The organism is Enterobacter sp. PL1 (assembly GCF_945957325.1).
Taxonomy (GTDB): Bacteria; Pseudomonadota; Gammaproteobacteria; order Enterobacterales; family Enterobacteriaceae; genus Enterobacter; species Enterobacter roggenkampii.
Genome location: NZ_CAMFKT010000008.1, coordinates 56511 through 114181, shown reverse-complemented (window position 1 = coordinate 114181; position 57671 = coordinate 56511). Strand labels below are relative to the sequence as shown.

Below are 57671 nucleotides of genomic sequence, written 5' to 3'. Positions count from 1 at the left end.
GTACACCTGGCGGATGGCCTTGATGAACGCAGCATGCTCAGCGAAGAGGCGATGGAGCGCGGGTTAAACTGCCTGTCGCTGTTTGCTGAACGCCTGCAGGGCTTCTCGCCCTCCAGCGTATGCATCGTGGGCACCCACACCCTGCGCCAGGCGCTGAATGCGCCAGAGTTTCTCAAGCGGGCCGAAAAGGTGATCCCCTACCCGATTGAGATCATCTCCGGTAACGAGGAAGCGCGTCTGATTTTCATGGGCGTCGAGCACACCCAGCCGGAAAAAGGGCGCAAGCTGGTGATCGACATCGGCGGCGGTTCTACGGAGCTTGTGATCGGCGAAGACTTTGAGCCTCGCCTGGTGGAAAGCCGCCGTATGGGCTGCGTCAGCTTCGCGCAGATGTATTTCCCGGGCGGCACAATCACCCGCGAGAACTTCCAGCGTGCACGTATGGCGGCTGTCCAGAAGCTGGAAAACCTGGCCTGGCAGTACCGTATTCAGGGCTGGAACGTGGCGCTGGGCGCGTCGGGCACCATCAAGGCGGCGCATGAAGTGCTGCTGGCAATGGGTGAAAAAGATGGGTTCATCACGCCCGAACGCCTGACGCTGCTGACCGACGAAGTGCTGAAGCATAAAAGTTTTGACGCCTTAAGCCTGCCGGGGCTTTCCGACGAGCGTAAGGCGGTCTTCGTGCCGGGGCTGGCCATTCTCTGCGGCGTGTTTGATGCGCTGGCCATTAAAGAGCTGCGCCTGTCCGACGGCGCGCTGCGCGAAGGCGTGCTGTACGAAATGGAAGGCCGCTTCCGCCATCAGGATATTCGCAGCCGCACCGCGCAAAGCCTGGCCAACCAGTACAACATCGACCGCGAGCAGGCGAAGCGTGTGCTGGACACCACGGTGCAGATGTATGAACAGTGGGAAGAGCAGAATCCGAAGCTGGCGCACCCGCAGCTTGCCGCGCTGCTGAAATGGGCCGCGATGCTGCACGAGGTGGGTCTGAACATCAACCATAGCGGGATGCACCGCCATTCGGCCTATATTTTGCAAAACAGCGATCTGCCTGGCTTCAACCAGGAGCAGCAGACCATGATGGCGACCCTGGTGCGGTATCACCGCAAAGCCATCAAGCTCGACGACCTGCCGCGCTTCACGCTGTTTAAGAAAAAGCAGTTCCTGCCGCTGATTCAGCTCCTGCGTCTGGGCGTGCTGCTCAATAACCAGCGTCAGGCGACCACCACGCCGCCCACGCTGAAGCTGAAAACCGACGACCATCACTGGACGCTGAGCTTCCCGCACGACTGGTTCAGCCAGAACGCGCTGGTCCTGCTGGACCTGGAAAAGGAGCAGCAGTACTGGGAAGCGGTCACCGGCTGGCTGCTCAAAATCGAGGAAGAGAGCGCCGACGTCGCCGCGTAACGGTTCAGGCGTCCGCGCAGGACGCCTCTGTTTCCAGCAGTGACTCAAGCGGTGCCGGTCTGCCAATCAAATAGCCCTGCACATAATCGATACCTAGCGCGTGAACCGCGCTACGTATCTCTTCGGTCTCGACATATTCCGCCACCACCAGCATCTTCTTCATGCGCGCCAGATGGCAGATAGACGCCACAATCTGATAATCCAGGCTGTTGTTGACGATATTGCGGATGAAGTCGCCGTCGATTTTAAGAATATCTGCGTCCACGCTTTTTAGCCGCGCGTAGCTTGCATAGCCGGTACCAAAATCATCAATCGCAATGCGTACCCCCATTTTCTGCAGCTGACTGAGGATATGCAGCGCCTGCTCCGCGTTGCAGAAGTTGCTGCACTCCGTCACTTCAAAGATCAGCTGCCACGGCTCAATAGCGTATTTCGCCAGCACGCGGCTCACCTCAAGCGGGAACTGCACCCGGCACACTGTTGAAGGCGCCAGATTAATAGCAAAGCGCTGGCCGGGCAGTCTTTCCCGATGCGCGGCCAGGAAGCGCAGCGTATGCTCAAGCACCCACAGATCCACCCGGGAGGACAAACCAAACTCCTGCGCGACGGGCAGGAACTGATCGGGGGAGATCAGTATCCCATTGGTGTCCGGCATCCGCAGCAGGACTTCGTGATAGCAATCGCCACGCAGGCCACGAACGGGTTGAACCAGCAGGATGAATTCGTCGTTGTCGAGCGCCTTCTGCAGGCGGCTCATCATCGCGACTTTATCCTTCAGGCTGCGCTGCAAATGGACGGCACCGCGCTGCTGAAGATTTTCCGGGTGATTAGAGGAGAGTGACAGATCGGCCACCACCGCCAGCTCCCCCAGCACCAGATAAAGATGGTTAACAGGGGACCGGACATAGCAGTAGCTTACGCCAACCTGCGGCTGCAGCGGCATGCCGTCCCAGACAAAGCGGAACTGCTTGATATGCTCGTCCAGGGCGTCAATCCGCTGCTGGTGCGATTCCGCGTTGAGCCGCACCGCCATGTCATATCCGGTGAGGTGATACACCTGCTCATTGGGCTGGAGCGTAGCGTTAATCCACTGCGCCAGCTGCTGTTTGTACTGAATGCGCAGCTGCACGCCGTAATTTCGGCCCAGAATTTCCAGCTCCGGAATGCGCAGCAGGCAGAGCGCCGACCACGGATTCTTCGCCAGATCGCGCGACAGCGCCCGCAGGTTAGGCATATGGACAACCGGATCGAGCAGTGCCAGCCTGCGGGCGTGTTTGTTCACCGCGCGCTGGCGGGTCGCCAGCATCGACATATAAATCACCACAAACGAAAAGACCAGGTAACTGGAAGAGGTGATCGCCAGCTGAATATCGTACCCCGCGTTCACTGGGATATAGCGGTAAAAATAGTGAATGGACACCAGCAGTATCGGGGTCCAGATCAGCGAAATCAGCTTATAGCCAAAACGCATCGCGCCCCAGAGCATCACCGGCATCAGCAGCGACAGGGTATAGTTAGTGGTGAAGATGGAGCTGTTTTCATTTATCGGGAGCAGCAGCAGCGACAGCAGCCCGCCAAGCGCAATCGCCCACAGCAAAAACTCCGCGGCCGTCACCTTTTTCTCTATCTGGAAACGGATCTGCGAGAGAAGACTTTTGATATACCGCGGATGACGGATCAGGCGGATCAGCAGATAGCTCAACGGCACGCCCGTCAGCCCGCTGACCAGCAGCGCCTGGTAGTTAATGAGCGTAAGAATGTTAAGAGGGTTCAACCCCGCGAGGCTCTGGCGACTCTCATACACGCCCAGATACACCGCAAACTGAAACAGCACCAGAAACAGCGTCGCGGGGCAGATAACCTGCCAGAAGATGCGCTGCGCCATCAGCCGGATGTCGCCGTACGCCGTCATATTGCGTCTGGGCGCAAACACCCGGTAGCCGCCCCAGCTGAGGACTAAAGGGACAATAAAATGGAGCACCCCGGCAACCGTTTCGAACATCCCGACCGACGGGTAATAGCGGATAAACAGCGACAACACGATCCCGGGAAGGGCTTCCAGGCCAAAGAACATCATCAGCGAGAGCAAAAAGGAGAGCGGTAAATAATAAAGCGCCGCGATACCGTCCCCCAGCTGCGTGAACGTATTTGCCACGCTCAGCACGGGAAGCAAAACCACCGGTAATAGTAGCGGCAATGCCCACCAACGGTATTTATTGTTTTTCAGAAAAGCGAAAATCTTCATAGATGCCCGGTTAAACCCCTTTTTCTCCAGAGGGAAGATAAAGACAGGCATCCAACCTGACCTGGCGCCACCCCGCGACGTGCAGAGTGAACAGTGTGGAGGAGGGATTTTAAATATCAGAGCCGGGAATCCGTTGACTTAAATCAAACTATTTCACGCAAATAAGCCTTGCAGAAGAATTTTGTGAAATAATTTTCTTCATATTATCAATATGGTAAATGCAATTATTAATTTCAATAACAATAGTTAATGCAAACGTTGACGGTTATTTACACATCACAGAATTGACCCCATCTTCCCGCTGTGCCTTAATATCCTTATCGCCCGGGAGGGCTTATCCAGGAAAAACAGAGTGAGTCAGGTCACGCGTATGCGCAAACGACATCGATTTAACACCCGAATGACCCGCATCATACTGCTTATCAGTTTCCTGTTTTTCTTTGGCCGCTTCGTTTACTCTTCGATTGGCGCCTGGTACCACCATCAGGACAAAACCCAGTCACAGCAATCCAGCCTCCTGACCGTCGACACCGCTGACCGCTAACCCCCCGAAGGATGTTGTACGAGCCGAATAAGGGCCGCGATCCCTTTGCTGAGGATTTTATCCTGCCGCATCACCACCGCCAGCTGCCGCTGCAGCATGGGCGTCAGCGACATCACGCACAGCCCCTCGCGATCGGCATCCTGTTCTACCGCCATTCGCGGCACGATGCTGTAGCCCAGCCCCGCGCGAACCATGCGTTTGATCGCCTCGATGCTGCCAAGCTGCATCACCGGCGCCATCGCTACCCCATGGGCGGCAAACCAGCCATCAATCAGCGCCCGGGTCCCGCTGCCTGTCTCAAAGGCGATCAGCGGCTGGGCATGGAGCGCCTCCGGGGTTAACTCCCTGAAAGCGTCCTGCTGCTCCCTTGAGGCGATAAAGACAAACTCTTCGTCCATCACCGGCATGACGTCCAGCGCTCTGCCGCTGACCGGCAGGGTCACCAGCCCCATATCGAGACGGTTCTCTTCAATGGCCCTGACGATGTCGAGGGTGTTGCCCGTCGTGACTCCCACGCTCAGGAGCGGATAGTCGCGGCGTAGCTGCTCCAGCAGCGGCGGCAGAAGATGAATGCAGGCCGTCGCCCCCGTGCCAAGGGTAATGGTGCCGCTCACGTCGTGGCTAAACGCATTCACGGCCCGGATGGCGTCATCCACCACCTGCTGAATACGCTCCCCGTGCGCCAGCAAGGTTTCTCCGGCAGCCGTCGCCTTAATCCCTCGCCCGGTACGCTCCACCAGCCGCGTTTGCAGAAACTGCTCCAGCTGGCGTATTTGCAGGCTGACGGCGGGCTGGGAGAGGCCCAGAACGTCCGCTGCCGCTGAAAAGCTGCCGCGCTGGTGAACCAGGCGGAAGGTGGCGAGATAGCCCAGATTAAGCGTCGTCATTCAAAGTTTCTCTTATACCGTGCATAAGGTTGCAGCCCTGCCAGCACAATACCGCGCCCGTTATGCTCAGGACAACTGCATAACGGAATGAAAACTCATGGAAACCTCTGCCCTTCCTCGTCGCCTCGCCCTCACCGCCGGGTGTAATCAACTCATCAACTGGGGGATTTCGTTTTATATGCCCGGCACCTTTGCGCGGGCCATTTCAGCCGACCGGGGATGGTCGTCACCGCAGATTTACCTCGGCCTGACGCTGGCGATGCTGGTGATGGCGGCGGTATCTCCTTTTGTCGCCCGCCTGCTGGCACGCTTTGGCGGTCAAAAAGTGGTGATGGTCGGAACGCTGCTGATCGCCGCAAGCTGCGCAGAAATGGCGTATACACGGACGCTTTATGGCTGGTACGGCGCCTGGATTGTCGCCGGCACTGGGATGCGCCTGTCGCTGTACGATGCGCTGTTCGCCGCGCTGGTCAACCTCTACGGGCAGCAGGCGCGAAGAACGATCTCACGCGTCACGCTGGCGGGCGGGCTGGCCTCCGCCGTCTTCTGGCCGCTGGGCGATGGCCTGCTTCACATCATGAGCTGGCAGGACGCGTTACGCATTTATGCCCTGCTTGGCCTGCTGAGCGCAGTGCTGATCCGCACGCTTCCCCGGCAGCGGCTGACGGAAAACACGAAGGCCATCGCGCCGCCCCTGCGCAACGAGCGGCGTAAAGCCTGGCTTTATGCGGCCTTCATCGCCCTTATCACCTTTGTCTCTAACGGCACCTCCACCCATCTGCCGGAGTTTATTGCCCACTTTGGCCTGCCGGTCGCCATCGGCATGCTGTGGGGGATCGGCCAGACGGGCGCGCGCTCGCTGGAGGTGCTGGCAGGTGGCCGCTTAACCCCCTTCAAGCTTACGCTCTTTACCGCTCTTGCCATGCCGCTGTGTTTTCTTGTGGGAATAAGCAGCGTCCTGTTTGTCTGGTGCGCGGCCGGGTTTGTGCTGGGCTACGGCGCCATCAACGGGCTGGTCACCATAGTAAAAGCCACGCTGCCACTGGAGCTGTTTAGCGCGGAAAGCTATGCCCGCCGCACGGGCATGCTGCTTATCCCGGGCCAGCTGATGGCCGCAGCCGCACCGTTTGCCTATGCGTGGCTGAACAAAACGCTGGGGATCGCGGGTGCAATGGGAGTGTCGACGGGGTTAACGCTGGTGATTGCCGGGCTGGCGATAGCGATCGTGCGCCGTCCCGGGAGGCAAACTGTATCGCACTGTATCCCGCGCGACGCGCTGACAAACGGGTACAAAACGCCCCCTCCGGCAAATATCTCCGATACATAAAAATGGTTTTCTTTCCCTGTCGTCATTCAGAACCGATGAGGAGAGAACCATGATTCGTCGTTACGCAATTTTACCCCTGCTCGTCCTGGCCTCTGTAACACATGCCCAGGCCACGCCGCTGGACAACCTGAGCGCCGCGGACGTTAACGGCCCCGCCGCCGTTGCCCCGCTGGCGCAGCCGCAACCGCCGGCAAAACTGATCGTCGATCCGCCGCTTTCCGGGCCGCTGAGTAAAGGCGCGGTGTTTATCCAGTACCGTGCCGAAAACCTGCGCATCGAGCCGGTATTCGGACCTGAAGCGCTCAAGGTCACCCCGCGCATCGGGCACATTCACGTGGTGGTGGATGACGCGCCGTGGCACTGGGCTGACGCCAGCGGAGAGCCGGTGATTCTGGTGGGACTCCCCGCCGGTAAACACAAGGTGACGATTATTCTGGCCGACCCGACGCACAAGCCGCTCGACCACAAAACCATTGAATTCACCGTACCGCCTCATGCGGCGGTCCACCATTTTTAAGGAGTCTGAAGATGAAAGCACTGACTGTACTGACGGCAGGCCTGCTGGCGCTTTCCGCCAGCGCCTTTGCACAGAGCAAAACCAGCGTCGTGCTGGTGCACGGCGCGTTTGCCGACGGCAGCAGCTGGAATAAGGTGATTACCCTGTTGCAGAAACAGCACGCAGAGGTCATTGCCGTCCAGCTGCCGCTCACGTCGCTTAACGATGACGTTGCGGCCACAAAGCGGGCCATCGCCCGCGCGCAGGGGGATGTCGTGCTGGTGGGTCACTCCTGGGGCGGCACCGTGATTAGCGAAGCGGGCAACGATGCGCGGGTGAAATCGCTGGTGTATGTGGCGGCGTTCGCGCCGGATGCCGGCCAGTCGACGGCGGACCTCGCGGGAAGCTACCCGCCGCCGCCGGGCAGCGCGGGCATCGCCAAAACGGCGGACGGCTATTTATACCTGCCGACGGACGCCGTCAGGAAAGATTTCGCGCCGGACGTGAAGCCCGAGGAACAAACTGCAATCGCGGCCACGCAGGGGCCAATTAAGGCCGATGCGTTTGGTGAAAAGGTGACCCACGCGGCGTGGCATGATAAGCCGAGCTGGTTTGTGGTCAGCAAAAATGACCGAATGATCAACCCCGATCTTGAACGTGCGATGGCGAAGACGATCCATGCGAAAACCACCGAGGTCTCCGCGAGCCACGTGTCGATGGTGAGCCAGCCGGAGGCTATCGCCCGGACGATTGAGCAGGCGATTGAAGCAAAGTAATTTTTTGCGAATTGTAGGCCGGGTAAGCGCAGCGCCACCCGGCAAAAAACAGCCTCAGCGCCCGCCATCCGCAGGATAATCCCGATTAATCCACGCGTGGTCCTCTTCCCAGGTGAACATCCACTTGCGCACCGGCCCGGCCATCACGTTGAGATAATAGCTGTCATACCCGGCCATCGTCGCCACCGGGTGGTATCCCTTCGGCACCATGACCACGTCACGGTTATAGACCGCCATGCACTCATCCAGCGCTCTGTCGTCGGTGTAAACCCGCTGCATACAGAACCCCTGCTCCGGGTTGAGGCGATGGTAGTAGGTCTCCTCCAGGTAAGTCTCCCGGGGCGGGTTATCCGTGTCGTGCTTGTGGCTCGGGTACGAGCTGGTGCAGCCCTCGTTAGTCCAGACTTCCACTACCAGCAGGCTGTCCGCGGGCTTATCTTCCGGCAGAATGTTGTGCACGTAGCGCTGGTTATGGCCCTTGCCGCGCGCTTCAGCGTCGATATCCTGCGGCGCAATCAGCCGCGTCGGATACGTGCCCTTGCCGGGGGCGGCGCAGACCGCCAGCTCGAGCCTCGTTAGCGCCTTCACCTGCACCGTCTCCTGCGGGGTAACGTACACCGCCCACGGCTTGATGCGCTCGAACGGGCTCATCCGCTCGCCGATGTCGTTAAACTGCGCGGAAGGCGTGCTGATGGAGGCGCGCCCGGCGACCAGCACCAGGCAACGCTCTTCGCTGACGGCGGGCAGCGTCAGCTGCTGCCCCTCCTGCAGCTCATACGCCTCAAAGCCGACGTATCCCCACCCTGCGCGTTCCGGCGTGACGGACTGGGTCCGCCCCTCCGCGTTCGGCTGTTGCCAGCGTGATAACAGACGTGACATGTCACCTCCTCAAATCAGTCCGGCGTCGCGCGCCAGACGGCTCAGGTTGTTATACCCCAGACGGGCGTAGGTCAGCGGATGGGCAACCGCCGGGTCCTGCTCCGCCTCCACCACCAGCCAGCCGTGATAATCCTGCGCCTTCAGCAGCTGCATGATCGGCGGGTAATCGACGCAGCCGTCGCCCGGCACCGTAAACACGCCGCTCAGTACCGCATCAAGGAAGCTGGTTTTACGGTTTTTCACGTCCGCCAGCACGTCGGCGCGCACGTCTTTGCAGTGAACGTGGTTGATACGCGACGCCCAGCGCTGCGCCACCGCCAGCGGATCGGCCCCGGCAAAGGTCAGGTGGCCGGTGTCCAGCAGCAACCCAACCTCTTCGCCGGTATGGGTCATCAGGTTGTCCACGTCGTCAGCGGACTCAATCACCGTCCCCATATGGTGGTGATAGGCAATCTGCACGCCCTGCTGTTGCGTATAGCGGGCAAATTCCGTGAGCTTCTCGCCATACTCCTTCCAGCGTGCCTGCGGGAAACGCGGGCGCAGATGTACCGGGGTCTGCTGCTCGCCGTGAATGCAGCCGCTCACTTCCGCAAACACCAGCACCTTTGCCCCCAGCTCGCGCAGCAGCGTCAGGTGGGACTGCACGGCGGCGATCTCCGCCTCCACGCTGCGCTCCAGCAGTCGGCCGGAGTACCAGCCGGAGACCAGCTGCAAATCATGGCGCTGCAGGATGGGGCCAAGCAGCCGCGCTTCGCGCGGGAATTTATTGCCCAGTTCGAACCCTGCAAAACCGGCCTCTTTACCTTCGCTCAGGCAGGTCTCCAGCGGCGTCTCTGCGCCCAGAGAAGGCAGATCGTCGTTCGTCCACGTCAGCGGGTTAATGCCCAGTTGTACACTCATTGTCGTCTCCATTATGCGTGTCCGCGCTCGCGCCACCAGGCGATAAGCTGCAGGTAGTTGTCCCGGATGCGCGCCACCAGCTGCGCATCGTCAATATCGTGTTTCAGCCACGCGCGGGAGGCATCGCCGAACAGCGTGCGCCCTACGGCGAAGCCTTTAACTACCGTCTGCCCCGCTGCGGCCCTGAAGTCGGCGCGCAGCTGTTCTGCAGGGGCATCCAGGCCGAGGATCACCACCCCGCGGCAGTGCGGGTCACGGCGTTCGATAATCTCGCTCAGTGCCGTCCAGCCCTCGGCGGAAAGCGGCGGCAGCTTCCACCAGTCGGGGTAAATGCCGAGGTTGTAGAAGCGGGAGATGGCGCGCAGGTAGAGCTCGTCGCTGCGCGGCATGGTCGCAGGCAGGATCACCTCCAGCAGCAGCTCGTGCCCGGACCGGCAGCAGGCGTGGTACACCTCGGCGATTTTCTGCTCCTGCTCCAGGCGCAGGCCGTGGGCATCTTCCGGGTGGAAAAAGACAAGGCACTTCACCACGTGCTCCTGCGGCCAGCTGATAAGCTGGGTGCCGATGTTGCCGTGCTCCATCTCCAGCGGACGCGAGCCAGGCAGCTCAATGGGGCGACCAATCCACCACCCCTCGCCGGTGATGGCGTTCAGCGCGTCCTGTCCAAAGGTGCCGTCGCACAGCAGGCCGGCTTTGCCTGCCAGCCCGGCCCGGCTCGCCGCCTCGCGGCTGGCCTGCAGGATCAGCTGCTTGAGCGCCGGAATACGTTTGAGCGACGCCCCGCACTGCAGCGCCATATCCTCAAGCTGGCTGCGGTGGTCGAAGGCCATCACGCACAGCTCCGGCCACTCGCGGCGACGGGTAGTGACCCGGTGCAGATGGTTCAGACGCGGGTCGAGATCCGGGCGCGGCACATCCGCAGCGCGAGAGAGATAGTCATCCAGCTCGATTTTGCTCGGCATCGCCGGGGCGCAGCCGTGGCGCGAGACCACCAGCGCGCCGCAGGCGTTGGCATAGCGACACGCCTGCTCCCAGCCCTCGTCGTTCAGGTAGCCGCGCAGCAGGCCGGACATAAACGCATCCCCCGCGCCGAGGACGTTCAGCACCTCCACGCGCACGCCGGTCACCGTCAGGCCGTCGTCCAGCCGGGGCGGAATGGCGTCGGTATAAACCGAGCAGCCGAGCGCACCGCGCTTGCAGACCAGCGTGGCCTGACTCACCGCACGCACCTGCCCCAGCGCCTGCAGGGTCTCCGTGCTGCCGCCCGCAATGTGAAACTCCTCCTCGGTGCCGACAATGACGTCGAAGAGGTGCAGCACCTCCTGCAGCTCGCGGGTGACCTTATCCGCGGCGATAAAACGCGTTTCACCGTCGCCTAAGGAGGTCAGCCCCCACAGCACCGGACGGTAGTCGATGTCCAGCACCGTGCGCACGCCGTGACGGCGGGCATAGCCCAGCGCCGTCAGCACCGCCTCGCGGGTCTGAGGATGAGAAAGGTGAGTCCCGGTGATGGCAAGACACCGTGCGGAGGCAATGTAGCTTTCGTCCACATCGCTGGCCGTAATGGCCATATCCGCGCAGTTATCGCGATAAAAAATCAGAGGAAAGGTGTCCCGGTCTTTAATGCCGAGTAGCACCAGCGCCGTGAGGCGGTCTTTATCGTTAATCAGATGGCTGGTATCGCAGCCCACCTGGCTGAGCTCTTCGCGCAGGAAGCGGCCCATATGCTCGTCGCCGACGCGCGCCAGCATCGACGAGCGCAGCCCCTGGCGCGCGGTGCCGTACGCCACGTTGCCGGACGAGCCGCCGAGGTATTTGGCGAAGCTCGACACATCCTCCAGACGGGCACCAATCTGCTGACTGTAGAGGTCTACCGCCACGCGGCCCATGCATATCACATCAAACTGCTTTTCCACGTTGATACCTCATCAGACAATGTCGTTCACGTTCAGCCAGCGGCCTTCCCGGTGCGAGCGCGCGATCGCGTCCAGCACGCGCGACACCTTCCAGCCCTCTTCGAAGTCCGGCCACATCGGCACGTCGGCGGCAATCCCGTCCACCAGGTCGCGCACCTCCACCGTTTTTTGATCGTTAAAGCCAATCCCGTGGCCTGCGCCCATGCAGAACGCGGCGTAGTCCGGGTGTGCCGGGCCGACGAGCAGGGTGCGGAACCCCTGACGGTTTACCGGATCGTCATGCAGATAGAGCTTCAGCTCCGCCATGCGCTCCTGGGTAAAGCTGATGGCGCCTTTGGTCCCGGTAATGACGTACGACAGCCCCATCTTGCGGCCGCAGGCGACGCGGGAGGTTTCAATCACGCCCTGCGCCCCGCCTGCGAAGCGCACCATCGCGTGGGCCTGGTCCTCGTTTTCGACGGCAATCATGTCTGACGACCCGGCCTTTGCCGGACGTGCCGGGACCACAATCTTCAGGTCACCGCAGACCTGCTCGATCTCCCCGACCAGGTACTGGGCCATGTTGACGATATGCGCCGCCAGGTCACCCAGCGCCCCCAGCCCGGCGGTCTCTTTAAAGCAGTGCCAGTGAATGGGCGAGAGCGGGTCGGCCATATAGTCTTCGTTGTGGGTGCCGTAGAAGTGGATCACCTCGCCAATCTCGCCGCGGGCGATAATCTCCTTCGCCAGCTGCGCCGTCGGGTTCTTCATGTAGTTGAACCCCACCAGCGTTTTCACCCCGGCCCGCTTCGCGGCGTCGACCATCTCGCGCGCGTCATGGGCGTTCAGCGCCAGCGGCTTCTCCGAGTAGACGTGCTTGCCGTGGCGGATCGCCTCCAGCGCCATCTCTTTATGCAGGTGGTTGGGTGAGCAAATATCCACCACGTCAATCGCCGGGTCGGCCACCAGCGCCCGCCAGTCGCCGGTGGAGCGGTTGAAGCCAAACGCCTGCGCGCGCGTTGCCGCCAGCTCCGGCGTGACTTCCGCCACCATCTCGCGCACCAGCCTGCCGCGCAGGTTGAACACCGTCGGGGCCTGGGCATAGGCGATAGCGTGCGCCTTGCCGATATACCCGGTGCCAATCAATCCAATACGAACCTCTTTCATCGTGATCCTCACAGTGCGCCGCGACGGCTCTTGGCGTAGGTGTCGAACGCCACCGCCAGAACGATAATTAACCCGGTGATAATCTGCTGGTAGTAGGCCGAGACGTTCATCAGCACCAGGCCGTTAATCAGAATCCCCATGATGATGGAGCCGATAATGGTGCCGCCGATGCGCCCGTAGCCGCCCATCAGCGAGGTGCCGCCAATCACCACCGAGGCGATGACGCGCAGCTCAAAGGAGATCCCGGCCACCGCCTCGGCGCTCCCCAGACGCGCGCTCAGAATGAAGCCCGCCAGCCCCGCCAGGCAGCCAATCAGCACGTAGACGCTGACCAGCACGCGCTTGACGTTCACCCCCGCCAGGCGCGCCGCCTCCGGGTTGCCGCCGATGGCGTAGACGAAGCGGCCCCAGCGGGTTTTATGCAGCGCCAGATAGCCGCCGAGGGCGACGATGGCGAAGATCCAGATCGGAATGGAGATGCCGAGCAGCTCCCCGCGCCCCCACCAGCGGTAGCCCTGATCGAACCCGGCGATCGGCGCGCCGTCGTTGATCACCAGCGTCAGGCCGCGCCAGATGGTCATCCCGCCGAGGGTGACGATGAACGGCGGCAGGCGCAGGCGGGTCACGCCCAGGCCGTGCAGGAAGCCAATCGCCGTGCCCATCGCCAGGCAAATCCCGAGCCCAATCAGCCAGCTCATGCCGCCCCAGGCGTTCGGGTCGACGGTGGTGAAGTTGTCGCCCTTAATCACGTACGCCGCGGTCATGGCGCACACCGCCAGAATGGAGCCCACGGAGAGGTCAATCCCGGCGGTCAGGATGACGAAGGTCATCCCCACGGCCATGATCCCGTAGATGGAGACTTCGGTCAGGATGTTGAAAATATTGCGTTCAGAGAAAAAGTTGCTGTTCTGCGACTGGAAGAAGATCAGCAGCAGGATCATGAAAATCAGCACCCCGAAGCGCTCGAAGAAGGCGATGGGATCGATGCGTCCGGCGCGTTTGACCGGGGCCTGCGTTTTAGAAATCATCTGCGTCATGAGAAACTCCGTTATGCCGCGTTCAGGGCGTTGTGGTTGATGGCCATCATCGTCATCAGCCGTTCTTCGTTAGCGTCGTCACCGTGGATCTCGCCGGTCACTCGCCCTTCGCTCAGGGTGATGATCCGGTCTGACACCGCCATCACTTCAGGCAAATCGGAGGAGATCACGATCACCGCCACGCCCTTTTTCGCCATGTCAAACAGCACCTGGTGCACTTCCGATTTGGTCCCCACGTCGATGCCGCGCGTCGGCTCATCGACGATCAGCACCCGCGGGTTGAGCGCCATGCAGCGCGCGAGGATCACTTTTTGCTGGTTACCGCCGGAGAGCTTGCGCACCTCCTGCGCGCTGTTGACCATCTTGATCTGCAGCGCCTTGCGGTAGGACTCGATCAGGTCGTCCTCTTTGCGGGTGTTCACGAACCAGCGCCACTGCAGCAGCGAGGAGAGGCACGAGAGCGACAGGTTGTCGCGAATGGACAGCCCCAGCACCGCCCCCTCTTTTTTGCGGTCTTCCGGCACCAGCGCCACGCCCTGATCGAGGGCATACAGCGGGTCGCGCGGCTGGTAGGGCACGCCGTCCAGCTCAAAGCTGCCCGAGGTAAACGCGTCTGCGCCAAAGAGGCAGCGGGCCACCTCGGTGCGCCCGGCGCCCACCAGTCCGGCAATGCCTAAGACCTCCCCGGCGTGGACGTGGAAGCTGATGTCGTGCAGGGCGATGCCGTGCGGATCCAGCGGCGGCTTTTCGCGGCTCAGCCCCTTCACCGCCAGGCGGACGGGTTTATCCTCATGATGCGTTTCGCTGGCGGGACGGCGGTTAAAGGCCACGTCGCGCCCGACCATCAGGCGGATCAGCTGTTCGACGTTGGTCTCCGCCACCGCGCCGGTGCCGGTGAAACGGCCGTCCTGGAAAACGGTGAAGCGGTCGCAGAGCTGGAAAACCTCGTGCAGGCGGTGGGTGACATAGATAATGCTCACGCCGCGGTTTTTAAGCTCGCGCACCACGCGGTGCAGGCTTTCCACCTCGCTGTCGCTCAGCGCGGCGGAGGGTTCGTCCATAATGATGAGCCTGGCGTTGAGGGTCAGCGCCCGGGCGATCTCCACCATCTGCTGCTGGGCCACGCTCAGACGGGCGACCGGCGTGGTAGGCGCAACGTTCAGCTGCAGATAGTCGAGAATGACCTGCGCCTCCTGGTTTACCGCCTTTTCGTCGACGATCAGGTTACGTTTACGCGGCTCGCGCCCGAGAAACATGTTTTCCGCGACGGTCATGTTGGGCAGCAGGTTGAATTCCTGATAGATGGTGATAATGCCCTTGTTCTGGCGCTCCACCGGGGAGTCCTCCACCGGCAGCGTTTCGCCGTTGAACCAGATATCCCCGCGGGTTTGCGGCTGCGCCCCCGCGAGCGCCTTCAGTAGCGTGGATTTTCCCGCCCCGTTTTCCCCCAGCAGGGCGTGGATCTCCCCCGCGCCGACGGTCAGCTGGGCGCTGCTCAGCGCCCAGACGCCGGAAAAGCTTTTTGCCAGGTCGGTCACTTTCAGTAAGGGTTGCGACATCGGTCTGCTCCTCCTCATGATGAGCCGCCAAATGCGGCTCGGGACATATCAGTTACCGGCCTCACCGATACGCTCAGCCTGCTGCAGGTTCTCTTTGGTGATCAGCGTCGGCGGGTAGTCGGCCCCGGTGATGGCTTTCTTCTCGCGTACATTGGCCACCAGCTGGCTCATCGCCGTCTGCACCGCAAAGCCCGGACGCTGATCCGCCGTTACCGCCAGCCAGCCGTCGCGCACGCGGGCCAGCGCTTCCGGCACCGCATCAAACCCGGTTACGAGGATCTCACCCGGCTTCACGCCCTGGCTTTGCAGCGCTTCAATCGCCCCCAGCGCCATGTCGTCGTTGGCGGAGAGGATCACCTGCGGGCGTTTCGGCAGCGAGGGCAGCACGCTTTCAACGATGCGCATCCCTTCGGAACGCATCCAGTTGCCGGTCTGATCGGCGACGATCTTGTACTTATCCCCGCCCGCCTTCAGGCTGTCGCGGATCCCCTTAGTGCGTTCAATATTGGAGGAGGAGCCCGGCTGGCCGGTCAGCAGAATGATCTCCGCGCCGTCGGGGAATTTGGTTTTAACGAAGTCGCCAATCGCCTGGCCGCCCTTGTAGTTGTTGGCGCCAAAGTGCGGCACTTTCTTCTGGCTGTCGACGGAGCGGTCAAGGGTGACCACCGGCAGCTTCGCATCCTGAATTTCATCCACTGCGCTTGAGACCGCGTTGACGTCGTTCGGGGAGACGATAAAACCCTGCGCCCCGCGGGTGATGGCGTTTTCCAGGTCAGCCACCTGCTTCGGTGAACTGCCCTGCCCGTCCAGCACCTGAAGCTTCACGCCCATCTCTTTTGCGGCTTTCACCGCCGTGCGCTGCATGTGAACTTCAAACGGCATGGCCAGGTTTGGCGTACTGAACACAATTTGCTCGTTTTCGGCGAGGGCGGCCCCGGACGTCATGGCGATGAGGGCGGCTACGATCAGTTTTTTCATTATTATGTCTCTCTGTGTAGGGTGGTTGTGTTTAGAGGACGATCTCGCGCTGGCTGCGCAGCGACTCCAGCGCTTTATCCGCGAGGTACAGCGCACGTTCACCATCATCGCCGCTGCAGTCAGGCACCGCTTCGCCGCGCAGGACCGCGACAAAGTGTTCCCATTCCGCGGCGTAAGCGGATTTGTAGCGCTGCAGGAAGAAGTGTTCCGGCAGCGCGCTGGTGCAGCCCTGTTTGCCGTAATGCTGCACCTGGTTTTCTGGAATGTTGCCCGCGCACAGCAGCCCTTCGGAGCCGTGCAGCTCCAGACGCTGGTCGTAGCCATACGAGGAGCGGCGGCTGTTAACGATGGTCGCCATCGCGCCGGAAGCGTATTTCAGGACGATAAACGCGGTATCGATGTCCCCCGCCTCGCCAATCGCCGGATCCACCAGGTTGCTGCCCTGGGCATACACCGACACCGGCTCTTCGCCCATGATGAAGCGCGCCATGTCAAAGTCATGAATGGTCATATCGCGGAACATGCCGCCGGAGACGCGCACGTACTCCGCGGGCGGCGGAGACGGATCGCGGGAGATGATGAGCAGCGATTCCGGCTTGCCGATTCGCCCGGCCTGCGCGTCGGTTTTCACGCGGCGGAACTGCGGGTCAAAGCGGCGGTTAAAGCCGATGAACAGAGGCACGTCGTACTCTTTGACCACCTTCAGGCAGTCGCGCACGCGGGCGAGGTCGAGGTGTACCGGCTTTTCGCAGAAGATGGCCTTGCCGTGGCGGGCGGCCATTTCAATCAGGTCCGCGTGGGTATCGGTGGCAGAGGCGATCAGCACGGCGTGAACGTTAGGGTCGGTCATCGCTTCATCCAGGCTCTGCTGGCGGGCCTGATACTGCGTGGCGAGGCGGGTGGCAAATTCCTGATTCGGGTCAACCACGGACCAGAGCGTGGTCGCGCCGTGGCTGGCGATGTTAGCTGCATGTACCTGGCCAATTCGGCCAGCGCCCAGTAAAGCAATGTTAAACATAACGGCTCCCGGTGTTGGTGAATGCTGTGAACTAACGACTCTATAAATAAAACATTTATTTCATTTTTATAAATAGTGAAAATTATGTTTTTGAGTGCGGGTTAACACTTTTGAGATGAATGAGATAAATTTTGTTATCAATCTCACAACATAGGTGAACGTGCGGCAACTCCCCTCACCCCGGCCCTCTCCCTCAGGGAGAGGGAGTAAAAAACCACACCGAGCCGTCCCCTCTCCCTGAGGGAGAGGGTTAGGATGAGGGGAAAACAAAAATGAAATGAAAATTTCGTTACTTCGGGAAAACTCAATACTGACGGGCTTTTTTCACCTGCGACTGCGTTTGCTCCGCGGCCTCACGCACGGCAGACGACTCTGCCACCTGCGCATCACCGGTTCGCCACCAGGAGGCGTAGTCGTGGGTCATGGTCTTCGGCAGCACCTTGATGTCCAGCAGCGTCGGGCCAGGATGGGCGCGGGCCGCCTCCAGCGCCGCCAGCAGGCTTTGCTCATCGTTTACCCGCCACGCGCGGCAGCCGTAGCTTTCCGCATTTTGCGCAAAATCGACCTTCACCAGCGGCCCGTCAAGCCGCCCGCTTTCCGGGTTGCGATGGCGGTTTTCCGTGCCAAAGCTGCCCATGCCGTGCCCCATCTGCAGGTTGTTAATGCAGCCGAAGCTGGCGTTATCAAACAGCAGAACGGTGACCTTAATGCCCTCCTGAACGGCGGTTTGCAGCTCGGAGTGCAGCATCATGTAGGAGCCATCCCCCACCATGGCGTATACCGGCTGCTCGGGGCGGGCAAGCTTCGCGCCGATGGCTGCCGCAATCTCGTAGCCCATGCAGGAGTAGCCGTACTCCAGGTGATAGCTGTCCGGCGTTTTGACCTGCCAGAGGCGCTGTAAATCCCCCGGCAGCGAACCGGCCGCCCCCACCACGATGGCGTTATCTTCCACATGCTGGTTGATCAGCCCCAGCACCCGCGTCTGGGTCAGGCGGGTATTGAGCGCCTCGCCGTATTCCGCCAGCTGCGCGTCCAGGTGCCCCGCCACTTCGGGCGCGTCGTCAGGACGCCACTGGCGATCCCACAGGCGACGGCACTCGTCGCGCCAGGCGGATTTCGCCTCAGCGATCGCCTCTCCCCAGCCGCTGCGGTAATCACCAAGCGCGTGGGTCAATGCCTCGAGCCCGGTTTGAGCGTCGGCAATCAGCGCCGTGGCGTCCAGCTTCAGGGCGTCAAACTCGGCCACGTTCAGCAGCAGGAATTCCACGTCCGGATGGGAAAAGAGCGCCTTGGAGCCGGTGGTAAAGTCGGTCAGGCGCGTGCCGATGCCGATCACCAGGTCGGCCTGCGGGGCGAGCTGGTTGGCCGCCATCCCGCCCGTCACCCCTACGCCACCGAGGTTAAGTGGGTGGTCACTTACCAGCGCCCCCTTTCCGGCCTGGGTTTCGGCAAACGGCAGCTGCAGCGTCTCGACAAAGTCGCGAAACGCCTCATGCGCGCCGGAATAGCGTACGCCGCCGCCGCACACCACCAGCGGGCGATGCTTGCGGGCGATCAGCGCCCGCGCCTGCGCCAGACGCTGCGGATCGGGCGGACGGCGCTCGATGTGGTGCACGCGACGCGCGAAGAAGCTCAGCGGGTAATCCCACGCTTCCCCCTGCACGTCCTGCGGCAGGCAAATCGTCACCGCACCGGTATCTGCCGGGTCAGTAAGCGTTCGCATCGCGCTGAGCATCGCGCTCATGAGTTGCTCCGGGCGGTTAATGCGGTCCCAGTAGCGGGAGACCGGACGGAAGCAGTCGTTGGTGCTGATGCTGAGATCGTGATACTGCTCGATCTGCTGCAGCACCGGGTCCGGCTGGCGGCTGGCGTAGATATCGCCCGGAAGCAGCAGCAGCGGGATGCGGTTCGCCGTGGCGGTTGCCGCCGCCGTAACCATATTGGCGGCACCCGGCCCGACGGAGGAGGTGACGGCAAAGATGCGCTGACGGCGGTGCTGTTTGGCAAATCCCGTCGCCATATGGGCAATGCCCTGCTCGTTGCAGCCCTGCATCACCTGCAGATGGCCCGGATCCTGCTCCAGCGCCTGGCCGATACCCAGCACGTTGCCGTGTCCAAAGATGGTGGCGACGCCCTCCACGAAGGGCGTTTCATCGCCATCCACGCTGACGTACTGTTGATTCAGGAACCGGACCAGCGCCTGGGCCATGGTCATACGTTCGGTTTGCATAAAATCTCCTGTCAGCCCAGCGTCGGCATGGAGAACGCAGCGCCTGTCTCCTGCTGCATTTCCGGCCAGCGCGCGGTGATGGTTTTCATTCGGGTGTAGAAGCGCACGCCGTCGTTGCCGTGGACGTTGAGCGCGCCGAAGATGGAACGCTTCCAGCCGCCGAAGCTGTGGAACGCCATCGGCACCGGGATCGGCACGTTGACCCCCACCATGCCCGCCTGCACCTCTTCGCAGAAGCGACGCGCGCAGCCGCCGTCACGGGTGAAGATTGCCGAGCCATTACCATATTCATGGCGGTTAATCAGGTCCACCGCGCTGGCGTAATCTGCTACGCGCACCACAGAAAGCACCGGACCAAAAATCTCTTCTTTATAGATGGTCATCTCCGGGGTGACGTTATCGAACAGCGTCGGCCCGACGAAGTAGCCCTGCTCGTGGCCCTTCACGCTGAAGCCGCGACCGTCCACGCGAAGCGTCGCCCCCTGCGCTTCTCCGCTGTCGATGTAGCCCAGCACCTTGCTGCGGTGCGCGGAGGAGATGAGCGGCCCCATTTCGTTTTCCGGCGTCTGGTCCAGCCCCGGCCCGACGCGCAGCGCGGCAATCTGTTTTTCCAGCCGGGCGCAGAGGTCATCGGCGGTGTTATCGCCCACCGCCAGTACCACCGAGAGCGCCATGCAGCGTTCCCCCGCCGCGCCGTAGGCCGCGCCCATGATGGCGTTGGTCGCCATCTCCATGTCGGCATCCGGCATTAAAATGCAGTGGTTTTTCGCGCCCCCCAGCGCCTGACAGCGCTTACCGTGGGCGGACGCGGTCTGGTAAATGTATTCGGCAATCGGCGTGGAGCCGACAAAGCTCACCGCCTGCACCCGCGGGTCGGTCAGGAGCACGTCAACGGACTCTTTATCGCCCTGCACCACGTTGAAGACGCCGTCCGGCAGGCCGGCCTCTTTCAGCAGTTGCGCCAGCGCGAGCGCCAGAGAAGGGTCTTTTTCCGACGGTTTCAGCACGAAGGTATTCCCGGTTGCCAGCGCAATCGGGAACATCCACATCGGCACCATCGCCGGGAAGTTAAACGGCGTGATCCCGGCGCAGACGCCGAGCGGCTGCATCAGCGAGTGGCTGTCAACGCCGGTCCCGACGTTCGCCGAGTGTTCGCCCTTTTGCAGATGCGGAATACCACAGGCAAACTCCACCACTTCCAGGCCGCGGGTCAGCTCGCCCACCGCGTCGGAGAAGACCTTGCCGTGCTCTTCGCTGATGAGGCGGGCCAGGCGATCCATGTTCTCTTCCAGCAGCGCCTTGAAGCGGAACATCACGCGCGCGCGCTTAAGCGGAGCATGACGCGCCCACGCCGGAAACGCCTGCTGCGCGGCGGCGATCGCCTGCTCCGTTTCCTGTGCCGTACTCATCACCACCTGGCGGATCTGCTCGCCGGTGGCCGGGTTGAAGATCGCCTGAACGCGCTGGCCTGAACCGGTGACACATTCGCCGTGAATAAAATTCGCTACCGTCTCCATCCTTAACCTCTCGCTGTTGATACGTGACTTGACCTGAACACTGTGTACTGAACACTATATATGAAACAAATATTCCATTTTAAGTTGAAATAAAATAAATGATGATTATTGTGATCAAGGATGGATTTTTATGTTAACAGCCAGCACCACTGACGCCGCGTGCGCTATTAAGGGTTCTCGGGCGAGGAAATGACTGAATCTTCTGTTTCATTTTTGCTGCCAGATGGATGGCCGACATTTAAAAGACGCGGTTTTGCGTTTAGAATCATATGACTGTATTTGGGGGATAAGATGACGACAGCAACCAGCCTGAACGAACTGCAGCAGCAAATCCGCGATCGCTACGATAGCCTGAGCAAGAGGCTGCAGCAGGTCTCCCGCTACGTGCTGGACAACACCAACAGCGTGGCCTTTGATACGGTTGCCGTTATTGCCGAGCGCGCCGACGTGCCGCCTTCGACGCTGATCCGCTTTGCCAACGCCTTTGACTTCACCGGCTTCAACGAAATGAAACAGCTGTTTCGCATGAACCTGGTGGAGGAGACCGCCAGCTACAGCGACCGCGCCCGGCTGTTCCGCGAGATGGAGAGCGAGGCCGTGCCGGAAACGCCGCTCGATATCCTGCAGGAGTTTGCCCGTTCAAACGCGCAGGCGCTGCAGCAGCTGGCCGCCCGCGCCGAGCCGGAGATGCTGGAGCGCGCGGTACAGCTGCTGGCCGACGCCGACACCATCTACATCGCCGGACTGCGTCGATCCTTTAGCGTCGCCGCGTACCTCACCTATGCTCTGAGCCATCTGGAGTGCCGCCCTATCCTGCTCGACGGCATGGGCGGGATGCTGCGCGAGCAAATCAGCCGCATTAAGGCGCGCGACATCGTGGTGTCGATAAGCTTCTCGCCGTACGCGGAAGAGACGGTGATGGTCAGCGAAACCGCCGCCAGCGTCGGCGCGCGGCAGATTGTGATTACGGACAGCCAGATCAGCCCGCTGGCGACGTTCAGCGATCTCTGCTTTGTGGTGAAAGAGGCGCAGGTGGATGCGTTTCGGTCTCAGTCGGCGACGCTGTGCCTGGTGCAATCGCTGGTGGTGGCGCTGGCGTATCGGTTGGGAGAAGGGAAATAAGGAATCGGTCTTAATGCTTTCCTTAATCATAAACGGTTGGATCTATCAGGGATAAAATGTGAAAAAATTTTTATGGGTGAAATTCGGCTGGTCAGAATATTATCGGGGTGGACCGGTTAATGGTAATTTTGGTTGGCTAAATGAAAATAAAAAAGACGAGCGACGGGGTCACGAGGCGTTCAACTTTGAACCTGCACCTGATGGCACTTATTATTGTTATGTTCCGCCACAAGCAAAACATTATGCCCCTTTAAACGAAGACCCGCACGGATGGACAGTTATTTGTCTTGCGAAAAATCCTCGACGCGCCGGGATCCACATTGTTGGATGGTATGAAGATGCAACGTTGCACGGAAAATGGCTTGTTCCGCCTGACAATGAGATAAAAAAAGCGGGGGATATTAACGTATCTTATAGTGACAGGTCATACTGTATTTCAGCCCAGAAAGCCTATTTTATTCCTCCCGACAAACGAAACGCTCCGTTCTCCGATCCCTCCATAAAACAAGGGAAATATTCCTTTCTCGAAGGACCTGGGGTGGAAATCAACGACAATAAGATACGCGTACTTAACTTGCTGAATCAACGGATGGAAAAAATCTCTCCCTTTGCCATCCTTAATCCAAACGATATTAACTCTCCCGACCCTGAACTTAATACAATCGATCCCTTAACGGGATTCGGTACTCCAGAACATAGGAAACGTGTCGAAAAGCGCGCCGAAGATATCGTCATTACACATTACGAGAAAAAAGGTTTTACCTGCAAACGTATGACGCATCTGCCCTGCGGCTATGATTTCTCATTCACGAAAGGTGAAGAGGAGAGACATATTGAAGTTAAAGGCACATCAAGCTCAACCCCGCAATTTTTCCTTACACGGAATGAACATTTGAAGGGAATGCAATCTAATTCAAAATGGCGTCTGGCAATGGTGACTTCTGCCCTTTCTGAATCGCCGAACTTAATTGAATATACTGCCCGCGACCTGAAACGCGTATTTGAGCTTGAACCTTATGTTTATATTGGAAGATTTCTTCCCACAGTAAAGGAATAATGAAACTATTCATTAGACACAAAAAACCCTCTAAGAAACAGAGGGTTTTTTAGAACGTTAAAAAATTTTAACCGCGTTTATTCCCACTCAATCGTAGCCGGTGGCTTACCGCTGATGTCATACACCACGCGGGAAATGCCGTTCACTTCGTTGATAATGCGGTTAGACACGCGGCCCAGGAAGTCATACGGCAGGTGCGCCCAGTGCGCGGTCATGAAGTCGATGGTTTCCACCGCACGCAGGGAAACAACCCAGTCGTACTTACGGCCATCGCCCATCACGCCGACGGAGCGAACCGGCAGGAACACGGTGAACGCCTGGCTTACCTTGTTGTACAGATCAGCTTTGTGCAGCTCTTCGATGAAGATCGCGTCCGCACGACGCAGCAGGTCGCAGTACTCTTTCTTCACTTCGCCCAGCACGCGCACGCCCAGACCCGGACCCGGGAACGGGTGGCGGTAGAGCATGTCGTACGGCAGACCCAGTTCCAGACCGATCTTACGCACTTCGTCTTTGAACAGCTCGCGCAGTGGCTCAACCAGGCCCATCTTCATCTCTTTCGGCAGGCCGCCCACGTTGTGGTGAGATTTGATGACGTGTGCTTTACCGGTTGCGGAGGCCGCAGATTCAATCACGTCAGGGTAGATGGTACCCTGCGCCAGCCACTTCACGTCGTCCAGCTTCAGCGCTTCTTCGTCGAACACTTCAACGAACACGCGGCCGATGATCTTACGTTTCGCTTCCGGATCGTTCTCGCCTTTCAGCGCGTCCAGGAAGCGCTGCTCGCCTTCCACGTGAACGATGTTCAGACCGAAGTGGTCGCCGAACATGTCCATGACCTGCTTCGCTTCGTTCAGACGCAGCAGACCGTTGTCCACGAAGACGCAGGTCAGGTTTTTGCCGATGGCACGGTGCAGCAGCATCGCGGTGACGGAGGAGTCCACGCCGCCGGAGAGGCCGAGGATCACTTTGTCATCGCCAACCTGCTGGCGGATACGCTCAACGGCGTCGTCGATGATTTTTGCCGGGGTCCACAGGGCTTCACACTGGCAGATGTCACGCACGAAGCGCTCCAGCATGCGCATACCCTGACGGGTATGGGTCACTTCCGGGTGGAACTGCACCCCGTAGAAGCGTTTTTCTTCGTTCGCCATGATGGCGAACGGACAGCTTTCGGTGCTGGCAACGGTCACGAAGTCGGACGGGATGGCGGTGACCTTGTCGCCGTGGCTCATCCACACGTCCAGCAGCGGCTTGCCGTCTGCGGTCAGGGAGTCTTCGATACCGCGCACCAGCGCGCTGTCGGTGACAACTTCAACCTGCGCGTAGCCAAACTCACGCTCGTTAGAGCCTTCTACGTGGCCGCCCAGCTGCATCGCCATGGTCTGCATGCCGTAGCAGACGCCGAATACCGGCACGCCCGCTTCGAACACGTACTGCGGCGCGCGCGGGCTGTTTTCTTCGGTGGTGCTTTCCGGGCCGCCGGACAGGATGATGCCGCTTGGATTGAATTCGCGAATCTGTGCTTCCGTGACATCCCACGCCCACAGTTCACAGTAAACGCCCAGTTCACGTACGCGACGCGCCACCAGCTGAGTGTACTGAGAACCGAAGTCCAGGATGAGAATGCGATGTTTATGAATGTTTTCCGTCATTGACGCTAATTCCGAGGCAAGTGAAACAAAAACAGAGCGCCCGGCAGAAGCCGGGCGCGGAAATTAATCAGGAGCCCAGACGGTAGTTCGGGGACTCTTTGGTGATCGTCACGTCGTGAACGTGGCTCTCCTGGATACCCGCACCGCTGATGCGTACGAATTCCGCTTTAGTACGCAGCAGGTCAATGGTACCACAGCCGGTCAGACCCATACAGGAGCGCAGGCCGCCCATCTGCTGGTGAATGATCTCTTTCAGACGGCCTTTATAGGCAACGCGACCTTCGATACCTTCCGGCACCAGTTTGTCTGCGGCGTTATCGGTCTGGAAGTAACGGTCAGAGGAACCTTTGGACATCGCGCCCAGGGAACCCATACCGCGGTAAGATTTGTAAGAACGGCCCTGGTAGAGTTCGATTTCACCCGGGGATTCTTCGGTACCGGCCAGCATAGAGCCTACCATCACCGCCGCTGCGCCCGCAGCGATCGCTTTCGCGATGTCGCCAGAGAAGCGGATACCGCCGTCAGCGATAACCGGAATACCGGTCCCTTCCAGCGCTTCAACCGCGTCAGACACGGCGGTGATCTGCGGAACGCCCACGCCGGTCACGATACGCGTGGTACAGATAGAGCCAGGACCGATACCCACTTTCACCGCGCTGCAGCCAGCGTCAGCCAGCGCACGAGCGCCTGCGCCAGTAGCTACGTTACCGCCGATGATCTGCAGGTCAGGGTATTTGGCACGGGTATCACGGATACGCTGCAGAACGCCTTCGGAGTGGCCGTGAGAGGAGTCAATCAGCAGGACGTCAACGCCCGCGGCAACCAGCGCGTCAACGCGCTCTTCGTTACCGGCACCTGCGCCAACCGCAGCGCCTACGCGCAGACGGCCATGCTCGTCTTTACAGGCGTTAGGCTTACGTTCTGCTTTCTGGAAATCTTTAACGGTGATCATGCCGCGCAGGTGGAAGTTGCTGTCAACAACCAGCGCTTTTTCAACGCGTTTTTCGTGCATTTTTGCCAGCACCACGTCGCGGGTTTCACCTTCGCGAACGGTAACCAGGCGCTCTTTTGGCGTCATGTACACGCTGACAGGCTGGTTCAGGTCAGTCACGAAACGCACGTCACGACCGGTAATAATACCGACCAGCTCGTTCTCTTCGGTCACCACCGGGTAACCGGCGAAGCCGTTACGCTCGGTCAGGGCTTTCACTTCGTGCAGGGTGGTGGTTGGCAGAACGGTCTGTGGATCGGACACGATGCCGGATTCATGTTTCTTCACGCGGCGAACTTCTTCTGCCTGACGTTCGATAGACATGTTTTTGTGAATAAAGCCAATGCCACCTTCCTGTGCCAGGGCAATTGCCAGGCGCGCTTCAGTCACGGTGTCCATTGCCGCAGAGAGCATAGGAATGTTCAGGCGAATGGTTTTCGTCAACTGCGTGCTGAGATCGGCAGTATTCGGCAGAACGGTGGAATGAGCGGGAACGAGGAGGACGTCGTCAAACGTCAGTGCTTCTTTAGCGATACGTAGCATGGGCAATATCTCTGACCTGGGTGGTTAAATATTGCCGTGGCATTATACAGAGCGTAACCGATTGCATCTACACTTTTTTATAAAAAAGCTTGCGATTGCCTCTCAGCAGGTTACTATCGACTGAATAACTTGCTGATTTAGAATTTGATCCCGCTCACATGTTATCCTCTCAATCCCCCTCAATTTATACCGTCAGCCGCCTTAATCAGACGGTACGTTTGCTGCTTGAGCAGGAAATGGGGCAGGTCTGGATCAGCGGTGAGATCTCTAACTTCACGCAGCCCTCCTCCGGCCACTGGTACTTTACGCTAAAAGACGATACCGCCCAGGTGCGCTGTGCGATGTTCCGCAACAGCAACCGCCGCGTGACGTTCCGTCCACAGCACGGCCAGCAGGTTCTGGTGCGCGCCAATATCACCCTCTATGAGCCGCGCGGTGATTATCAGATTATCGTCGAGAGCATGCAGCCTGCGGGCGAAGGTCTGCTGCAGCAGAAGTACGAACAGTTAAAGGCTAAGCTCTCGGAAGAGGGGCTTTTCGACCAGCAGTTCAAAAAGCCGCTGCCCTCGCCTGCCCACTGCGTGGGGGTCATCACCTCGAAAACCGGTGCGGCACTGCACGATATTTTGCACGTCCTGAAGCGTCGCGACCCTTCTCTGCCCGTCATTATCTACCCGACCGCCGTGCAGGGTGACGATGCGCCGGGGCAGATTGTGCGCGCCATTGAGCTGGCGAACGCGCGTCAGGAGTGCGACGTCTTAATCGTCGGACGCGGCGGCGGCTCGCTGGAAGACTTATGGAGCTTTAACGACGAGCGCGTGGCGCGGGCAATCTTTGCCAGCCTTATCCCCGTGGTGAGCGCCGTCGGCCACGAAACGGACGTGACGATTGCCGATTTTGTCGCGGATCTCCGCGCGCCGACGCCGTCCGCGGCGGCGGAAGTGGTCAGCCGCAACCAGCTGGAGCTGCTGCGTCAGATCCAAAGCGGCCAGCAGCGTCTGGAGATGGCGATGGACTACTACCTCGCCAACCGGACCCGGCGCTTTACCCAGCTTCATCACCGTCTACAGCAGCAGCACCCGCAGCTGCGCCTGGCGCGTCAGCAGACCGTGCTGGAGCGCCTGCGCCAGCGCATGAACGTGGCGGTGGACACGCAGATCAAGCGCGCGGTGTCGCGCCAGCAGCGCGTGACGCAGCGTCTGAACCAGCAGAATCCGCAGCCGAAAATTTATCGTGCGCAAACGCGGATTCAGCAGCTTGAGTACCGCCTGGCGGAAACTCTCCGTGCGCGACTGAGCGCCACCCGGGAACGCTTTGGCAATGCGGTGACCCACCTTGAAGCGGTCAGCCCTCTCTCCACGCTGGCGCGCGGCTATAGCGTGACGACGGCAACGGACGGCAAGGTGCTGAAGCAAACCAAACAGGTGAGTACTGGCGATGTGCTGACGACGCGTCTGTCGGACGGCTGGATAGAAAGCGAAGTGAAATCAATTAAACCGGTGAAAAAGACGCGTCAGCGTAAAACCGGATAATTCTTCGCCGGTTACTTACTATACTGCTGCTATTCCCTTTTTTAATAAGGAGAGCAGCATGCCCCATCTTCATAGCGTTATTCCCCCGTATATTCTTCGCCGTATTATCGAAAGCGGTTCCGAACCGCAGCAGCGCTGTGCCCGCCAGACCTTAACCCACGTCCAGACGCTGATGGCCCATATGCCGGGCAAACCCGCCGCGCCGCATGTGAATAAAGCTGGACAGCTGGAGCGTGATATCTACGATGCGAAACAGACCCAGGAGCTGCCGGGTACGCAGGTGCGTTATGAAGGTCAGCCGTCGAACGGCGATGTGGCGGTAGACGAAGCGTACGAGTATTTGGGTATTACCCATGATTTCTTCTGGAAGGAATATCAGCGCGATTCGCTCGATAACAAAGGGCTTATTTTAACCGGCACCGTTCACTACGGTCGGGAATATCAGAACGCCTTCTGGAACGGTCAGCAGATGGTATTTGGCGACGGCGACGGGGAAATATTTAACCGCTTTACCATCGCCATAGACGTCGTGGCGCATGAGCTGAGCCACGGCGTGACCGAGACCGAAGCCGGGCTTATCTACTTTGAGCAGTCCGGCGCGCTGAACGAGTCGCTGTCGGACGTGTTTGGCTCACTGGTGAAGCAGTACCGTCTGAAGCAAACCGCCGAGAAAGCGGACTGGCTGATTGGTGAGGGATTACTGGCAAAAGGCATCAACGGCAAAGGGCTGCGCTCGATGTCTGAACCGGGCACCGCCTACAACGATCCGCTGCTCGGCAAAGACCCGCAGCCTGCACACATGAAGGATTTCATTAAAACGCGCGAGGATAACGGCGGCGTGCATCTGAACTCCGGTATTCCCAACCGGGCATTTTATCTGGCCGCGACGGCGATTGGCGGCTACGCCTGGGAAAAAGCGGGTTATGCCTGGTACGACACGGTTTGCGATCGCAATCTGGCGCAGGATGCGGATTTTGAGGCCTTCGCAAAACTGACGGTAGCACACGGAGAAAAACGCTCCGGCGGCGACGTTGGGGCGGCCATAAAACAAGCCTGGGAACAGGTGGGAGTGTTGTAAATGCAGGTTCCGGAACTGACGGATGACGCCGTGGTTGAGCTGGCCCGGGAAGGCGGCGTCGCTTTTATTCCCAAGCTGAGCGGCCAGCGCACCATCGCGCTCTCCTCGCTCAATGAGGCCCAGCGCCAGCGCCTGGTGAGCATCCTCGAGCAGGCCTTCCCGCGCGGCCAGCCGCCCGGACAAGTCTCTTCCCCCGGCAGCGGGGACCAGCGCTATTTCCGCATCCAGATTATCTGGACCGGCCAAAATCAGGCGCACTACGCCGATATCATCGTGCTGGTTCCCGAGCAGGAGGCGCCCGAGTCGCTGGTCGAGCTGTGGAAGAAAGGCGAAGGCTGCGTGTGTGATTAACCTTCGGCCCGAACAAACTCCACGCGTTTTTTGGAGATAAGACCGTGGCCGTTCTGGCAGAAATAATCCACTGCCCCGCAGGCTTTTAAGACCTGGAGTGGCTGATGGCACTCCGGGCAGCGGGCTTCAAGCGCAATATCCTTATTACAGCTCTCGCAGTGTGCCACCCCGTTCAGGGGCTCAAGCGGTGCCTGGCAATCCGGGCAGGTAATCGTCATGGTGACTCCTTAAAAGCATTCTGGTCTGCGATCATTTTACCACGTCGCGTTCAGTGCGGGCCACGCAGCTGTTGCTGCAAGGTCAGCAGCAGCTCAACTTCCTCGATTCGGCGACGCGTCGTGCGGCTCACCTCGTGCGGATCCCGTTCAAAAAGACTGCTGGTGCCCAGAATGTGCCCGGCAAGACAGTGCTCGTAGAGTGTCCCGGGGATATGCCAGCGCTCAATATCCTTACCCTCAATCAGCTCAAGCACATCCTCCGCGCCGCGCCGGTCGTAGCTAATGATGCGCCCGTCGCGCAAACAGAGCCGTAATCCTTTTTGCCCGCCCGCGGGTCCCGCGTATTTGTTCAGCCAGATATCCACCGGCACGCCGCTGATGCGGCCCTGAAGATGCGCCTCGCCCTCCGCCGTGGACAGGTCGCCTTTTGCGATAGCGCGGCCCAGGCGGTCTTTAGCCGTGACGACCTGCAGGGTCATCTCATCACTTCCGCCCAGATAACGCACCGTTTCGCGCAGCATCGCCAGCACGTGCGTACCGATATCCAGAATCACGCCGTCCGGGTGGCGAAGCGTACGCGCGTCCGGCTCGCCGGTGGCAAAGTTAAGCGCGATGGGTTCCCCTGCGGCGTTAACTCCGCTCGGCTCCTGCAAAAAGCCGTCTATTTTGACGATGTCAGAGACGCTGCCAACCAGCGACCGCTTTACCGTTTCGATGCGCGCCATCCAGTGATCGAGCGCCAGCACGCGGGAAGCAGCGTCGGGGTTTGCCAGCAGCGCGTTGAGCTTTTCGATTTGGGGAAGCGTGGCGACGATCGGTTTTTCAATCACAATCCGCGGAACGGCCGAGGCTATGGCCTGTTCCAGCACCTCGAGGTGGTGCAGCGATGCGGTGGTAATAAAGAGAGTATCAAGCGGTACGGCGAGAAGTTCCGTAAGCGAAGCGCAGCGCGTGACGCCTTCAGGCTGCCTGGTGGGGAGAACATCAAATCCAAAACAATGAACAGTGTGACCAAAAAGGCGACGCAACGCGGGCAGATACGCGGTTTCCACGACCGCACCAAGACCGACAAATCCTAACTGCATAGTTTCACCTCAGGGAATCGATGCCGGGGCATAACGCCGCCCCGGCAAGCCCGAGGTTTATGAGGCGTTAGCAGCCGGTTTAGTCTGCGCATTTTCCAGCATGCGACGTACCGGAACAATGAGGACGATCAGTACCGCGGCACAAATCAGCAGCGCGACGGAGCAGCGCGCAAAGAGATCCGGCAGCATATCCAGCTGGTCGGCCTTCACGTGGCCGCCAATCAGACCCGCCGCCAGGTTACCCAGCGCGCTCGCACAGAACCACAGCCCCATCATCTGGCCGCGCATTCTCTCCGGCGCCAGCAGCGTCATGGTCGCCAGGCCAATCGGGCTGAGACACAGCTCGCCGAGCGTCAGCATCAGGATACTGCCCACCAGCCAGAACGGCGATACGCCCGCCCCACCGCTGCTCAGCACGTTCTGTGCCGCCAGCATCATCAGGCCAAAGCCCGCTGCGGCACACAGGATACCGATAACAAACTTGGTGATGCTGCTCGGACGAATGTTCATGCTCGCCAGCTTCGGCCACGCCCAGCTGAACACCGGTGCCAGCAGGATGATGAACAGGGCGTTGATTGACTGGAACCACACCGCCGGGATTTCGAAATCGCCGATCATGCGGTTAGTGTAGTCGTTGGCAAACAGGTTGAACGAGGTTGGCTTCTGCTCGAACGCGGACCAGAAGAACGCCGCGGAGATCAGCAGAATAAAGCAGACCAGCAGTCTGGCGCGCTCTTTACGGTTCAGTCCTGCAAAAACAAACAGATAAATAAAGTAGAGGGCAACGGATGCCGCAATCACGTAGACCAGCACGCTGGCTACCGCGACCGGGTTAATCACAATCACACCCTGCGCAATCAGCGTCACGATCGTTGCCACGCCTGCCGCCAGCGCCAGCAGCCAGGCGCCCACGCCGTTACGCTTCACCACCGGGCTGTTCCAGGTGGAATCGAGGCCGACTTCGCCGTCATAGCGTTTCATTGCCGGAACGGCAAACACGCGGAAGATAATCAGCGCCACCAGCATCCCGATACCACCAATACCAAAGCCCCAGTGCCAGCCGTGGGTTTTGATCAGCCAGCCGGAAATCAGCGGGGCAATGAACGAGCCCATGTTGATGCCCATATAGAACAGCGAGAAACCGCCGTCACGGCGCGCGTCGCCTTTTTTATAAAGGGTACCGACCATTACCGAGATACAGGTCTTAAACAGCCCGGAGCCGAGCACGATGAACATCAGGCCGATAAAGAACAGGTTATTGCCCATGATGGCCGAGAGCGCAATCGACAGGTGACCGAGCGCAATCAGGATCGAACCGTACCAGACGGCTCTCTGCTGGCCGAGCCAGTTATCCGCCAGCCAGCCGCCCGGCAGCGCGGCCAGGTACATGGTACCGGCAAAGATACCGACAATCGCCGAGGCGTTTTCACGCGCCAGGCCCATCCCGCCGTCATAGACGGTGGCGGCCATAAACAGGATCAGTAACGGACGAATGCCGTAAAACGAGAAACGCTCCCACATCTCGGTGAAGAACAGCGAACCGAGCGGATACGGGTGGCCGAAGAACGTTCGGCTTTCTTTTTGATTAACAGAGGATTGCATAATTCTCCCGAAAGGTATGTCGTCGTGCTTGTAAACACCAGCAGGTACGCCGGCCAGTTACGTATCTGGCCGATTTTTTACATGCGGCGAAAAGTTGGTTAACCATTTGATAACCAGGCGCTAGTTTTGTCTAGTACCGGACCCTGGACTTTAAGATGAAAATTCGACGATTGTCTACTTTCTTAGATTTAAACTTGGTTAAAAGTGAATAGTGATTGACTTCACACAGAGAAAACCGGCGGTATGAATGGGCAAAAAAAAGCCCGCGAGAGTCGCGGGCTTTCGTGCGTTCAGCAAAGCTTATTTGCTTTTCTTAATGTGCTTAATCAGACGCTTACGCTTGCGCATCTGGTTTGGCGTCAGGGTGTTGCGCTTGTTGGCGAACGGGTTTTCCCCTTCCTTGAACTGGATACGGATAGGCGTGCCCATCACGTCCAGCGACTTACGGAAGTAGTTCATCAGATAGCGCTTGTAGGAATCCGGCAGGTCTTTCACCTGGTTGCCGTGGATCACCACGATTGGCGGGTTATAACCACCGGCGTGGGCGTATTTCAGCTTCACGCGACGGCCGCGCACCAGCGGCGGCTGATGGTCTTCCGCAGCCATATTCATGATACGGGTCAGCATGGCGGTGCTCTGACGACGGGTGGAGCTGTCGTACGCTTCGCGCACGGATTCGAACAGGTTACCCACGCCGCTGCCGTGCAGCGCAGAGATGAAGTGTACGCGAGCAAAGTCGATAAAGCCCAGACGGAAGTCGAGGGTCTCTTTCACCTGCTCACGCACTTCATTGCTCAGGCCATCCCATTTGTTGACCACGATAACCAGTGAGCGCCCACTATTGAGGATAAAGCCGAGCAGAGAGAGGTCCTGATCGGAGATCCCTTCGCGTGCGTCGATAACCAGCAGCACGACGTTGGCATCTTCAATCGCCTGCAGGGTTTTGATAACGGAGAATTTTTCCACCACATCGGTGATTTTCCCGCGCTTACGCACCCCGGCGGTGTCGATGAGGACATACTCACGCTCATCGCGCTGCATCGGGATGTAGATACTGTCGCGGGTGGTGCCCGGCATATCGTAAACGACCACGCGCTCTTCACCCAGAATACGGTTAGTAAGTGTAGACTTACCTACGTTTGGACGGCCCACGATGGCCAGCTTGATCGGCAGATCCTGCGGGTTGAAGTCGTCTTCAGGCTCTTCTTCTTCGCCCGCTTCGCCGTCTTCAAACTGCGCCCAGTATTCCGCGTCTTCGTCCACCTCTTCCGGCGGGTTCACTTCGTCAACCCACGGCAGCAGAACGGTTTCCAGCAGGCTGGTGACGCCACGGCCATGCGATGCCGCGATAGGATAGATTTCACCCAGACCCAGTGACCAGAAATCTGCGATAGCCTGATCGGCATCGATGCCGTCGGTTTTGTTCGCCACCAGGAAGGTTGGCTTTTCGCGTGAACGCAGGTGTTTAGCGATAGCGGAGTCCGCCGGCATCAGGCCAGCGCGCGCGTCCACCATGAACAGCACCACGTCCGCTTCTTCAATCGCCAGCAGCGACTGTTCCGCCATGCGGGTTTCCACGCCGTCTTCTGTGCCGTCAATACCACCGGTATCAATACAGATGAACTCGCGACCTTCCACCTCTGCACGACCGTACTTACGGTCACGCGTCAGCCCCGGGAAATCCGCAACCAGCGCATCACGGGTGCGTGTTAAACGGTTAAAAAGAGTGGATTTTCCAACGTTAGGGCGCCCGACAAGCGCGACCACAGGTACCATGTTTGAAGCCTCATAAAATTCAAAATAACGTCGCTTTCGCGGCGTTTTTAAAAATGTCAAAACGGCTCCTGAGTGAACAGGAGCCGTTTAGTATACTACAACCGCCGGGTAATTAACGCGTGATCGCGTACAGCGTGCCGTCTTTTGCCTGAATCAGCAGTTTGCCGTCGGCCACAACCGGGTCGGTCAGGAAACCGGAGCTGTCGACTTTTTGCTGCGCAACAAAGCGGCCATTATCCGGATCGATCCAGTGCATATACCCTTCGCTGTCGCCGACAACCAGGCTACCGTTGTACAGCGCTGGCGCAGTCAGCAGACGGTGCAGCAGATCGCTTTGCGTCCACAGCGTCACGCCGCCTTCGGTGCTCAGGGCCAGCAGACGGTCGTTCTGGTCAACCATATAGATGCGGTTACCTTCAACGATGAAATCATTCACCGAGCCCAGCTCACGTTTCCACATGATCTGGCCGCTGCGCAGATCCAGCGCGGTCAGGTTGCCGTTGTAGGCCAGCGCGTAAACCACACCGTTAACGATGACCGGCGTTGTGTCCACGTCGCTCAGACGGTCAATTTCCGTTGAGCCAGTGGCCTGAGAGATACGCTGCTGCCAGATCATCTGGCCCTGCTGCATCAGCACGGCGCTTACGCGACCGTTGTCGCCGCCGACAATGGCAGCACCAAATGCGGTAGCCGGGGCAGATTCGCCACGCAGAGAGAGCGCAGGCATATCCAGGTTAACGGTCCATTTCACCAGGCCGTCCGCTTCGTTCAGCGCCTGCAGCTGGCCGTTGCTGGTATGAATCAGCACCAGGCCATCGCTCACCACCGGACGAGAGAGGGATTCACCCGCCACGGTCGTTTGCCAGGCAATGGAACCGTCGCTGCTGTTCAGGGCATAGACCTGCGCTTTTTCGCTGCCCACGTAGACGTGGCCACCGGCAACGGTCAGGCCGCCAGACAGCAGTGCAGGCTTACGGGAGAACCAGCCGTCTTTTTCCGCCAGGTTAACGGACCACACTTCTTTTCCGTCATCCGCGTTCACCGCTTTCACGGTACCTTTGCGATCGGCCGCATAGACAACGCTGTCTGCATACGCAGGATGAAGGTTGGAATAGAAATCACCAATCCCATTGCCCACGGAGACATCCCACGCGGTGGATGGGGTAAACTGGTTTTCAACCGTCGGCAGTGGGGACATTTTCACAACGTCTTCTTCGCCACTGAACAGTGAACAACCACTCAATAACGTAACAGAAAGCAGTCCTGGCAGAAGTAATTTACGCAATTGCATCGGGTCCCTCTCAGACGGACAAATTATTTATTTTCATCTGCATCATTTCGCTCAGCGCAGGTGAGGCATTGCTCTCTACGCCAGCTTGCCACGCTTTACGCGCGCCCGCTTTGTCACCTTTGCTCAGCAGTGCTTCACCGCGCAGATCGGCAACGATGGCAGCAAAGCCTTCGCCTTTGATGGTATCGAGCGTTTTCAGCGCATCGTCAGCTTTCTTCTGCTGAACCTGAATACGTGCCAGGCGCAGATTGATCACCGCTTTCAGATTTTCATCACTGGCGGCAGCAAGGCCCTGAGACAGCTGAGCAACGGCTTTATCCAGTTCGTTCTTATCAACGTACTGCTGAGCCACTTCCAGCGCAGCCAGTGCACCGTAGGTGTTTTTGTTGTCAGCCGCAAATTTTTCTGCCGCCGTCAGCGTTTGCGGCTGATCGGCACGAATTGCGCTCACGGTATTTTCATAGGACAGGGACGCGCCGCGCGCGGAATCCGCCTGATGATTGTTCCAGTAACGCCAGCCTACCAGCGCACCGACACCTAAAATAACCCCAACAACCAGCGCTTTGCCGTTTTCAGCAAAGAAGCGTTTAATCGCGTCGACCTGATCGTGTTCGTTCTCGTAAATTTCCACGCAGTCCTTCTCCTTAGCCCAATAGAGTGCGCAAGTGCGCCGCAACGCCGTCCTGCGTTACTGTTGTCTGCTCACCAGAGCGCAGGTCTTTCACCACCACTTCGCCGTTGGCCACTTCGGACTCACCCAGCACCAGTGCGATACTTGCGCCCCACTTATCGGCACGAGCAAACTGTTTTTTGAAGTTGCCGCCGCCATGGTTGGTCATCAGCTTAACGCCCGGCAGCGCATCGCGCACGCGTTCGGCAAGCTGCATTGCCGCAGACTGCGTTTCCGCGCCTGAGGCCACCAGGTATATATCGACAACGGAATCTGCTTTAAATTCCGGATTAACTGCCTGAACCAGCAAAACAAGTCGCTCAAGACCCATCGCGAAGCCAACCGCAGGCGCAGCGCGACCGCCAAGTTGCTCAACCAGACCGTCGTAACGGCCGCCCGCGCACACGGTGCCCTGAGAGCCGAGGCTGGTGGTGACCCACTCAAACACGGTACGGTTGTAGTAGTCCAGACCGCGCACCAGACGCTGGTTTACGGTGTAGGCGATGCCAGCCGCTTCAAGCAGCTTGCACAGGCCCGCGAAGTGTTCGCGAGATTCTTCATCCAGGTAATCACCCAGCGCAGGCGCATCGTTCAGCAGTGCCTGAACATCGGCGTTTTTGGAATCCAGAACGCGCAGCGGGTTGCTGTACATGCGACGTTTGCAGTCTTCGTCCAGCTTCTCTTTATGCTGTTCCAGGAACGCCACCAGCGCATCGCGGTAGTTCGCACGCGCTTCCAGAGAACCGATAGAGTTCAGCTCGAGGGAAACGTGATCGGCGATACCGAGCGCACGCCACCAGCGGGCGGTCAGCATAATCAGTTCAGCGTCGATGTCCGGGCCCTGCAGGCCAAAGACTTCCACACCCAGCTGATTAAACTGGCGATAACGCCCTTTCTGAGGACGTTCGTGGCGGAACATTGGGCCGATATACCACAGACGCTGCTCCTGATTGTACAGAAGACCATGTTCGATGCCGGCGCGTACGCAGCCCGCCGTCCCTTCCGGACGCAGGGTCAGGCTGTCGCCGTTGCGGTCCTCAAAGGTGTACATCTCTTTTTCAACCACGTCGGTCACTTCACCGATCGCGCGTTTGAATAACGGGGTCTGCTCTACAATCGGCAAACGAATTTCGCTGTAACCGTAGCTGCCGAGCACCTGCTTCAGCGTGCCTTCAATGCGCTGCCAGATGGCGGTTTCGCCAGGCAGATAATCGTTCATGCCGCGGATGGCTTGAATGTTTTTTGCCACGTTTATTCTCTTTCTATATACAAAAAAAACCCAAAGAATGGGTTCAATCATACATGGGAAGCTCACGGCTTCCCATCACGTTATTTTTCAACCTGCTGAACGTTGATACGCTGTGTCTCGTCCATCATGGCGGCTTTGGCGCGGATGCGGGCTTCAAGCTGGTCGATCATGTCACTATTATCCAGACGATCTTTTCGAACGCCATCTTCATAGAGACCACTTTTCTTGTTACCGCCGGTCACGCCCAGGGTTGACACCAGGGCTTCACCCGGACCGTTCACCACGCAGCCGATGATGGAGACGTCCATCGGGGTGATAATGTCTTCCAGACGTTGCTCCAGGGCATTCACCGTACCGATCACATCGAACTCCTGACGTGAACAGGTTGGGCAGGCAATGAAGTTGATCCCACGCGCGCGAATACGCAGTGATTTCAGGATATCGAAGCCGACCTTGATCTCTTCGACAGGATCCGCCGCCAGCGAGACGCGCAGGGTGTCACCGATCCCTTCAGAGAGCAGCAGCCCCAGACCGATCGCGGATTTTACCGAGCCGCTACGCAGGCCGCCCGCTTCGGTGATCCCGAGGTGCAGAGGCTGATCGATCTGCTTTGCCAGCAGGCGATAAGATTCTACGGCCAGGAACACGTCGGACGCTTTTACGCTGACTTTGAACTGATCGAAGTTAAGGCGATCGAGATGATCGACGTGACGCATCGCGGATTCGAGCAGCGCCTGCGGCGTAGGCTCACCGTATTTTTCCTGCAGATCTTTTTCCAGGGAACCGGCGTTAACGCCGATACGGATAGGAATATTTTTATCGCGGGCGCAGTCCACGACCATGCGGATACGCTCTTCGTTACCGATGTTGCCCGGGTTAATACGCAGGCAATCGACGCCGTATTCGGCCACTTTCAGTGCGATGCGGTAGTCGAAGTGAATATCAGCCACCAGCGGAACGCTGACCTGCTGTTTGATCAGTTTGAACGCCTCAGCCGCATCCATGGTCGGGACGGAGACGCGAACAATATCCGCGCCGACACGTTCTAATGCTTTGATTTGATTGACCGTCGCTTCCACATCGGTGGTGCGCGTATTGGTCATCGACTGAACGGCGATAGGTGCCCCATCGCCGATTGGCACATTCCCAACGTAAATCCGTTTCGATTTTCTACGTTGAATCGGAGCCTGGTTATGCATGAAAAATCTCCCGCGTTGCCCGTCTGTTACTGTGCTGCTGATTGTTCGGCATTAACGGTAAGACGTGCAACCTGGTTAGTTCTGATAAAGCGGCTCAGGTCGACAGGTTTTCCTTGATACTGGATCTGTACCGCTGCCGGAGCGCCGATTTTAAGTTTATAAGGCGCCTGGCCCGTTAGGTTTAACGTGCCATCTTTACGCTGCAGGCCGCTGAACAGTTTTTTACCTGTCGCGTCAGTCACTTCCAGCCAGCAGTCGGCACTGAAGTTCATTACCAGCGCGTCAGGATCGGCTGCGGGTGTCGCCGTACCCGCCGGGCTGGTTGGCAGAGACGCTGCGGTATTGTCTGCAGGCTGAGTAGCCGCAGGCGCGTTCGCCGCAGTATCAACATTCGCCTGAGAAGGGGCAACCACCGCGTTTTGATCCTGAGCCTGAGGCGCAGCGGTATTAGCCGTTGCTGCCGGAGCCTGCGCAGCATTGGTCGCTGTCGCATCTGGCGCTGCGGTCTGTGGCTCGCTGGAAGTCGCTGCACCGTCGGTATTCAGCGGCACGCTCTGGGCGTTATCCGTTCCGGCCTGGTTGAGTTCGGCGGAGGATTGATCGGCCATAGTGGTGATCTCTTCCTGCTGCGCCTTGTGGTTTTGCCACCACCACGCACCGGTCAGACCGACCACCACAAACAGCACCAGCCAGGTAAAGCTCATCAGCCAGCCATCACGTTTTTTACGACGTTTCCCCAGGGAGAAGGTCTGCATCGGCGCAACTTTTGCTGCACGGACCGGCGCCTGCTTCTCCATCATTGGCAGTAATTCGTTTTCGGGGATGTGCACCAGTTTTGCGTAAGAGCGGATATAACCGCGCAAGAACGTTGAAGCCAGATCGGCGGGTGCCTTATCTTCTTCAATATCGCGAACCGTGGAAACCTTCAGGCACAAGCGTTCTGCGACGGCTTGCTGGCTGAGTCCGAGTTGTTCACGGGCGTTGCGAAGACGAACGCCAGTGGAGAGTGCTTCATGTTGGTCGTGAGTGGCTTCAGTATTCATTCGCTACAACTACTGGTACGTGAAAAAAAGGGTTCAGGCGCCGGTGAGTCACAATGCCACCCGCACCGCGAAACTTCTGGTCAGTTAAGCTTGAACACAGAGTATAAGACTGTCAGCCCGGAGATGACAGTACAGCCCTGCCCGTACGGCTAAACTGTTGTTACGTCGTTACATACTGCCCGAAAGTCGGATGAAACGCACCGTAATTATTGATCAGTCTTCACGAATCTGACTGATTATTCAGTAAGGTTATGTCTCACGGCGCAGATAATGCGCCGTGAGTGCATAATAATCAAACAGCTTTAACCGCGATCGCCTCGCCCTGCATGCGTTTACGCAGGGTACGCTTGGTACGGTCAATAACATCACCAGCCAGCTGTCCACATGCGGCATCAATATCATCACCACGCGTTTTACGCACGATGGTGGTGAAACCATACTCCATCAGCACCTTGGAGAAACGGTCGATACGGCTGTTCGAGCTACGGCCATACGGCGCGCCCGGGAACGGGTTCCACGGGATCAGGTTGATTTTACATGGCGTATCTTTCAGCAGTTCAGCCAGCTGATGCGCATGTTCGGTACCGTCGTTGACGTGGTCCAGCATCACGTACTCGATAGTGACGCGACCCTGGTTGGCGTTGGATTTCTCCAGATAGCGACGTACGGCAGCGAGGAAGGTTTCGATATTGTACTTTTTGTTGATTGGCACAATTTCGTCACGAATTTCATCGTTTGGCGCGTGCAGGGAGATCGCCAGCGCGACGTCAATCATATCGCCGAGCTTGTCCAGCGCAGGCACAACGCCTGAGGTCGACAGCGTGACGCGACGCTTGGACAGACCAAAGCCGAAGTCATCCAGCATGATTTCCATCGCCGGAACGACGTTGGTCAGGTTCAGCAGCGGTTCACCCATCCCCATCATCACCACGTTGGTGATTGGGCGAGTGCCGGTCACTTTTGCCGCGCCGACGATTTTCGCAGCACGCCAGACCTGGCCGATAATTTCTGAAACACGCAGGTTACGGTTAAAGCCTTGCTGCGCGGTTGAGCAGAATTTGCACTCCAGCGCACAGCCAACCTGGGAGGAGACGCACAGCGTCGCGCGGTCTTCTTCCGGAATGTAGACGGTTTCAACGCGCTGATCGCCCACCGCAATCGCCCATTTGATGGTGCCATCTGCGGAGCGCTGCTCTTCCACTACTTCCGGGGCGCGGATTTCAGCCACTTCTTTGAGCTTATTGCGCAGGACCTTGTTGATGTCAGTCATGTCATCAAAATTGTCGCTGCAGTAATGGTACATCCACTTCATGACCTGATCGGCACGAAACGGCTTTTCGCCCATCTCTTTGAAGAACTCGCGCATCTGCTGACGGTTCAGATCCAGCAGGTTGATTTTTCCATTTTTATTGGGAACCGCAGGAATGGCGACTTCGGAGGTATTCACTAATTCAGACATAATATTTACCGGCCTCGTTGTTACACGTTATGGCCCATGGAGGGTTGAATAGAAACGCCCCGGAAAGCGGTCTGCTCGTCCGGGGCGTTGCATTGTACAAAGTCTGGCGCAGGGATGCCACGTCTGGACGCGGCATTTACGAAAATAATGTGTAAACGAAACCGTTAAATTAACGAGTACGTGGACACACTTCGCCTTCTGCGAAGAAGAAAGCGATTTCGCGTGCAGCAGATCCAACAGAGTCAGAACCGTGGGTACCGTTCTCGGTGAAGCTATCAGCGTAGTCAGCGCGCAGAGTACCTGCCAGCGCGTTGTCCGGGTTGGTTGCGCCCAGCAGGTCGCGGTGACGCTGTACGGCGTTTTCGCCTTCCAGTACGGATACCACGATTGGACCGGAGGTCATGAACTCCACCAGGCCGTCAAAGAATGGGCGACCTTCGTGCTCAGCGTAGAAGCCGCGAGCCTGCTCAACGGTCAGGTGCAGCATTTTGGTACCAACAATTTTGAACCCTGCAGATTCAAAGCGAGCGAAGATGCTGCCAATAACGTTTTTTGCCACCGCGTTTGGTTTGATGATGGAAAAAGTACGTTCAATAGCCATGATAACCTCTGTCAATGTTCTGTTGTTTTGCATACCTGAGTATGGTGTGGCGCGGATTATAAAGAGCTATAGCGCTATTGCCTATGGTTCTGCATAACATTTTTTTAAAATGAGACGAAGATTAGCAACAGTCCGGGTTTCGCATATCGTGTTGATGGTGAAAACAGAGCGGACACTGCTTTTCATCAGGCGTAAATGACCAGAAATGACGGTGGCACGTCAGGCAAACGGCTTCATATGCCAGTATGGCCACGTTTTTCGCTGTTCCTTCTGTTTGCGTCACTTTTATCGCCGCATGCTGGCATACCGCTTCGCAGCCGCCGCAACCGGTACAACGTCCGGTTTCGACGATCAGTTCAGCGTTCTCAAACCGAATCGCGTTTTCCGTACAACTCCGCCAGCACGCGCCGCACAATACGCACGTTCCGGTGTCGAGATCTATCTCTGCCTCACTAACCCCAGAAAACGCTCTACGCAGTTCACGCTGACCGGGCACGACGCTACAGGTCCGGACATCCTCACGGGGAACGTGCATCAGCGCACGGCGGGCGATATTAACCTCGTTGAGGGGGAAAAGTTTAAACGCCCATGCCGCTTCACCGCGTCGACGAAGCACAAGATTAAGCCGGGCAATCGCCAGCAGCCAGTCAGGATACTGCTCCACGTCGATACTGATAAAACGAACATGGTGCTGTGCATGCCAGAGCAGCAGTTCATTCACATCCGGCGCACGTTCAATAAAAGGCCCGACAAGCGTATCGCCACACAAAAAACGTTTTCGCGGCGTGATGCCGGTGATGGCCTCAGTGGGGCAAACAAACAGGCAGTCACCGCATTCAATACAGCGGTTCTCATCAACCGAGATATCTGCGTCCGTAAAAGAAAAAGCCTGCACGGGACAAACGTCAGCGCAGGCGCAACAGGAAGCATGGCGAAAACGGCGACGGACGCACGCATGCGTCACGTCCATCGCCGGGCCAAACGTCAATCTGCCCATCAGCCAATACTGAAGAAAACGAAGCGCAGCATCAGCTCACCCGCAATCAGCAAGGCGCTGCCCAGCAGCATCGTGCCTCGCGCCGCTTTTAACCCGCCCGCAGCAAAGCACAGCATACCCACGACAGACACACACCAGCTCAGCAGATGCACGGTGCGCAGTTGTTGCAGCATCTGTAACGGCGCATGAGGGAACGTCACCACGGTGTTGTCCATAGCCGAGATGTCGGCCAGCCAGACGGGCTGCATCACCAGACGCACAAGCACCAGCAGCGTGATAATGACCACCGCCGCACGCAGAGTAGCCCGGGAACGCATCCCAACCGCCATGCAGGCTGAACCAATAATGCCCACCGAGCCGATAAACAGCACCAGCGTGTTGATATGCTGCCACGTCACCACGGACGCATGCATGTAGATCTGCGCCATGCAGAACACATCCACCAGCCCGACAAGGCCCGCCGCCGCCAGAAGCAGATTCCAGCCTGGCTTTTTGGCGAACATCAGCAGCGTCGCGAGACCCAGCGCCGCCAGGTAAAGGCTGGCAAAGATAATCTCACGGCTCAGCCAGGAGCTGGAGACATGGCGCAGCGCGTTGAGAGCATTGAGCGGATAGCCCATGTGCAGCGCCGAGGCGAGCAACCCGAGGCTTGCGAGCACAAACGCCCCGGCAGCAGGCAGAAGCGCGCTGCGCTGCGAAGCATGCGCCCCCCCGAACGCCAGCCAGAGCGTCACGCCTACCGAGCCCTGCAGGAACAGCGTAAAAATCAGCAGCGGTAACTCATGCATGGCGTTTGCCCTCTTTCTCTGCACCCTGATGCGCTTTGATCACCAGATTCGGTTTTGTGATGGAAGAATCAGGCAAGCCTTTCACGTCACAGACCGCACCATACTTCGCCCGCAGTTCATCAATCGGCCCGAATTTAATCGCTTCGAGTGGACAGGTTGCCACACAGACGGGCTGCTCCCCCTTCGCCTGGAGATCCACGCAGAAATCGCATTTTGACATTTGCCCGGTCTGCTCGTTGAGCTGTGGCGCGCCGTAAGGGCATGACCACGCACAGTAGCCGCAGCCGACGCACTTATCTGTATCAACGCGCACAATGCCGTCTCCCGGACGCTTGTGCATCGCCGTGGTCGGACAGTTTTTAGTGCAGATGGGGTCTGCACAGTGGTTACAGGAAATAGAGAGCGTGTAGGCAAACACATTGTTGCTGACGCCGCCCTGCCCGGTGGGGATGAAATTCCCGCCGTTGACTTCGTACACGCGACGGAAACGACGTCCGACCTCAAGGTTGTTTTTATCTTTGCATGCCACCTGGCAGGCTTTACACCCTGAGCAGCGTGAAGAGTCGATATAAAAGCCCAGCTGTTTGTCGCTCACCGGCGCGTAGTGTTTAAACTGACTCATGCTTTTGCCACCTCCACCAGCATGGTTTGATGTGAATTCCCTTTCGCAAGCGCGGTAATACGAGCCGAACTGAGCACGTTCGCGCAGCCGCCTTTATCAATGCCCTTCTCATCCGGCTGCCACCAGGCACCTGCCTGCATGGCTACCACCCCAGGAATGATGCGCGGCGTAACCTCCGCCGGGATCTCACAAATGCCGCGTGCGTTATGGATACGCACGGTATCTCCCTGCGTAATGCCGCGCTTCTGCGCGTCCCGAGGGTTAATCCACAGTTTCTGCTGCTGTGCTTCAATTAACCACGGGTTGGCGTACTGGGTAGAGTTGGCGCGGTTTTTCCCTTTCCAGGTGATCAGCTGCAGCGGGAAGGTTTTCGCCAGTTCGTCTTCCGGCCCTTCATGGGCAGGCACGTAGTGCGACAGCGCCGGAATCTCCGGGTGCTGCATGTCGTATAGACGCTTCGAGAAGATCTCAATTTTCCCGGACGGCGTCGGGAACGGATGATTTTGCGGGTCGCGAATGTTGTCTTCAAAGGCGACAAACGGCGCGCTTTTGAAGAGATGCTGACGCGTCTTTTGCAGCGTCGCGAAGTCTGGCAGGTTTTCCTCCGGCATCGACAGCTTTGTCTGCTCCCAGATGTGCTCAATCCACGCCTTTTCGTCACGCCCTTCGCTGAATGCCGGTTCGACACCAAGCTTAGCAGCGACCTCCCGCAGCCAGTCGTAGTCTGAACGGCGCTCAAATTCAGGCTCAATCAGCTTTTCGGACAGGATCAGATAGCTTGCGGTACCCCAGGTTTCGCCGATATTCCAGCGTTCCATAAAGCTGGTTTCCGGCAGGAGAAGATCGGCGTATCGGGCGCTCGGCGTCATAAACAGATCGCTCGCGACGATAAACTGGATTTTCGACTCGTCTTCCAGCACGCGGGTTGCCTGATGAAGATCCGGGTTCTGGTTAGCCAGATAATTGCCCGCCAGCGAGAAGAGGATGCGGATATTGCTGTCCAGCTTTTCGGCATCCTTCAGGCCGACTTCCGCCGTTACCTTAGAGGCATCGTCGGCGGCCTGCACCCAGTTCATCACCGATATTTTGGCTTTCACCGGGTTATCCGGCATCTCCGGGCCTGCGGCAAATTTACGGTTAGCACAGCCGCCGTAGCCAGCCGCCCAGCCGCCTTTCACCCCAACGTTACCCGTTAGCGTGGCCAGTAACGTCGAGCCGCGCGCGGTGCGCTCGCCGCAGTTATGGCGCTGCGGTCCCCAGCCCTGGATCAGCGCGGCGGGTTTGGTGGTTGCGTAGTCGCGCGCCAGCTGACGAATGGTTTGCGCAGGCACGTGGGTGATCTTCTCTGCCCACTCAGGCGTTTTTGCTACGCCATCTTTTGCCCCGTTCAGGTAAGCCATCAGGGATTCATTGGCCGGAACGCCTTCCGGCATAGCGTCTTCATCAAAGCCCAGGGTATAGCGCTGAATAAAGTCGCGATCGTGCAAGTTCTCCGTGACGATCACGTACATCATGGCGTCCATCAGGGCGTTATCGGTTGTTGGCAGCAGCGGGACCCACTGGTCGGCAAGGGAGGACACCGTATCTGAATAGCGCGGATCGACAACGATGAAGCGGGTGCCGTTTTGCTTCATCTTCTGGAAGAAGTAGTTGCTGTGACCAAAAATCGTTTCCGTCGGGTTATGCCCCCAGAGGATGACCAGTTTGGTGTCCAGTAACGTGTCCAGCGAGCTGCCGCTGGCGGCGGTACCGTAGGTATAGGGCGTTGCCGCTGCGGTGTTGCCCATACTGACCGAGTGATAGCTTTCGAGATAGCCGCCGGTTAAGTTGAGGAGACGACGAACCATTTTATCGCCGGAGAACGTTCCTCCCGAAACTGCGGTGCCAACATGCACATAGCGCGAAGCAGCACCGTATTTTTGCGTAATGGTTTTTAATTGATTCGCAATAAGCGTTGTGGCTTCATCCCAGGTAATACGTTCGAATTTTCCTTCGCCACGTTTACCCACGCGTTTCATTGGATATTTAAGCCGATCGGGATGATAAACAAATTTCCGATACGCGCGTCCACGAACGCAGGCGCGCATCACCGGCATTTGAGGATCCAGTTCATTATCCGGACGCGTAGAGATGCGTGTGACCACGCCGTCGCTGACGTGCGCCCGAATATCGCATTTCCCGCCACAGTCAAAAGTGCTGCAGGTTTGAATGACTTTTTCTTCGGGTTCGTTCACTGCCGCAGGCATTGTCGCCGCCTGCGCTTTTCCGCCTTTTACCACAAACGGCAGAGCGGCAAGCGCGGACCCGGCCTGAATAAAGTGACGCCGGGAGAGAGCGGGATTAAGACTCTCTCTCAGTTTCTTATTTTTTTTCATTGCTCGTTCCTTCAAATAAAAACGCATTCTCGTTTTTTTGCAGAACCGAACATTGATAATTATCAAGCTAACCCTTCTGGATTATTTTAATAAGCCATTTCGAAATTCACCGTCGCTATTTGGCCGGTTTCATCCATTACCATTAATTGATATTCACCCGGCAAATATAATTTCAGTGAATATTTATATTCATGCCCCTCTAAAGGCTCGCCATTTAAAAACCACCATCGCTGCCCTTCTCCACCGCTGGTTGAGAGAGAAAGCGTTATAGTTGTCTCACCCGGAAGACGCTTGATGACGGCTCCCTCTCTGACCCCTGACAGCATAAGCGGCGCGATATTGCTGTTATCCAGAGGCGGACAAACTGTTGATGCTGCCGGGAGACGCGCCGCTCTTTTTTCCGCAGCGGGCAGCCACGGCTCCAGCGGCAGCGGCCAGACATCCAGGACTTTTTCAGTAGCATCCGGGCAATCTGCGGCCACGCGTTTGCCGGTTTTATCCAGCCAGACCGGGAAACGAATGCCGCGTATGCCCTCCTGTTCAGGGAGAAGCAGCGTGGGCGGCTCACTCCCTTCCAGCAGCCAGGTCGACAGGCGACGTCGACAGTTTTCACTGCCTTCCGGTAGCGACTGGCCGCCCGGCCAGCAGATCACGCCCCGCCCGACGCTCTCCGGACGCGGATCGCGCGGCAGGCGGGCTTCGTCTACCGTTGAACGTGACTGAAGCAGATTATTGACCTGGTTTAACAGCGGAACCGCGCTGGCAAACCCAAACTGTCCCGCCACGGGCGTGCCGTCCGGTCGTCCGGTCCAGATGCCTATCACATAACGGGCATTCAGACCGATGGCCCAGGCATCACGGTACCCGTAGCTGGTGCCGGTTTTCCACGCCAGCGGCGCAACCTGCGGTAGCGCATTATCCGGCAGCGGCTGCGCTTCATTGGCCAGAATACGGCGAATAATCCACGCCGAGCCTGGCGATAACAGCGGGCGTTCAGTCAGCGGATCGCCCGGCTGTAACCGCAGCCTTCCCGCCTTACCGTGTCGGGCAAAGGCGCTATAGGCCGCAGTGATATCTGCCAGCCGCGCGCCCGCCCCGCCGAGGATCAGAGACAGATTCGGCTGCGCCCCCGCAGGCAAGATCAGCGGCAAGCCTGCGTTGCTCAGCATCCCGGCAAATCGTTTTGGTCCGTAGGCTTCCAGCACCTGAACGGCCGGCAGGTTGAGGGAGCGGACCAGCGCTTCACTCATGCTGACCGGCCCATGGAACCCGCTGTCAAAATTCCCGGGCCGATAATCACCGGTTTTTCTGGGAACGTCCTGAAGCAGCGAGGCGGGATGGATCAGGCCATCGTCCAGCGCCATGCCGTAGATAAAGGGTTTTAGCACCGATCCCGGCGATCGGATCGCATTGACCATATCCACATGGCTAAAACGCGTGTCATCGTTGATATCCACCGACCCAACCCAACCGCGTACTTTCATATCGGTATGATCGACCACGATCATCGCCAGCGAGCTGCGGGCCGGCAGACGCGATTTCCAGTTCATCGCCAGCTCTTCCAGCTGCCGCTGCAGTCCGGCATCCAGCGTGGTGACAATTTTCGTGTCGCGACTTTTGCCGAGCATCATCCGAGCAAAGAGCGGCGCCAGCTGCGGCATCTGCCGGGGCGCCAGCCATACTGATTCTTCACGGGACTCTTTGACCTGCTTTGCGGACCAGACGCCCTGCGTCGCCATGCGGTCGAGCACTTTATTGCGCGCCGCTTCGGCCCGTTCAGGCCAGCGGTCCGGACGTAATCGACTCGGCGCCTGCGGCAGCACCGCCAGCAGCGCCGCGTCGGAATAGCTGAGCTGCGACGGCGGCTTGCCCAGATACGTCCAGCTTGCCGCTCCCACGCCCTGCAGCGTACCGCCAAAAGGGGCGCGATTGAGATAGAGCGTCAGGATTTCGCGTTTGGAAAGATGCCACTCCAGCTGCATGGCACGCCAGAGCTGGCGAATTTTGCCGCCAAAGGTGCGCGGATGCGGGTCCAGCAGTCGCGCGACCTGCATGGTGAGCGTGCTTCCGCCAGAGATGACTTTCCCGGAACTGAGATCCTGCCAGGCGGCGCGCAGGACAGAGAGCGGGTTTACGCCGGGGTGATCCCAGAACCAGCGATCTTCGTACTGGATCAGCGCCTCAAGATAACGGGGAGAGACCTCTTCGATCGTCACCGGATAGCGCCAGATCCCGTCGCTATCGGCAAAACGCCAGAGCGGCGTGCCCTTCTCATCCACCACCACCCGGGCAGGGTTAACCTCTTTCAGCGGCAACGGCCACAGGCGGTCGGCGGCGACAATCAGCCCCCCTAAAACGAGAAGCGCTCCCGCCAGCCATAGCCAGCGGGAGCGTGTCAGACGTGCCATTCGCATATTACGGAACAACAATCAGCGGGCCGCTGGCCGCACCCGTTGCCCGCCACTGCGGCACATACATAGACTCGACCATCGGAACCGGCACCTGGTAGGTTCCCGGCGTCACGGCGCGCGCCAGATAAACCAGCGTGACCGGCTGACCTTCATTTACCGGCACGGCCGCCACAAAGCGGTCGTCGCGGAATTCCATATGCTGAATGTCCGCCTGCTGCATCTGGCTGAGCAGGTTCTGCACCTCACTGCCGCTGTCCTGCAGGCTGGCGCTGCTGCTTGCCAGGTTCTGGTTTTCCAGCTCCAGCCCCGCAGGCAGGAGATCTACCACCAGCGCGTCCGGCACGTTCTGGCTGGCTTTAACTTCCAGCCACACCAGCACCAGCTCGCCGCTCTTCAGCGAAGAGAGTGATTTCGTACTGCCGTCGGTTGCCAGGATATGACGTTCGACCTGCAACACGTTCGAGCTCGGCTGAGGGGCATATTCCGGATAACCGGTGCTGTCCAAACGTACCCAGAGCGGTGTCGTTCCGGTATTGGTGACCTGCAGCGCGCCAAGCTGGTCGCCGCTCACGTTTTGTACCTGCGCTTTATCGCCGCCTGATGCGGAATCTGACAGGGAGGTTTTCGCCTGCCATGCGCCGGACAGAGTTTGCAGCGAACGTCCGGCCAGGAACAGCGCGTTGCTCTCCTGAGTGGACAACCAGCGCTGGCTGAAGGCCTGTTCAGAAAGAGCATTCAGCAGCGTATTTTGCGCATCCGGCAGCAGTTTGTACTCCTCCAGCAGGGAGAGCATCAGCGCGTTATCGCGAAGCTGGCTACCGTAATCGGCCATCCAGGTTTTGCTGTCGTTGCGCGGCGTTTTGAGCGCCAGATCCAGCGCCTGCTGGCTGCGCGGGGCATCGCCCATCAGCCTGAGCGCCATGCCCAGCTGCATCAGCGGCAGGCCGGACGCCGCCTGAGCGTGACGATCCCAGATTTCACGCAGCGCGCCCAGCGGCGCTTTTTGCTGACGAGCCAGCACCAGCGCGGCATAGGCCTGAACGGCAAATTTACTGGCCTGAGTATCATCGCTGTAGCGGATGGACATCATGCCCGGGTCCTGCAGGTAGCGCAGCAGACGGCTATTGGCGTTATTTACCGCATCGGCAGGCACGCTATAGCCCTGCTCGCCCGCCCGCACCAGGAAGTCGGTCACATAAGCCGTCAGCCAGTACTCTTCCGGACCGTTTTTATCCCACAGCGCAAAACCACCGTCTTCACGCTGCATCTGCAGCAGACGGGAAATACCGATATCAATGGCGGCACGGCGTTTATCGTCCGTATCACCTTTGATGCCAAGCGCCGTCAGCTGCGCCGCGTTGGTGTAGAGCGACGGGAACAGGCCGCTGGTGGTCTGCTCCAGACAGCCATACGGATAGGCCTGCAGTTCGCGAATATAGCGCGCCAGGTTGAGCGGTGGTTTGCCGCTCAGCAGCAGCTGCCCCTGCAGGGTGGCAGGAGAGAAACCGTTACTGTGCTGCGCCGGTGCGGTCCAGGACTCGCCAGGGTTGAGCATGGCACCGGTATTCACCGTCTGTGCCGGGAATGCCGGACGCACGCCGATTTTCCAGCTCTTCTGCTGTGGTGCAAAGGTCTCGCCCGGAAGCTGCAGGCCGGTAACCTGTGCTGTTACCTCTCCGTCACCATACCCCTCCAGCGCACGCACCGGAATAAACAGGGTGGTCCGCGCCCCCGGAGGCAGCTGCACCGGCTGCGGCTGTCCACCTTCCAGCGACAGTTTGCCTGTCGCGGTCAGGGCAACGTTCATCGTTTGCGGCTGGTCGGTCAGGTTGGTGAGATCCAGCGTCAGGCGTGAGGTGTCTCCACTTGCCAGGAAGCGCGGCGTGTTGAGCTCGGTAATAACCGGCGCGGCCACCACAACCTTGCTTTCGCTGCTGCCGAAATCGTCTTCTGTCCAGGCCTGCGCCATCAGACGCAGTTCGCCGTTGAAATCACCAATCGGCAGCGTAATCGTGCCTTCCCCGTTGGCATCCAGCGTAACCGGCTGTGCCTGCTGGGCAATGATGGTGACGTGGTTCACCGGCGGTTTGCCGCCGCGCTTCAGTTCATCCCCATCGCCACCGAAGCGCAGCGCGGCCAGACGGCCCTGCCCTTCAATGACCTGGCCGTATATATCGTAGATATCCGCGCCGTAGCGTTTCTGGCCAAAGAAAGCCTGCCACGGATCCGGCGTGACGTAATCGGTAATGTTCAGCACGCCGCTGTCCACCGCCGAGACCAGCACGTTCACCTTCTGCGGCACGGCCCCCTCTTTCACGCTGGCTTTCACCTTCACCGAGAGCGTCTGGTTTGGACGCATTTTCTGCGGGTTATCGAGCGCAATATTCAGACGGCGATTTTCATCGCCCATCGGCAGATGCAGCAGACCGACCGCACGTTTCGGCGTGGCGGATTTGGATTTATCGCCCGGACGTACCACCAGCGTACTCAGGTAGAGGTCGTGACGCTTCCAGGCCTTGTCGACCGGGATAGCGAGATCCAGTCCGTTTTCCGGTACGTCGATCTCTTTCCACCACAGCGGCCCTTCGCTGGACTCGATCATCGCATAGCCCTTGCCTGCGGCCGGCGCGGCGATGTGCAGATTGATGGTGTCGCCTGGCTGATAGGCTGGCTTATCCAGTTTCAGCGTCACGCGGTCAGGGCGCGCGGCCCCAGTGCCATCGCTGTTATCCTGCCAGCTGTAGCCTGCCCAGAAGCGCACGCTGCTGACCATTTCATCAGGCGCTTTGACTTCCAGACGATAAGAGCCCCACTCTACCGGGAAGGTGACTTTACCCGTTTCATCGGCCTTAAGCGTCAGCTCCTGCTCACCTTCGACGAGGTCTTTCTGATCGAACTGAGACTGCCAGCCTTCGCTCTCAGACCAGTTCCAGAAGTAGTCCCGACGCTCGCGAATCAGACGAACCTGTAACCCGGAAACGGCCTTTTTCGCGCCGCTGGCATCGGCATACACGATGTCGAAACTGGCGTTGCCGTTCTCATCAACAATCGGCTGGTTGACGGTCGTATCGGTGCGGTAGTCGTAAACGGCTTTACTGGCGAACTGAGGGCGAATACCCGGCAGCTCAGCCGCCGGCCAGATAGCCTGCTCAGCGCGACGCGTTACCGGACGACCGCCCGACTCCAGCAGGCTGGCCTGCAGGATCAGCTGCAGCGGAGAGTGCACGTCTTTCCACTGGCTTTCGGTAGAAACCTGCCCACGCCCCTGCTCGTCCAGCGTAAGCTGAACTTCATCCAGGCTGCGGCTCAGGTTCTCTTCGGCGATATCACCAAACTGGAAGCCCGGCAGCGCGGCCACCGCGTCACGCAGCGGACGCAGGAAGAGCTGGCCCTGCAGAGAGTTACCGTTGGCCGGTGCGCCATACAGGTAATAGCCGACCACGTTAAAGTCGACGTTATCCTGCGGTGAAACCGGCGTTTTTTGTCCGCTCAGGTTGAGCGCCATGCGCTCTGGCATGAAGTCTTCGACGTGGAAGTCCCACAGGCGCTGCAGGTTATCGCCCGTGTTGGCGCGAATATGCCACATGCCGGTCTGCGCCCCGCTGTCCAGCGGGTAGTTGAATCGGTAGAGACCGTTTTCAGGCTGAACAACGATCGAGCGAGCCACCTGACCGTCAGGGCGCAGCACGTCAAGCTTCACGGGCTGATCGGGAAGCGGCTTACCGTCACTGTCGCGCAGCAGGCCGTTGAGGATCACCGTTTCGCCCGGGCGATAGAGATCGCGTGGGCCAAACATGAAGAATTGCTTGCTGTAGCCCGGGCTCCCGGCAATATCAAACTCCGCCAGATCAAGAGCCGGTAGCTTGAGGTCAAGCAGCGTGGTCTGGCCGTCTTTACTCGCCAGAATCAGGGCAGCCTCTTTGTCGGTCTCAAGCTTTGCGTGGCCATCGCCGTCGCTGTTCGCTTCGGCAAGGGTCTGCCCTTTGTCATTCAGCAGGGTGACGGTGACGCCAGACTGCGCCGCACCGTTCTCCAGACTCTGGGTGAAGATGTCCAGGCGGTTATGATAACGGTGAGCGGACAGGCCAATATCGCTTAAGGTAAAGAGCGTTGCGGCGTTGCTGTAGTTATAGTGCCCGGCCTGGTTCATGACCGCGATGTAAACCCCAGACTGCTGGAGCGGTTTAATATCCTTCAGGGGCAACAGCAATTTTTCGCGCGTGTTGCGCGCCGGATTAAGATCGAAGCGACCGGTGTAAACCAGCTCCGCCATCTTTAGCAGGTTGTCGGACTCCCAGTTGGTGAGGGAGTTGCGGTATTCCCACTGGCTGACAAAAGAGGCCAGCGATTCCGGCTTCACGCGGTAGAAGTTCACGTCAACATTGTTGACGTTAAGCGCCATCACCGGCAACCCTTCCACCACCTTGCCCGGCAGCAGCGAGCCGCGGCTGGCAAACCCGACGGTAGGCTCGACGTCCCGGGTGGTGAGGGCTTTTTCATAATCAATGCCGAACGTCGCCTTGTTCAGCGCCTGCAGGCCCCGTTCAACGGTGACGACCAGGTTGCGGTTGGGCTCCAGATGACGCAGGCGAAGCTCTTTCAGGTTAGGCGCAAGTTCCCACGCTCCGTCAACTTTGCCGCTTTTTTTGTCCACGACATGCACGGTTTTCGCGAAATCCTGCTCGGGATTCAGCGGAACCGAGAATGTCAGCACCAGCGTGGCGGCACCGTCGAGCTGAACTTCAGAAGCATCCAGCAGGGTCAGCGCTTTTCCCTGACTCTGGGTGGCAAGCTTAGCCAGCGTTTCAGCGGTGGGTTTTTCCGCGGCTTTCGGTGTGGATGCGGTGGATGCCGCGGGAGCCGCAGCCTGAGATTTATCGTCGCTGTTATCACAGCCGACAAGCGTAAACGTGGTAAGCAGCGCAAGAGAGAGCGCGGCTAAGCGAAACGGTTTCATCCTTTGTCCCTGGCCCAGAGGGGGCCTGTTGGTCGTCGTCCGGATAAGTATTATCCGCAAGTTTCATTAATTCAAAAAGTCCAATTTTAGAATCTGGAAAACGCCTCGCAGAATGGCATCACGCCGCTACGCCGTGATGGAACCGCGATCACAGCGCATAACGTCACATGTTACCTTTCACGTCATTTGTTTTTAAAACAAGAGGATAGCTGGATAAGCGTCCCTGAAGGCTGCTAGTTTTATGACCATGACGCACCCCGAGTGCGCGGTTCAAAAAGAGAGAAAGCCATGAAACGAGCCGTGAACGCCCTACAAAATTTCGGAAAATCATTGTACGGACCGGTGCTTATCTTACCGATCGTCGGTCTGTTTATCGCCTTTGGTAACGTGCTGGGTAACGGTAATCTCGCCGAGTACCTGCCGTTTCTCGGTCATCCGCTGATTCAGCATCTTGGTCAGTTGATCGCAAAATCTGCCGTGTCGGTGCTGGTTAACCTGGCGCTGGTGTTTGCCGTCGGTATTCCGATTGGCCTGGCAACGCGCGATAAAGGATATGCCGCGCTGATTGGCCTGGTCACCTTTGTCGTGTTCATCAACGCCATGAACGTCACGCTGCAGCTGCAGGGCGCACTGGCGCCAGCGGCGCAGATGAAAGCGGCCGGACAGACGATGGTACTGGGCGTGCAGGTGCTGGAGATGGGGGTCTTTGCCGGGATACTGACCGGAGCGCTTTCCGGCTATCTGTACAACAAATATTCCGGCGTACAGTTTAACGGCGCGATGGCGATTTACTCCGGCCACTGTTTTGTCGCCATCGTCATGCTCCCCGTCTCCATGCTGCTCGGCGTGGTGATGAGTGAGCTTTGGCCCTTTGCCCAGCATGGCATTAGCGCCCTGGCGCTGGCCATCAAAGGCTCCGGGCCGTTTGGCGTGGCCATCTACGGTTTCCTGGAACGCATTCTGGTCCCCACCGGCCTGCACCATCTGGTTTATACGCCGTTCCTCTATACCGAGCTGGGCGGCACGCAGGAGGTATGCGGCGCAACCTATCAGGGCGCGCGCAATATCTACTTTGCCGAGATGGCCTGCCCGGACGTGAAGCAGCTCAGCAGCACCGTGGTGTGGGACGCCCGCGGCATCAGCAAAATGTTTGGCCTGCCTGCCGCGGCGCTGGCGATGTATATGACCGCCAGGCCAGAGCGTAAAGCGGCGGCGAAAGCGATTCTGATCCCGGCGGCACTGACTTCGCTGCTGGTCGGCGTGACCGAGCCTATTGAGTTCTCCTTCCTGTTTGTCGCCCCGCTGCTGTTCGTGGTGCATGCGGTGCTGACCGGCATCGGCATGATGCTGTTCTCGCTGCTGGGCGTTCACGCCATCGGCGCCAACGGGATTATCGACTTCATCCTTTACAACCTGCCGCTCGGCACGGCCAAGTCCAACTGGCCGATGTACATCCTGGTCGGGCTGATCATGTTCTCCCTCTACTTTGTGGTTTTCCGCTTCCTGATCCTGCGCTTCAACATGAAAACGCCGGGCCGCGAAGATGAGGACCAGGAGACGCGCCTCTACAGCAAGCAGGAGTACCAGGCGAAGGGCAATAACGACGGTCTGGGCGAGTCTATCGTTGTGGGGCTGGGCGGTCGGGAAAACATTGAAGTGGTGGACAACTGCTACACCCGCTTGCGCGTCACGGTAAAGGACGTCGCCATCATCGACGAGCCGCGCCTGAAGGCGACTGGCGCGAAAGGGATTATCAAACAAGGTAACAACGTTCAGGTGGTTTACGGGCTGCATGTCAAAAAAATGCGAGAAGCCGTTGAGACGTTTCTCTGAAAGGAGCTAAAGATGTTAACACCCCCATTCATTCTGTCGATTGCCGGCGGCGGCAGCACCTACACGCCGGGCATTGTGAAAAGCCTGATGGTGCGCCTGCAGGATTTCCCGCTGGCCGAAATTCGCCTGTACGATATCGACGAGGCGCGCCAGAACACCATTGCGCCGGTCGTCGAGAAGGTCATTCGCGACCACAGTCAGCGCATCACATTTACCGTCACCAGCGACCCGGAAGTGGCCTTTAGCGGCGCGCATTTTGTCTTCGCCCAGATGCGCGTCGGCCAGTACAAAATGCGTGAACAGGATGAGAAGATCCCGCTGCGTCACGGCGTGGTGGGCCAGGAAACCTGCGGCCCCGGCGGGCTGGCCTACGGCCTGCGCACGATCCTGCCGATGGTGGAGCTTATCGATCTGGTCGATCGCTACGCGCATGAGAAAGCCTGGATCGTGAACTACTCCAACCCGGCGGCGATCGTCGCGGAAGGCGTGCGCCGCCTGCGCCCGAACGCAAGGGTGCTGAACATCTGCGATATGCCGGTTGCCGCGATGCGCAATATGGGCGCCATTCTGGGCGTGGATCGTCATAAACTGGAAGTGGACTACTTCGGCCTGAACCACTTCGGCTGGTTTACCCGCGTGCTGGTGGACGGCGAAGACAAGCTCCCGGCGCTGCGTAAGCATATCGCGAAGTTTGGCCTGCTGACGGAAGATGCGGCTAAAACCGACCCGCAGCACTCGGATCCGTCGTGGGTGAAAACCTGGCGCAATATCAAGCCGATCATGGACAACTTCCCCGAGTATCTGCCGAACCCGTATCTGCAGTATTACCTGATGCCGAACCAGATTGTGGCGCATCAGAACCCGGACTATACCCGCGCCAACGAAGTGATGAACGGGCGCGAGAAAAAGCTGTTCGCCGCCGCCGAAGAATATCAACGCACCGGAATTTTACCGGATGCCTTCCACGTGGGCGTCCACGGTGAATTTATCGTTGACGTCGCCTGTTCGCTGGCGTTCAACCTGCGAAGCCGCCATCTGGTGATGGTGGAAAACCGCGGGGCGATTACCAACCTGCCGTACGATGCGGTGGTGGAAGTTCCCGCTTATATCACCGCCGAAGGCCCGGAACCGATTCGCGTCGGCCAGGTGCCGCTGTTCCATCAGACCCTTTTGCAACAGCAGCTCGCGTCTGAACAGCTGCTGGTGGAGGCGACTATCGAAGGCAGCTATGAAAAAGCGTTGCAGGCATTTACCCTGAACCGCACCGTGCCGACCATGGAACATGCAAAAGCGATTCTGGATGAGATGATTGAGGCCAACCGCGACTACTGGCCAGCGCTGCAAAAAGCCTGGCAGGACGGCGAACCGGTGAAAAAATAGGGGCTTGCTCGCGAGTTGAACGTGGTTTGCTTGTCGGTGTCAGAAAAAACACCGACAATCCTTTTTTACGGAAAAGAATGGAGGCAACCCATGTCCACCTCATATTTTGTCGCCGCCGACTGGCTGATTGAGCACGGCGACGATCCGGAAGTTCAGATTATTGACGCGCGTATGGCCCCTCCGGGACAAGAGCATCGTGACGTGCCCGGTGAATACCGTGCCGGGCATCTGCCGGGTGCGGTATTTTTTGATATCGAAGCCCTCTCCGATCATACCTCTCCCCTGCCGCACATGCTGCCGCGCCCGGAAGCGTTTTCCGTGGCGATGCGCGAGCTGGGCGTCAGCAAAGACAAACACCTCGTTGTCTATGATGAAGGTAACCTCTTTTCCGCGCCGCGCGCGTGGTGGATGCTGAAAAACTTCGGCGTGGAAAAAGTCTCGATTCTGGCGGGCGGCCTCGCGGGCTGGAAACGTGACGAGCTGCCGCTTCAGCAGGGTGACGTCACGCTGCCGGAAGGCGAATTCGATGCGACCTTTGACGCCCACGTGGTAAAACGCCTGACCGACGTGCTGGTTGTAAGCCACGAAAAAACGGCCCAAATCGTTGATGCCCGCCCTGCGCCACGCTTCAATGCCGAGGCGGATGAACCGCGTCCGGGACTTAGGCGCGGACATATTCCCGGTGCGCTGAACGTGCCGTGGGGCGACCTGGTGTTTGAGGGCGAGCTGAAAACCACCGACGAGCTGCGCGCCATTTTTGAACGTCAGGGCGTGGATTTGCATCGTCCGATTATCGCCAGCTGCGGTTCCGGCGTAACGGCCTGCGTGGTCATTCTGGCGCTCGCCACGCTCGGCGTAAGCGACGTCACGCTCTACGACGGTGCCTGGAGTGAATGGGGCGCGCGTGACGACCTGCCGGTTGAA

44 protein-coding genes (2 of these 44 cut by a window edge) are annotated in these 57671 nt (G+C 58.8%); 13 read left to right on the top strand and 31 right to left on the bottom strand.

All coding sequences use genetic code 11. The features are described 5' to 3' along the window. Window positions 1-1407: the 3' portion of an exopolyphosphatase gene (gene ppx, locus N6P30_RS09590; protein WP_008501646.1), read on the top strand. It extends 132 nt beyond the left edge of the window; the window shows 1407 of its 1539 coding nt (coding positions 133-1539); its start codon lies off the left edge, out of view; the stop codon is at window positions 1405-1407. A gap of 4 nt (window positions 1408-1411) precedes the next feature. Here the strand turns inward: ppx and N6P30_RS09585 are convergent, their stop codons facing one another. Continuing rightward, on the bottom strand, window positions 1412-3652 hold the full coding sequence (locus N6P30_RS09585; protein WP_032663083.1) for an EAL domain-containing protein: 2241 nt from the start codon (window positions 3650-3652) through the stop codon (window positions 1412-1414). A gap of 352 nt (window positions 3653-4004) precedes the next feature. On the opposite strand from N6P30_RS09585, the gene N6P30_RS09580 reads away from it, so the two are divergent. Further along, a complete protein-coding gene (locus tag N6P30_RS09580) occupies window positions 4005-4196 on the top strand; it encodes a YfgG family protein (RefSeq protein WP_050582422.1) in 192 nt (63 codons plus the stop codon). On the opposite strand, the gene N6P30_RS09575 is transcribed toward N6P30_RS09580, so the two are convergent. Beyond that, on the bottom strand, window positions 4193-5083 hold the full coding sequence (locus N6P30_RS09575; RefSeq protein ID WP_008501649.1) for a LysR family transcriptional regulator: 891 nt from the start codon (window positions 5081-5083) through the stop codon (window positions 4193-4195). The genes N6P30_RS09580 and N6P30_RS09575 overlap by 4 nt on opposite strands. A gap of 97 nt (window positions 5084-5180) precedes the next feature. On the opposite strand from N6P30_RS09575, the gene N6P30_RS09570 reads away from it, so the two are divergent. From N6P30_RS09570 to N6P30_RS09560, 3 genes are read left to right on the top strand one after another with little or no spacing between them, the layout of a single operon-like run. Next, window positions 5181-6410: an MFS transporter gene (locus tag N6P30_RS09570; RefSeq protein ID WP_023294272.1), complete on the top strand. Its 1230-nt coding sequence runs from the start codon at window positions 5181-5183 to the stop codon at window positions 6408-6410. A gap of 49 nt (window positions 6411-6459) precedes the next feature. Beyond that, on the top strand, window positions 6460-6927 hold the full coding sequence (locus tag N6P30_RS09565) for a DUF6130 family protein (RefSeq protein ID WP_023294273.1): 468 nt from the start codon (window positions 6460-6462) through the stop codon (window positions 6925-6927). An 11-nt stretch (window positions 6928-6938) separates the two neighbouring features. After that, window positions 6939-7682, top strand: a complete 744-nt coding sequence (locus N6P30_RS09560; RefSeq protein ID WP_023294274.1) for an alpha/beta fold hydrolase — start codon at window positions 6939-6941, stop codon at window positions 7680-7682. Between the two features lie 54 nt (window positions 7683-7736). Here N6P30_RS09560 and iolB read toward each other — a convergent pair whose 3' ends face one another. From iolB to N6P30_RS09510, 10 genes are all read right to left on the bottom strand, one after another. Beyond that, a complete protein-coding gene (gene iolB / locus N6P30_RS09555) occupies window positions 7737-8561 on the bottom strand; it encodes a 5-deoxy-glucuronate isomerase (RefSeq protein WP_023294275.1) in 825 nt (274 codons plus the stop codon). Between the two features lie 9 nt (window positions 8562-8570). Continuing rightward, on the bottom strand, window positions 8571-9461 hold the full coding sequence (iolE, locus tag N6P30_RS09550) for a myo-inosose-2 dehydratase (RefSeq protein ID WP_023294276.1): 891 nt from the start codon (window positions 9459-9461) through the stop codon (window positions 8571-8573). Window positions 9462-9472: 11 nt separating this feature from the next. After that, window positions 9473-11377 (bottom strand): bifunctional 5-dehydro-2-deoxygluconokinase/5-dehydro-2-deoxyphosphogluconate aldolase, encoded by a 1905-nt coding sequence (gene iolC, locus N6P30_RS09545; protein WP_023294277.1) that lies wholly within the window; start codon window positions 11375-11377, stop codon window positions 9473-9475. Window positions 11378-11389: 12 nt separating this feature from the next. Continuing rightward, the gene (locus N6P30_RS09540; protein ID WP_023294278.1) at window positions 11390-12523 is read right to left on the bottom strand and encodes a Gfo/Idh/MocA family protein; all 1134 of its coding nucleotides are present in this window, start codon (window positions 12521-12523) and stop codon (window positions 11390-11392) included. A gap of 8 nt (window positions 12524-12531) precedes the next feature. After that, window positions 12532-13560 carry an ABC transporter permease gene (locus N6P30_RS09535; protein ID WP_008502116.1) on the bottom strand — a complete coding sequence of 343 codons (1029 nt, stop codon included), beginning with the start codon at window positions 13558-13560 and terminating at the stop codon, window positions 12532-12534. Window positions 13561-13571: 11 nt separating this feature from the next. Then, on the bottom strand, window positions 13572-15119 hold the full coding sequence (locus N6P30_RS09530; protein ID WP_023294279.1) for a sugar ABC transporter ATP-binding protein: 1548 nt from the start codon (window positions 15117-15119) through the stop codon (window positions 13572-13574). A gap of 48 nt (window positions 15120-15167) precedes the next feature. Beyond that, window positions 15168-16097, bottom strand: a complete 930-nt coding sequence (locus tag N6P30_RS09525) for a sugar ABC transporter substrate-binding protein (RefSeq protein WP_008502118.1) — start codon at window positions 16095-16097, stop codon at window positions 15168-15170. A gap of 31 nt (window positions 16098-16128) precedes the next feature. Then, window positions 16129-17115, bottom strand: a complete 987-nt coding sequence (iolG, locus tag N6P30_RS09520) for an inositol 2-dehydrogenase (RefSeq protein WP_047747865.1) — start codon at window positions 17113-17115, stop codon at window positions 16129-16131. A gap of 304 nt (window positions 17116-17419) precedes the next feature. After that, window positions 17420-19345: a 3D-(3,5/4)-trihydroxycyclohexane-1,2-dione acylhydrolase (decyclizing) gene (gene iolD / locus N6P30_RS09515; RefSeq protein ID WP_058673580.1), complete on the bottom strand. Its 1926-nt coding sequence runs from the start codon at window positions 19343-19345 to the stop codon at window positions 17420-17422. Between the two features lie 11 nt (window positions 19346-19356). Beyond that, window positions 19357-20862 carry a CoA-acylating methylmalonate-semialdehyde dehydrogenase gene (locus tag N6P30_RS09510; protein WP_023294282.1) on the bottom strand — a complete coding sequence of 502 codons (1506 nt, stop codon included), beginning with the start codon at window positions 20860-20862 and terminating at the stop codon, window positions 19357-19359. 291 nt (window positions 20863-21153) lie between these two features. On the opposite strand from N6P30_RS09510, the gene N6P30_RS09505 reads away from it, so the two are divergent. Then, on the top strand, window positions 21154-21984 hold the full coding sequence (locus N6P30_RS09505) for a MurR/RpiR family transcriptional regulator (protein WP_008502123.1): 831 nt from the start codon (window positions 21154-21156) through the stop codon (window positions 21982-21984). Window positions 21985-22042: 58 nt separating this feature from the next. Continuing rightward, on the top strand, window positions 22043-23041 hold the full coding sequence (locus tag N6P30_RS09500) for a DUF3883 domain-containing protein (RefSeq protein WP_023294283.1): 999 nt from the start codon (window positions 22043-22045) through the stop codon (window positions 23039-23041). 77 nt (window positions 23042-23118) lie between these two features. On the opposite strand, the gene guaA is transcribed toward N6P30_RS09500, so the two are convergent. Both guaA and guaB read right to left on the bottom strand, forming a co-directional pair. Next, window positions 23119-24696 carry a glutamine-hydrolyzing GMP synthase gene (gene guaA, locus N6P30_RS09495; protein WP_023294284.1) on the bottom strand — a complete coding sequence of 526 codons (1578 nt, stop codon included), beginning with the start codon at window positions 24694-24696 and terminating at the stop codon, window positions 23119-23121. A gap of 67 nt (window positions 24697-24763) precedes the next feature. Next, complete coding sequence (gene guaB / locus N6P30_RS09490) at window positions 24764-26230, bottom strand: IMP dehydrogenase (protein WP_008502128.1); 1467 nt, start codon at window positions 26228-26230, stop codon at window positions 24764-24766. A gap of 158 nt (window positions 26231-26388) precedes the next feature. Here guaB and xseA point away from each other — a divergent pair, with 158 nt between their 5' ends. The 3 genes from xseA to N6P30_RS09475 are packed head-to-tail and all read left to right on the top strand — an operon-like array spanning window position 26389 to window position 29191. Next, a complete protein-coding gene (xseA, locus tag N6P30_RS09485) occupies window positions 26389-27762 on the top strand; it encodes an exodeoxyribonuclease VII large subunit (protein WP_023294285.1) in 1374 nt (457 codons plus the stop codon). A gap of 58 nt (window positions 27763-27820) precedes the next feature. Next, window positions 27821-28840 carry a M4 family metallopeptidase gene (locus tag N6P30_RS09480; RefSeq protein ID WP_023294286.1) on the top strand — a complete coding sequence of 340 codons (1020 nt, stop codon included), beginning with the start codon at window positions 27821-27823 and terminating at the stop codon, window positions 28838-28840. Beyond that, window positions 28841-29191 (top strand): protealysin inhibitor emfourin, encoded by a 351-nt coding sequence (locus N6P30_RS09475; RefSeq protein ID WP_023294287.1) that lies wholly within the window; start codon window positions 28841-28843, stop codon window positions 29189-29191. On the opposite strand, the gene N6P30_RS09470 is transcribed toward N6P30_RS09475, so the two are convergent. From N6P30_RS09470 to N6P30_RS09390, 17 genes are all read right to left on the bottom strand, one after another. After that, on the bottom strand, window positions 29188-29409 hold the full coding sequence (locus N6P30_RS09470; RefSeq protein ID WP_023294288.1) for a zinc ribbon domain-containing protein: 222 nt from the start codon (window positions 29407-29409) through the stop codon (window positions 29188-29190). The two genes, N6P30_RS09475 and N6P30_RS09470, sit on opposite strands and share 4 nt — an antisense overlap. Before the next feature lie 50 nt (window positions 29410-29459). Next, complete coding sequence (locus N6P30_RS09465) at window positions 29460-30494, bottom strand: hypothetical protein (RefSeq protein WP_023294289.1); 1035 nt, start codon at window positions 30492-30494, stop codon at window positions 29460-29462. Window positions 30495-30551: 57 nt separating this feature from the next. Next, a complete protein-coding gene (locus N6P30_RS09460; protein WP_008502133.1) occupies window positions 30552-32096 on the bottom strand; it encodes a peptide MFS transporter in 1545 nt (514 codons plus the stop codon). A gap of 300 nt (window positions 32097-32396) precedes the next feature. After that, window positions 32397-33872, bottom strand: a complete 1476-nt coding sequence (der, locus tag N6P30_RS09455) for a ribosome biogenesis GTPase Der (protein WP_008502134.1) — start codon at window positions 33870-33872, stop codon at window positions 32397-32399. A 112-nt stretch (window positions 33873-33984) separates the two neighbouring features. Beyond that, a complete protein-coding gene (bamB, locus tag N6P30_RS09450; protein ID WP_008502135.1) occupies window positions 33985-35163 on the bottom strand; it encodes an outer membrane protein assembly factor BamB in 1179 nt (392 codons plus the stop codon). Window positions 35164-35173: 10 nt separating this feature from the next. Further along, on the bottom strand, window positions 35174-35794 hold the full coding sequence (locus N6P30_RS09445; RefSeq protein WP_008502136.1) for a YfgM family protein: 621 nt from the start codon (window positions 35792-35794) through the stop codon (window positions 35174-35176). Window positions 35795-35807: 13 nt separating this feature from the next. Further along, the gene (gene hisS / locus N6P30_RS09440; RefSeq protein ID WP_032622984.1) at window positions 35808-37082 is read right to left on the bottom strand and encodes a histidine--tRNA ligase; all 1275 of its coding nucleotides are present in this window, start codon (window positions 37080-37082) and stop codon (window positions 35808-35810) included. An 80-nt stretch (window positions 37083-37162) separates the two neighbouring features. After that, window positions 37163-38281, bottom strand: a complete 1119-nt coding sequence (gene ispG / locus N6P30_RS09435) for a flavodoxin-dependent (E)-4-hydroxy-3-methylbut-2-enyl-diphosphate synthase (protein WP_008502138.1) — start codon at window positions 38279-38281, stop codon at window positions 37163-37165. Between the two features lie 26 nt (window positions 38282-38307). Beyond that, on the bottom strand, window positions 38308-39324 hold the full coding sequence (rodZ, locus tag N6P30_RS09430; RefSeq protein WP_023294310.1) for a cytoskeleton protein RodZ: 1017 nt from the start codon (window positions 39322-39324) through the stop codon (window positions 38308-38310). Between the two features lie 292 nt (window positions 39325-39616). Continuing rightward, window positions 39617-40783: a bifunctional tRNA (adenosine(37)-C2)-methyltransferase TrmG/ribosomal RNA large subunit methyltransferase RlmN gene (locus tag N6P30_RS09425; RefSeq protein WP_023294311.1), complete on the bottom strand. Its 1167-nt coding sequence runs from the start codon at window positions 40781-40783 to the stop codon at window positions 39617-39619. A 169-nt stretch (window positions 40784-40952) separates the two neighbouring features. Beyond that, on the bottom strand, window positions 40953-41384 hold the full coding sequence (gene ndk, locus N6P30_RS09420) for a nucleoside-diphosphate kinase (protein ID WP_154827305.1): 432 nt from the start codon (window positions 41382-41384) through the stop codon (window positions 40953-40955). 121 nt (window positions 41385-41505) lie between these two features. Beyond that, a complete protein-coding gene (locus N6P30_RS09415; protein WP_023294312.1) occupies window positions 41506-42381 on the bottom strand; it encodes a 4Fe-4S binding protein in 876 nt (291 codons plus the stop codon). Further along, window positions 42381-43169: a dimethyl sulfoxide reductase anchor subunit family protein gene (locus N6P30_RS09410; RefSeq protein ID WP_023294313.1), complete on the bottom strand. Its 789-nt coding sequence runs from the start codon at window positions 43167-43169 to the stop codon at window positions 42381-42383. Before N6P30_RS09410 ends, N6P30_RS09415 begins: the two co-directional genes overlap by 1 nt. Continuing rightward, complete coding sequence (locus N6P30_RS09405; protein WP_003860631.1) at window positions 43162-43791, bottom strand: DMSO/selenate family reductase complex B subunit; 630 nt, start codon at window positions 43789-43791, stop codon at window positions 43162-43164. Before N6P30_RS09405 ends, N6P30_RS09410 begins: the two co-directional genes overlap by 8 nt. Beyond that, window positions 43788-46166: a DMSO/selenate family reductase complex A subunit gene (locus N6P30_RS09400; RefSeq protein ID WP_023294314.1), complete on the bottom strand. Its 2379-nt coding sequence runs from the start codon at window positions 46164-46166 to the stop codon at window positions 43788-43790. The genes N6P30_RS09405 and N6P30_RS09400 overlap by 4 nt, the downstream gene beginning before the upstream one ends. An 86-nt stretch (window positions 46167-46252) precedes the next feature. Beyond that, entirely contained in the window at window positions 46253-48580 is a 2328-nt protein-coding gene (pbpC, locus tag N6P30_RS09395; RefSeq protein ID WP_058673581.1) for a peptidoglycan glycosyltransferase PbpC, read from the bottom strand. Window position 48581: 1 nt separating this feature from the next. Further along, complete coding sequence (locus N6P30_RS09390) at window positions 48582-53534, bottom strand: alpha-2-macroglobulin family protein (RefSeq protein ID WP_023294316.1); 4953 nt, start codon at window positions 53532-53534, stop codon at window positions 48582-48584. Window positions 53535-53822: 288 nt separating this feature from the next. Here N6P30_RS09390 and N6P30_RS09385 point away from each other — a divergent pair, with 288 nt between their 5' ends. The 3 genes from N6P30_RS09385 to sseA form a co-directional block, all read left to right on the top strand. Continuing rightward, window positions 53823-55367, top strand: coding sequence for a PTS transporter subunit EIIC (locus N6P30_RS09385; RefSeq protein ID WP_008502147.1), 1545 nt, complete (start codon window positions 53823-53825; stop codon window positions 55365-55367). Window positions 55368-55379: 12 nt separating this feature from the next. Continuing rightward, window positions 55380-56747 (top strand): 6-phospho-alpha-glucosidase, encoded by a 1368-nt coding sequence (locus N6P30_RS09380; RefSeq protein WP_008502148.1) that lies wholly within the window; start codon window positions 55380-55382, stop codon window positions 56745-56747. A gap of 90 nt (window positions 56748-56837) precedes the next feature. After that, window positions 56838-57671, top strand: the 5' portion of a protein-coding gene (sseA, locus tag N6P30_RS09375; protein WP_023294317.1) for a 3-mercaptopyruvate sulfurtransferase. It continues 12 nt past the right edge of the window; the window shows 834 of its 846 coding nt (coding positions 1-834); it begins with the start codon at window positions 56838-56840; its stop codon lies beyond the right edge, outside the window.

What these genes read in the sequence shown, in the direction of transcription:
- N6P30_RS09585 (WP_032663083.1), bottom strand. Translation starts at nt 3,652, where the DNA reads ATGAAGATTTTCGCTTTTCTGAAAAACAATAAATACCGTTGGTGGGCA.
- N6P30_RS09575 (WP_008501649.1), bottom strand. Translation starts at nt 5,083, where the DNA reads ATGACGACGCTTAATCTGGGCTATCTCGCCACCTTCCGCCTGGTTCAC.
- N6P30_RS09570 (WP_023294272.1), top strand. Translation starts at nt 5,181, where the DNA reads ATGGAAACCTCTGCCCTTCCTCGTCGCCTCGCCCTCACCGCCGGGTGT.
- N6P30_RS09565 (WP_023294273.1), top strand. Translation starts at nt 6,460, where the DNA reads ATGATTCGTCGTTACGCAATTTTACCCCTGCTCGTCCTGGCCTCTGTA.
- N6P30_RS09560 (WP_023294274.1), top strand. Translation starts at nt 6,939, where the DNA reads ATGAAAGCACTGACTGTACTGACGGCAGGCCTGCTGGCGCTTTCCGCC.
- iolB (WP_023294275.1), bottom strand. Translation starts at nt 8,561, where the DNA reads ATGTCACGTCTGTTATCACGCTGGCAACAGCCGAACGCGGAGGGGCGG.
- iolE (WP_023294276.1), bottom strand. Translation starts at nt 9,461, where the DNA reads ATGAGTGTACAACTGGGCATTAACCCGCTGACGTGGACGAACGACGAT.
- N6P30_RS09540 (WP_023294278.1), bottom strand. Translation starts at nt 12,523, where the DNA reads ATGAAAGAGGTTCGTATTGGATTGATTGGCACCGGGTATATCGGCAAG.
- N6P30_RS09535 (WP_008502116.1), bottom strand. Translation starts at nt 13,560, where the DNA reads ATGACGCAGATGATTTCTAAAACGCAGGCCCCGGTCAAACGCGCCGGA.
- N6P30_RS09530 (WP_023294279.1), bottom strand. Translation starts at nt 15,119, where the DNA reads ATGTCGCAACCCTTACTGAAAGTGACCGACCTGGCAAAAAGCTTTTCC.
- N6P30_RS09525 (WP_008502118.1), bottom strand. Translation starts at nt 16,097, where the DNA reads ATGAAAAAACTGATCGTAGCCGCCCTCATCGCCATGACGTCCGGGGCC.
- iolG (WP_047747865.1), bottom strand. Translation starts at nt 17,115, where the DNA reads ATGTTTAACATTGCTTTACTGGGCGCTGGCCGAATTGGCCAGGTACAT.
- iolD (WP_058673580.1), bottom strand. Translation starts at nt 19,345, where the DNA reads ATGCAAACCGAACGTATGACCATGGCCCAGGCGCTGGTCCGGTTCCTG.
- N6P30_RS09510 (WP_023294282.1), bottom strand. Translation starts at nt 20,862, where the DNA reads ATGGAGACGGTAGCGAATTTTATTCACGGCGAATGTGTCACCGGTTCA.
- N6P30_RS09505 (WP_008502123.1), top strand. Translation starts at nt 21,154, where the DNA reads ATGACGACAGCAACCAGCCTGAACGAACTGCAGCAGCAAATCCGCGAT.
- guaA (WP_023294284.1), bottom strand. Translation starts at nt 24,696, where the DNA reads ATGACGGAAAACATTCATAAACATCGCATTCTCATCCTGGACTTCGGT.
- guaB (WP_008502128.1), bottom strand. Translation starts at nt 26,230, where the DNA reads ATGCTACGTATCGCTAAAGAAGCACTGACGTTTGACGACGTCCTCCTC.
- xseA (WP_023294285.1), top strand. Translation starts at nt 26,389, where the DNA reads ATGTTATCCTCTCAATCCCCCTCAATTTATACCGTCAGCCGCCTTAAT.
- N6P30_RS09480 (WP_023294286.1), top strand. Translation starts at nt 27,821, where the DNA reads ATGCCCCATCTTCATAGCGTTATTCCCCCGTATATTCTTCGCCGTATT.
- N6P30_RS09475 (WP_023294287.1), top strand. Translation starts at nt 28,841, where the DNA reads ATGCAGGTTCCGGAACTGACGGATGACGCCGTGGTTGAGCTGGCCCGG.
- N6P30_RS09470 (WP_023294288.1), bottom strand. Translation starts at nt 29,409, where the DNA reads ATGACGATTACCTGCCCGGATTGCCAGGCACCGCTTGAGCCCCTGAAC.
- N6P30_RS09465 (WP_023294289.1), bottom strand. Translation starts at nt 30,494, where the DNA reads ATGCAGTTAGGATTTGTCGGTCTTGGTGCGGTCGTGGAAACCGCGTAT.
- N6P30_RS09460 (WP_008502133.1), bottom strand. Translation starts at nt 32,096, where the DNA reads ATGCAATCCTCTGTTAATCAAAAAGAAAGCCGAACGTTCTTCGGCCAC.
- der (WP_008502134.1), bottom strand. Translation starts at nt 33,872, where the DNA reads ATGGTACCTGTGGTCGCGCTTGTCGGGCGCCCTAACGTTGGAAAATCC.
- bamB (WP_008502135.1), bottom strand. Translation starts at nt 35,163, where the DNA reads ATGCAATTGCGTAAATTACTTCTGCCAGGACTGCTTTCTGTTACGTTA.
- ispG (WP_008502138.1), bottom strand. Translation starts at nt 38,281, where the DNA reads ATGCATAACCAGGCTCCGATTCAACGTAGAAAATCGAAACGGATTTAC.
- rodZ (WP_023294310.1), bottom strand. Translation starts at nt 39,324, where the DNA reads ATGAATACTGAAGCCACTCACGACCAACATGAAGCACTCTCCACTGGC.
- N6P30_RS09425 (WP_023294311.1), bottom strand. Translation starts at nt 40,783, where the DNA reads ATGTCTGAATTAGTGAATACCTCCGAAGTCGCCATTCCTGCGGTTCCC.
- ndk (WP_154827305.1), bottom strand. Translation starts at nt 41,384, where the DNA reads ATGGCTATTGAACGTACTTTTTCCATCATCAAACCAAACGCGGTGGCA.
- N6P30_RS09415 (WP_023294312.1), bottom strand. Translation starts at nt 42,381, where the DNA reads ATGGGCAGATTGACGTTTGGCCCGGCGATGGACGTGACGCATGCGTGC.
- N6P30_RS09410 (WP_023294313.1), bottom strand. Translation starts at nt 43,169, where the DNA reads ATGCATGAGTTACCGCTGCTGATTTTTACGCTGTTCCTGCAGGGCTCG.
- N6P30_RS09405 (WP_003860631.1), bottom strand. Translation starts at nt 43,791, where the DNA reads ATGAGTCAGTTTAAACACTACGCGCCGGTGAGCGACAAACAGCTGGGC.
- N6P30_RS09400 (WP_023294314.1), bottom strand. Translation starts at nt 46,166, where the DNA reads ATGAAAAAAAATAAGAAACTGAGAGAGAGTCTTAATCCCGCTCTCTCC.
- pbpC (WP_058673581.1), bottom strand. Translation starts at nt 48,580, where the DNA reads ATGCGAATGGCACGTCTGACACGCTCCCGCTGGCTATGGCTGGCGGGA.
- N6P30_RS09390 (WP_023294316.1), bottom strand. Translation starts at nt 53,534, where the DNA reads ATGAAACCGTTTCGCTTAGCCGCGCTCTCTCTTGCGCTGCTTACCACG.
- N6P30_RS09385 (WP_008502147.1), top strand. Translation starts at nt 53,823, where the DNA reads ATGAAACGAGCCGTGAACGCCCTACAAAATTTCGGAAAATCATTGTAC.
- N6P30_RS09380 (WP_008502148.1), top strand. Translation starts at nt 55,380, where the DNA reads ATGTTAACACCCCCATTCATTCTGTCGATTGCCGGCGGCGGCAGCACC.